The organism is Falsirhodobacter halotolerans (assembly GCF_022899245.1).
Classification (GTDB): domain Bacteria; phylum Pseudomonadota; class Alphaproteobacteria; order Rhodobacterales; family Rhodobacteraceae; genus Falsirhodobacter; species Falsirhodobacter halotolerans.
Map to the genome: position 1 here is coordinate 113,066 of NZ_JALJAZ010000003.1, position 54,951 is coordinate 168,016.

At 66.4% G+C, this 54,951-nt stretch carries 59 protein-coding genes (2 of these 59 only partly in view); 23 read left to right on the forward strand and 36 right to left on the reverse strand.

Features of this window, described 5'->3' with window-relative positions; all coding sequences use genetic code 11:
- The 3 genes from MU449_RS15210 to MU449_RS15220 form a co-directional block, all read right to left on the reverse strand.
- Positions 1 to 306, reverse strand: partial view of an OmpA family protein gene (locus tag MU449_RS15210; protein WP_244739539.1) — the 5' portion only. 1,440 nt of this gene lie to the left of the window's left edge; the window shows 306 of its 1,746 coding nt (coding positions 1-306); the start codon lies at positions 304 to 306; its stop codon lies beyond the left edge, outside the window.
- A 63-nt stretch (positions 307 to 369) separates the two neighbouring features.
- A complete protein-coding gene (locus tag MU449_RS15215; protein WP_244739540.1) occupies positions 370 to 1,569 on the reverse strand; it encodes a hypothetical protein in 1,200 nt (399 codons plus the stop codon).
- A 132-nt stretch (positions 1,570 to 1,701) separates the two neighbouring features.
- On the reverse strand, positions 1,702 to 2,487 hold the full coding sequence (locus MU449_RS15220; protein WP_244739541.1) for a DUF4394 domain-containing protein: 786 nt from the start codon (positions 2,485 to 2,487) through the stop codon (positions 1,702 to 1,704).
- Between the two features lie 200 nt (positions 2,488 to 2,687).
- On the opposite strand from MU449_RS15220, the gene MU449_RS15225 reads away from it, so the two are divergent.
- From MU449_RS15225 to MU449_RS15245, 5 genes are all read left to right on the forward strand, one after another.
- Entirely contained in the window at positions 2,688 to 3,236 is a 549-nt protein-coding gene (locus MU449_RS15225; RefSeq protein ID WP_244739543.1) for a sigma-70 family RNA polymerase sigma factor, read from the forward strand.
- Complete coding sequence (locus MU449_RS15230) at positions 3,233 to 3,913, forward strand: anti-sigma factor (RefSeq protein ID WP_244739545.1); 681 nt, start codon at positions 3,233 to 3,235, stop codon at positions 3,911 to 3,913. The genes MU449_RS15225 and MU449_RS15230 overlap by 4 nt, the downstream gene beginning before the upstream one ends.
- A gap of 161 nt (positions 3,914 to 4,074) precedes the next feature.
- Positions 4,075 to 4,836 (forward strand): amino acid ABC transporter substrate-binding protein, encoded by a 762-nt coding sequence (locus MU449_RS15235; RefSeq protein ID WP_244739547.1) that lies wholly within the window; start codon positions 4,075 to 4,077, stop codon positions 4,834 to 4,836.
- A gap of 1 nt (position 4,837) precedes the next feature.
- Positions 4,838 to 5,512 (forward strand): amino acid ABC transporter permease, encoded by a 675-nt coding sequence (locus MU449_RS15240; RefSeq protein ID WP_244739549.1) that lies wholly within the window; start codon positions 4,838 to 4,840, stop codon positions 5,510 to 5,512.
- Positions 5,509 to 6,243, forward strand: a complete 735-nt coding sequence (locus tag MU449_RS15245) for an amino acid ABC transporter ATP-binding protein (protein ID WP_244739550.1) — start codon at positions 5,509 to 5,511, stop codon at positions 6,241 to 6,243. Before MU449_RS15240 ends, MU449_RS15245 begins: the two co-directional genes overlap by 4 nt.
- A gap of 66 nt (positions 6,244 to 6,309) precedes the next feature.
- Here the strand turns inward: MU449_RS15245 and MU449_RS15250 are convergent, their stop codons facing one another.
- From MU449_RS15250 to MU449_RS15280, 7 genes are all read right to left on the reverse strand, one after another.
- Positions 6,310 to 7,824: a Y-family DNA polymerase gene (locus MU449_RS15250; protein ID WP_244739551.1), complete on the reverse strand. Its 1,515-nt coding sequence runs from the start codon at positions 7,822 to 7,824 to the stop codon at positions 6,310 to 6,312.
- 303 nt (positions 7,825 to 8,127) lie between these two features.
- The gene (locus MU449_RS15255) at positions 8,128 to 8,760 is read right to left on the reverse strand and encodes a DUF1345 domain-containing protein (protein WP_244739552.1); all 633 of its coding nucleotides are present in this window, start codon (positions 8,758 to 8,760) and stop codon (positions 8,128 to 8,130) included.
- Positions 8,761 to 8,774: 14 nt separating this feature from the next.
- The gene (locus MU449_RS15260; protein ID WP_244739554.1) at positions 8,775 to 10,082 is read right to left on the reverse strand and encodes an MFS transporter; all 1,308 of its coding nucleotides are present in this window, start codon (positions 10,080 to 10,082) and stop codon (positions 8,775 to 8,777) included.
- Between the two features lies 1 nt (position 10,083).
- A complete protein-coding gene (locus tag MU449_RS15265; protein WP_244739555.1) occupies positions 10,084 to 10,872 on the reverse strand; it encodes an ABC transporter permease in 789 nt (262 codons plus the stop codon).
- Positions 10,869 to 11,750, reverse strand: coding sequence for an ABC transporter permease (locus MU449_RS15270; protein ID WP_244739556.1), 882 nt, complete (start codon positions 11,748 to 11,750; stop codon positions 10,869 to 10,871). Before MU449_RS15270 ends, MU449_RS15265 begins: the two co-directional genes overlap by 4 nt.
- Positions 11,743 to 12,804: an ABC transporter ATP-binding protein gene (locus MU449_RS15275; protein ID WP_342345665.1), complete on the reverse strand. Its 1,062-nt coding sequence runs from the start codon at positions 12,802 to 12,804 to the stop codon at positions 11,743 to 11,745. The genes MU449_RS15270 and MU449_RS15275 overlap by 8 nt, the downstream gene beginning before the upstream one ends.
- Positions 12,805 to 12,849: 45 nt before the next feature.
- Positions 12,850 to 13,974, reverse strand: coding sequence for an extracellular solute-binding protein (locus MU449_RS15280; RefSeq protein WP_244739558.1), 1,125 nt, complete (start codon positions 13,972 to 13,974; stop codon positions 12,850 to 12,852).
- Positions 13,975 to 14,146: 172 nt separating this feature from the next.
- On the opposite strand from MU449_RS15280, the gene MU449_RS15285 reads away from it, so the two are divergent.
- On the forward strand, positions 14,147 to 15,019 hold the full coding sequence (locus MU449_RS15285; RefSeq protein WP_244739559.1) for an SMP-30/gluconolactonase/LRE family protein: 873 nt from the start codon (positions 14,147 to 14,149) through the stop codon (positions 15,017 to 15,019).
- Positions 15,020 to 15,021: 2 nt separating this feature from the next.
- On the opposite strand, the gene MU449_RS15290 is transcribed toward MU449_RS15285, so the two are convergent.
- On the reverse strand, positions 15,022 to 16,323 hold the full coding sequence (locus MU449_RS15290) for an NCS2 family permease (protein WP_244739560.1): 1,302 nt from the start codon (positions 16,321 to 16,323) through the stop codon (positions 15,022 to 15,024).
- Between the two features lie 224 nt (positions 16,324 to 16,547).
- Between MU449_RS15290 and MU449_RS15295 the strand changes: the two genes are divergently transcribed.
- The 3 genes from MU449_RS15295 (at position 16,548) to MU449_RS15305 (ending at position 18,616) form a co-directional block, all read left to right on the forward strand.
- On the forward strand, positions 16,548 to 17,183 hold the full coding sequence (locus MU449_RS15295) for a TerC family protein (protein WP_244739561.1): 636 nt from the start codon (positions 16,548 to 16,550) through the stop codon (positions 17,181 to 17,183).
- Positions 17,184 to 17,268: 85 nt separating this feature from the next.
- Positions 17,269 to 17,868: a glutathione binding-like protein gene (locus MU449_RS15300; RefSeq protein ID WP_244739562.1), complete on the forward strand. Its 600-nt coding sequence runs from the start codon at positions 17,269 to 17,271 to the stop codon at positions 17,866 to 17,868.
- Between the two features lie 55 nt (positions 17,869 to 17,923).
- Positions 17,924 to 18,616: an SDR family NAD(P)-dependent oxidoreductase gene (locus MU449_RS15305; protein WP_244739563.1), complete on the forward strand. Its 693-nt coding sequence runs from the start codon at positions 17,924 to 17,926 to the stop codon at positions 18,614 to 18,616.
- 3 nt (positions 18,617 to 18,619) lie between these two features.
- On the opposite strand, the gene MU449_RS15310 is transcribed toward MU449_RS15305, so the two are convergent.
- Complete coding sequence (locus tag MU449_RS15310; RefSeq protein WP_244739564.1) at positions 18,620 to 20,056, reverse strand: aminotransferase class V-fold PLP-dependent enzyme; 1,437 nt, start codon at positions 20,054 to 20,056, stop codon at positions 18,620 to 18,622.
- 105 nt (positions 20,057 to 20,161) lie between these two features.
- Here MU449_RS15310 and MU449_RS15315 point away from each other — a divergent pair, with 105 nt between their 5' ends.
- The gene (locus tag MU449_RS15315) at positions 20,162 to 20,632 is read left to right on the forward strand and encodes an Lrp/AsnC family transcriptional regulator (RefSeq protein ID WP_244739565.1); all 471 of its coding nucleotides are present in this window, start codon (positions 20,162 to 20,164) and stop codon (positions 20,630 to 20,632) included.
- 6 nt (positions 20,633 to 20,638) lie between these two features.
- Here MU449_RS15315 and MU449_RS15320 read toward each other — a convergent pair whose 3' ends face one another.
- From MU449_RS15320 to ligD (MU449_RS15365), 10 genes are all read right to left on the reverse strand, one after another.
- Complete coding sequence (locus MU449_RS15320; RefSeq protein WP_244739566.1) at positions 20,639 to 21,364, reverse strand: SDR family oxidoreductase; 726 nt, start codon at positions 21,362 to 21,364, stop codon at positions 20,639 to 20,641.
- A 16-nt stretch (positions 21,365 to 21,380) separates the two neighbouring features.
- On the reverse strand, positions 21,381 to 22,934 hold the full coding sequence (locus MU449_RS15325; protein WP_244739568.1) for an FGGY-family carbohydrate kinase: 1,554 nt from the start codon (positions 22,932 to 22,934) through the stop codon (positions 21,381 to 21,383).
- A gap of 3 nt (positions 22,935 to 22,937) precedes the next feature.
- Positions 22,938 to 23,669 carry an SDR family oxidoreductase gene (locus MU449_RS15330; RefSeq protein ID WP_244739570.1) on the reverse strand — a complete coding sequence of 244 codons (732 nt, stop codon included), beginning with the start codon at positions 23,667 to 23,669 and terminating at the stop codon, positions 22,938 to 22,940.
- A gap of 15 nt (positions 23,670 to 23,684) precedes the next feature.
- Entirely contained in the window at positions 23,685 to 24,644 is a 960-nt protein-coding gene (locus tag MU449_RS15335) for an ABC transporter permease (protein ID WP_244739571.1), read from the reverse strand.
- Positions 24,634 to 26,136, reverse strand: coding sequence for a sugar ABC transporter ATP-binding protein (locus tag MU449_RS15340; protein WP_244739572.1), 1,503 nt, complete (start codon positions 26,134 to 26,136; stop codon positions 24,634 to 24,636). The genes MU449_RS15335 and MU449_RS15340 overlap by 11 nt, the downstream gene beginning before the upstream one ends.
- A gap of 52 nt (positions 26,137 to 26,188) precedes the next feature.
- A complete protein-coding gene (locus tag MU449_RS15345; protein ID WP_244739573.1) occupies positions 26,189 to 27,100 on the reverse strand; it encodes an ABC transporter substrate-binding protein in 912 nt (303 codons plus the stop codon).
- On the reverse strand, positions 27,097 to 28,077 hold the full coding sequence (locus MU449_RS15350) for an AraC family transcriptional regulator (RefSeq protein ID WP_244739574.1): 981 nt from the start codon (positions 28,075 to 28,077) through the stop codon (positions 27,097 to 27,099). The genes MU449_RS15345 and MU449_RS15350 overlap by 4 nt, the downstream gene beginning before the upstream one ends.
- Positions 28,078 to 28,241: 164 nt before the next feature.
- Entirely contained in the window at positions 28,242 to 29,276 is a 1,035-nt protein-coding gene (locus tag MU449_RS15355; RefSeq protein WP_244739575.1) for an NAD(P)-dependent alcohol dehydrogenase, read from the reverse strand.
- A gap of 282 nt (positions 29,277 to 29,558) precedes the next feature.
- Positions 29,559 to 29,777: a non-homologous end-joining DNA ligase LigD gene (ligD, locus tag MU449_RS15360; protein WP_244739576.1), complete on the reverse strand. Its 219-nt coding sequence runs from the start codon at positions 29,775 to 29,777 to the stop codon at positions 29,559 to 29,561.
- 7 nt (positions 29,778 to 29,784) lie between these two features.
- A complete protein-coding gene (gene ligD, locus MU449_RS15365) occupies positions 29,785 to 29,991 on the reverse strand; it encodes a non-homologous end-joining DNA ligase LigD (protein ID WP_244739578.1) in 207 nt (68 codons plus the stop codon).
- Between the two features lie 413 nt (positions 29,992 to 30,404).
- Here ligD (MU449_RS15365) and MU449_RS15370 point away from each other — a divergent pair, with 413 nt between their 5' ends.
- The 8 genes from MU449_RS15370 to MU449_RS15405 are packed head-to-tail and all read left to right on the forward strand — an operon-like array spanning position 30,405 to position 37,343.
- Positions 30,405 to 31,256 (forward strand): transporter substrate-binding domain-containing protein, encoded by an 852-nt coding sequence (locus MU449_RS15370; RefSeq protein WP_244739580.1) that lies wholly within the window; start codon positions 30,405 to 30,407, stop codon positions 31,254 to 31,256.
- 40 nt (positions 31,257 to 31,296) lie between these two features.
- Positions 31,297 to 32,031, forward strand: a complete 735-nt coding sequence (locus MU449_RS15375; protein WP_244739689.1) for an amino acid ABC transporter ATP-binding protein — start codon at positions 31,297 to 31,299, stop codon at positions 32,029 to 32,031.
- Positions 32,028 to 32,699: an amino acid ABC transporter permease gene (locus MU449_RS15380; protein WP_244739581.1), complete on the forward strand. Its 672-nt coding sequence runs from the start codon at positions 32,028 to 32,030 to the stop codon at positions 32,697 to 32,699. The genes MU449_RS15375 and MU449_RS15380 overlap by 4 nt, the downstream gene beginning before the upstream one ends.
- Before the next feature lie 3 nt (positions 32,700 to 32,702).
- The gene (locus MU449_RS15385) at positions 32,703 to 33,359 is read left to right on the forward strand and encodes an amino acid ABC transporter permease (RefSeq protein WP_244739582.1); all 657 of its coding nucleotides are present in this window, start codon (positions 32,703 to 32,705) and stop codon (positions 33,357 to 33,359) included.
- Between the two features lie 7 nt (positions 33,360 to 33,366).
- Positions 33,367 to 34,293, forward strand: a complete 927-nt coding sequence (locus tag MU449_RS15390; RefSeq protein WP_244739690.1) for an N-carbamoyl-D-amino-acid hydrolase — start codon at positions 33,367 to 33,369, stop codon at positions 34,291 to 34,293.
- Position 34,294: 1 nt separating this feature from the next.
- Positions 34,295 to 35,749: a dihydropyrimidinase gene (gene hydA, locus MU449_RS15395; RefSeq protein WP_244739583.1), complete on the forward strand. Its 1,455-nt coding sequence runs from the start codon at positions 34,295 to 34,297 to the stop codon at positions 35,747 to 35,749.
- Positions 35,746 to 36,402, forward strand: a complete 657-nt coding sequence (locus MU449_RS15400; protein WP_244739584.1) for an aspartate/glutamate racemase family protein — start codon at positions 35,746 to 35,748, stop codon at positions 36,400 to 36,402. Before hydA ends, MU449_RS15400 begins: the two co-directional genes overlap by 4 nt.
- Complete coding sequence (locus tag MU449_RS15405; RefSeq protein ID WP_244739585.1) at positions 36,399 to 37,343, forward strand: LysR family transcriptional regulator; 945 nt, start codon at positions 36,399 to 36,401, stop codon at positions 37,341 to 37,343. Before MU449_RS15400 ends, MU449_RS15405 begins: the two co-directional genes overlap by 4 nt.
- A 53-nt stretch (positions 37,344 to 37,396) precedes the next feature.
- On the opposite strand, the gene pcaF is transcribed toward MU449_RS15405, so the two are convergent.
- From pcaF to MU449_RS15420, 3 genes are read right to left on the reverse strand one after another with little or no spacing between them, the layout of a single operon-like run.
- Positions 37,397 to 38,584, reverse strand: a complete 1,188-nt coding sequence (gene pcaF / locus MU449_RS15410; RefSeq protein WP_244739586.1) for a 3-oxoadipyl-CoA thiolase — start codon at positions 38,582 to 38,584, stop codon at positions 37,397 to 37,399.
- A 1-nt stretch (position 38,585) separates the two neighbouring features.
- Positions 38,586 to 39,251, reverse strand: coding sequence for a 3-oxoacid CoA-transferase subunit B (locus tag MU449_RS15415; protein ID WP_244739588.1), 666 nt, complete (start codon positions 39,249 to 39,251; stop codon positions 38,586 to 38,588).
- Positions 39,251 to 39,970, reverse strand: a complete 720-nt coding sequence (locus tag MU449_RS15420) for a 3-oxoacid CoA-transferase subunit A (protein ID WP_244739589.1) — start codon at positions 39,968 to 39,970, stop codon at positions 39,251 to 39,253. The genes MU449_RS15415 and MU449_RS15420 overlap by 1 nt, the downstream gene beginning before the upstream one ends.
- A gap of 131 nt (positions 39,971 to 40,101) precedes the next feature.
- Here MU449_RS15420 and MU449_RS15425 point away from each other — a divergent pair, with 131 nt between their 5' ends.
- Positions 40,102 to 40,845, forward strand: coding sequence for an IclR family transcriptional regulator domain-containing protein (locus MU449_RS15425; RefSeq protein ID WP_244739590.1), 744 nt, complete (start codon positions 40,102 to 40,104; stop codon positions 40,843 to 40,845).
- A 12-nt stretch (positions 40,846 to 40,857) separates the two neighbouring features.
- On the opposite strand, the gene MU449_RS15430 is transcribed toward MU449_RS15425, so the two are convergent.
- The gene (locus MU449_RS15430) at positions 40,858 to 41,271 is read right to left on the reverse strand and encodes a VOC family protein (RefSeq protein ID WP_244739592.1); all 414 of its coding nucleotides are present in this window, start codon (positions 41,269 to 41,271) and stop codon (positions 40,858 to 40,860) included.
- Between the two features lie 92 nt (positions 41,272 to 41,363).
- Here MU449_RS15430 and MU449_RS15435 point away from each other — a divergent pair, with 92 nt between their 5' ends.
- Positions 41,364 to 42,215 (forward strand): LysR family transcriptional regulator, encoded by an 852-nt coding sequence (locus MU449_RS15435; protein WP_244739593.1) that lies wholly within the window; start codon positions 41,364 to 41,366, stop codon positions 42,213 to 42,215.
- On the opposite strand, the gene MU449_RS15440 is transcribed toward MU449_RS15435, so the two are convergent.
- From MU449_RS15440 to MU449_RS15460, 5 genes are all read right to left on the reverse strand, one after another.
- Positions 42,212 to 43,621 (reverse strand): hypothetical protein, encoded by a 1,410-nt coding sequence (locus MU449_RS15440; RefSeq protein WP_244739595.1) that lies wholly within the window; start codon positions 43,619 to 43,621, stop codon positions 42,212 to 42,214. The two genes, MU449_RS15435 and MU449_RS15440, sit on opposite strands and share 4 nt — an antisense overlap.
- Before the next feature lie 93 nt (positions 43,622 to 43,714).
- On the reverse strand, positions 43,715 to 44,497 hold the full coding sequence (locus tag MU449_RS15445) for an ABC transporter permease (RefSeq protein ID WP_244739597.1): 783 nt from the start codon (positions 44,495 to 44,497) through the stop codon (positions 43,715 to 43,717).
- Position 44,498: 1 nt separating this feature from the next.
- On the reverse strand, positions 44,499 to 45,650 hold the full coding sequence (locus MU449_RS15450) for an ABC transporter permease (protein WP_244739598.1): 1,152 nt from the start codon (positions 45,648 to 45,650) through the stop codon (positions 44,499 to 44,501).
- A complete protein-coding gene (locus tag MU449_RS15455; RefSeq protein ID WP_244739599.1) occupies positions 45,647 to 46,705 on the reverse strand; it encodes an ABC transporter ATP-binding protein in 1,059 nt (352 codons plus the stop codon). The genes MU449_RS15450 and MU449_RS15455 overlap by 4 nt, the downstream gene beginning before the upstream one ends.
- Positions 46,706 to 46,708: 3 nt before the next feature.
- Positions 46,709 to 47,749 (reverse strand): polyamine ABC transporter substrate-binding protein, encoded by a 1,041-nt coding sequence (locus MU449_RS15460; RefSeq protein ID WP_244739600.1) that lies wholly within the window; start codon positions 47,747 to 47,749, stop codon positions 46,709 to 46,711.
- 204 nt (positions 47,750 to 47,953) lie between these two features.
- On the opposite strand from MU449_RS15460, the gene MU449_RS15465 reads away from it, so the two are divergent.
- On the forward strand, positions 47,954 to 49,429 hold the full coding sequence (locus MU449_RS15465; protein ID WP_244739601.1) for an aminotransferase-like domain-containing protein: 1,476 nt from the start codon (positions 47,954 to 47,956) through the stop codon (positions 49,427 to 49,429).
- Positions 49,430 to 49,437: 8 nt separating this feature from the next.
- On the opposite strand, the gene MU449_RS15470 is transcribed toward MU449_RS15465, so the two are convergent.
- Positions 49,438 to 50,313, reverse strand: coding sequence for a DMT family transporter (locus MU449_RS15470; RefSeq protein WP_244739602.1), 876 nt, complete (start codon positions 50,311 to 50,313; stop codon positions 49,438 to 49,440).
- Between the two features lie 83 nt (positions 50,314 to 50,396).
- Positions 50,397 to 50,873 (reverse strand): hypothetical protein, encoded by a 477-nt coding sequence (locus MU449_RS15475; protein ID WP_244739603.1) that lies wholly within the window; start codon positions 50,871 to 50,873, stop codon positions 50,397 to 50,399.
- Here MU449_RS15475 and MU449_RS15480 point away from each other — a divergent pair.
- Complete coding sequence (locus tag MU449_RS15480) at positions 50,872 to 51,030, forward strand: hypothetical protein (RefSeq protein WP_244739604.1); 159 nt, start codon at positions 50,872 to 50,874, stop codon at positions 51,028 to 51,030. The two genes, MU449_RS15475 and MU449_RS15480, sit on opposite strands and share 2 nt — an antisense overlap.
- A 15-nt stretch (positions 51,031 to 51,045) precedes the next feature.
- Entirely contained in the window at positions 51,046 to 52,224 is a 1,179-nt protein-coding gene (locus MU449_RS15485) for an alpha-hydroxy acid oxidase (protein ID WP_244739605.1), read from the forward strand.
- Here the strand turns inward: MU449_RS15485 and MU449_RS15490 are convergent.
- The 3 genes in view from MU449_RS15490 to MU449_RS15500 are tightly spaced (at most 10 nt apart) and all read right to left on the reverse strand, a layout consistent with a single transcriptional unit that may run on beyond the window.
- The gene (locus MU449_RS15490; protein WP_244739607.1) at positions 52,211 to 53,353 is read right to left on the reverse strand and encodes a glycosyltransferase; all 1,143 of its coding nucleotides are present in this window, start codon (positions 53,351 to 53,353) and stop codon (positions 52,211 to 52,213) included. The two genes, MU449_RS15485 and MU449_RS15490, sit on opposite strands and share 14 nt — an antisense overlap.
- The gene (locus tag MU449_RS15495) at positions 53,350 to 54,318 is read right to left on the reverse strand and encodes a glycosyltransferase family 2 protein (RefSeq protein WP_244739609.1); all 969 of its coding nucleotides are present in this window, start codon (positions 54,316 to 54,318) and stop codon (positions 53,350 to 53,352) included. The genes MU449_RS15490 and MU449_RS15495 overlap by 4 nt, the downstream gene beginning before the upstream one ends.
- Before the next feature lie 10 nt (positions 54,319 to 54,328).
- Positions 54,329 to 54,951 carry the 3' portion of a glycosyltransferase gene (locus tag MU449_RS15500; RefSeq protein ID WP_244739611.1) on the reverse strand. The gene runs 508 nt beyond the window's last position, so only the last 623 of its 1,131 coding nucleotides appear in the window; its start codon lies beyond the right edge, outside the window; its stop codon occupies positions 54,329 to 54,331.

Below are 54,951 nucleotides of genomic sequence, written 5' to 3' on the forward strand. Positions count from 1 at the left end.
TGTCGCTTCGGTGGTGGCGTCGGGCGCCCGGTCCGCTGCGGGGGCATCCTCGGCCGGGGTTTCCGGCTCTGCCATGTCCTCGTCGGGGGCGTCCTCCTCCGGCGCGGTGGCGTCCTCGGCGGGGGTTTCTTCGGGCGGGGTGGTCGCCTCCGGCCCCGCTTCCGGGGGGGTGGCGGCATTCGGGGTCGCCGCCGGGGGCGTTTGCGCCGGTTGCGCCAGAACCGGCAGCGGCGCGATCGTGCCGATAGCCACCGAGAGCGCCGCCGTCGTGGTAAGCAATGTGTGTCGCGTCCGCCGCATCGTCATGTCTTTCTCCTCTTGAGATCGGAGGAGAAACCACTCACGTCCCCTTGGGGTTCCCCCGCGGGATCAGTTCCGTTGGATGCGGATGTGCCGCATCGGCACGCCGGACGTCATTTCGGCATCGGCCATCGCCACGAAATACCGCCCCACCGGCAGATCGTCGAGATCGAGGCTCGCGACCGTCGAGGTTGCGCTTGCGACCGTCTGGATCTCCGTCCCCTCGGCGTCGAACAGCACCAGACGGAACGCACCGTTCATGTTCATGCCATCGACCTGGACCGGACCGGGGGTGTCACTGGAGAACGCGACCCACAGCGCTTGATCCCCGCCATAGGTCGAGCTTTCCAGAATGCCGGTGTCGAGCGTTCCCAGATCCTCGACCGCCGCGCCCCCGTCTTCGGGAATCGTCAAATCCCCGGCCGCGACCGCCGCCCCGTCGTTCATCGCCGCCACGGAGAGGGTAAAGGCCCCCTCGCTTTCGCTGTAGGGTTTGACGACCAGACAGTAATCGCCCGCCGCGACCGGCTGCGTGATGCGGCTGTTCCCGCCCGACATCTCCTCATGGTCGTCATTTTCGAACAGAAGCGCGCCATCCATGTCATGGATCGACAGCACCGTGTCCAGCGCGTCGCTGAGCGCATCGACCTGCAGCGTCGCATCGTCCGGCAGGCTGATGCGGAACGCCCCCGAAGGCTGGGCGTAGGTCAGGCTCCCCTCACCCGTGTGGGTGTCGCCTGCGCGCAGGTTGTCCGACAGAACGGGCGCGCGGGCGGGATCGGCGCACATCGCGGCCAGTTCGGCATACTCGGCCTCGCGCGGGTCGGGCGGCAAGCCTTCCGTGCCCAAAAGAACGACCGTCGCCCCGCTGACGGGTTCGGCCCCGATCAGACGAACCTGCGCGCAATATGCCCCCGGCTCTAGCGTGGCGGACAGGCGGGCGTCCAGATCGCCCGCGCCGTCATCGTCCCAACTGATCGTGCGTCCGCCTTCGGCAAACAGCGCAAGCGCCGGGTCCGCGTTCCGGGCCAGCGTTTCGAACGTGATCTCCGTCCGCTCGGCCACATCGAATTGAAGATAGGAGGGGTCGGACCGCTGCGGCTTCAACACCAGCGAAATGTCGGAGAAGCCGGGGGTCAGGGGGTCTGCCTGCATCTGCGTCAACGCAAGGGGCTGGCCACAAGCGCCGGTATCGGGGCCCGTCTGCGCAAGGGCGGGCACGGGCAAGACGGCAAAGGCGATGACGGCTGGGCTGAAACGGCGGATCATGGACACGCTCCTCGGACACCACGGATATGTCCAATGGATGCCTGACGCGAACGTGAATGAAAAGCATGAACTGCGGGATGTCTGCCCGACAGAAAGAAAACGGGGCGCCCGTGAAGGGCGCCCCGATCCGGATCACATGGCCGGAAGAACGGCGATGTCGGTCAGCTCGCCGTCGATGCCTTCCAGCGTCCCGACCTCGGTCGCCATGCCCGTCTCCAGATCCACGGTGTAGATCGTGGAGGACGCGACGAGCCACGCGGTGTTGGTGCCATCCTCGGTCGTCTGGATGTCGAAGGCCGGGGTCGACCCGTCCATCTCGAAGCCCAGCTTGCCCACGGCGGCCAGCGTGCCATCGTTGGGCGAGGTCTGACGGATCAGCGCGCCGATGGTGGTGTCGATGTCATACATCGCCGTCGCTTCGGGCTTGCCGTAGGAGTTGGTGTAGGCCGCCGCCGCGATCATCGGCTCTTCGCCGGCGTGCATGTCGTTGTCCTCGAACGCCAGCGAACCGTCCACGGTCACTTCGCCCGTGTCCACGTTAACGCGGTGGTTGGTCGTGCCGGTCATCAGACGCAGGCGGTCGGCCATCGGGTTGAAGTCCACGATCACCGGGGTGTCGGCCATCGGCAGTTCGGTGTCCATGGTGGACAGGGCGGTGGCCGCGCCGCTCGTGGTGTCGATCGTCACGATCTCGTTGTCCGAGGTGACGCCGACCAGCGTGTTGTTGGACGGGCGCAGGTCGATCCCGACCAGCGTGCCGGTGCCCGACACTTCCATCATCGTCACGTCCGCCGGGGTGTCGGTGTCGAACATCACCAGCGTGTTGCCGTTCACCAGGCCGACCACGGGCGCGGCGAGGGCAGGTGCGGCGAAGGCGATGGCGGTGCCGGTCAACAGGGCGGTGTGAAGCGTTTTCATCTCGTATCCTCTCGTGTGACGGACGGCCCTCATGCCGCCTCTGACGTGAAGAACACACGGGATGCGGATTTGGATGCATGAGCGGACGATTTTTTTGCCATTTCGTCAAAGTGTCGCAGGGGAACGGCTTTTCATCCCGCACGTCGCACGTCATCCTTCACACGACGTCGGGGGCGCCCGGCGACAGGGAGGACCGCCGGATGACCGAGCCCCATGGGTGCGACATGACCCTTGCCCTTGCCGCCTGCGCGCGGGGCGACCGATCGGCCCTGCGCCGGATCATGGACGCCGAGGGCAGCCGCCTTCTGGGCGTGGCCACCCGGATGCTGCGAAGGCGCGATCTGGCCGAAGAAGCGGTGCAGGATGCGATGGTCCAGATATGGCGCAAGGCGGGGCAGTTCCGTGCGGGGCAGGGGTCGGCGCGGGGATGGGTGTTCGCCATTCTGCGCAATCGGTGCCTGAACATCCTGCGCGACGGGGCGCGCCTGTCCCATGTGGACGGCGACACATTGCAGGACCTGCAGGACGGGCGGCAGATGGCCGCCGGTCAGGCCTGGGACACGCTCGGGCCGATGGCCTTGCGCGACTGTCTGGGCACGCTGGATGGATCGTCCCGCCACGCGATCCTGCTTGCATATGTCGGCGGTTACAGCCATGGCGAGATCGCCGCCCTTCAGGCCGTGCCGCTTGGCACGTGCAAGTCGAAGATCCGGCGGGGGCTGGAAACATTGCGGGGGTGCCTGTCATGAGCCGTGACATCGACGACCTTGCCGACACGTTCGTCCTTGGCCTGTGCGACGCGGACGACGCCGCACGGCTCGAGGCGAAACTGTCCCGCGATGCGCAATGGGCGCAGGCGGTCGGACGCGCGCGCGACCGATTCCTGCCGCTGGATCAGACCGCGCCCGCCGTGACCCTGCCCGACGACCTTTGGGACCGCATCGCCCCGCAGATTGGCGCGGTGCCCCCGGCGGCCAACCGACCCTTCGCGCCCCGACTGCGCCGGTTCCTGCCCACCGCCGTCGCGGCGGCGGTGGCGCTGATGGTCGGCCTTTATCTTGGCGGGCGGACCCTGGGACCGGAGCCGGTGGTCGTGGCCGTCCTGATGGACGAGGCCGGAGCCGCCCGCGCCATTGTCGAGGATTACGGCCACGAGACCGCCCGCATCCGGTTTGTAAGCGACGTCGCCGTGCCCGAGGGGCGGCAGATGCAGGTGTGGACGCTGCCCTCGACAGACCGTGGTCCGGTCTCCCTGGGGTTGCTGAACACGGACCGGACCGAGACGCTGGCCCCCCCGACGCTGCCCGTGCCTGCGGATGGCCAGCTGTACGAGATCACGCTGGAACCTTTGGGCGGGTCCCCCACCGACCGTCCGACCGGCGCGATTCTGGCCAAGGGCTTTGCCGCGCGGCAGGATCGAATCTGACAGGGAGGAAGGACGGTCCCAGATTGCCTGCGCGCGTGGAAAAGCCGTCCGGTGCGACGGGGAACCGAACGACGTTCATCCTTGTTTCCCCGGCACCGCTTGCATGTCGCCCGTTCCGGCGTCATTTCGGGCATCCCGATGTCACTTCTCAAGGATTTCCCATGCTGAAGGCTCTTTCCGTCGCCGCCGCCGTCATGACCTCGGTCGCGGCCCTTGCCACCCCGGCCCTGTCGGAAACGCTGCGCGTGGGCATGTCGGGCGGGTATTTCCCGTTCACCTTCACCCGCAACGACACGCTGCAGGGATTCGAGGTGGATTTCATGAACGAAATCGGCGCTCGAACCGACATGGATGTGGAATTCGTGACCATGTCCTTCTCGGGCCTGATCGGCGCGCTGGAATCGGACCGTATCGACACCGTGGCCAACCAGATCACCATTACGCCCGAACGTGAGGCGAAGTTCCTGTTGACCCAGCCCTATGTCTATGACGGGGCGCAAGTCGTCACCCGGCAAGGGAACGAGGGTGAGGTCACCGGACCTGAGTCGCTGAAAGGCAAGAGCGTGGCCGTCAACCTCGGCTCGAACTACGAACAGCTTCTGCGCGAACTGCCCTATGCCGACGAGATCGACATCCGCACCTATGAATCCAATATCGAGCAGGACACCGCGCTTGGCCGCGTGGACGCCTTCGTGATGGATCGCGTGTCGTCGGCGCAGGTCATTGCCGAAAGCCCGCTGCCGCTGGTTCTGGCGGGAGAGCCATTCAGCGAGATCCAGAACGCGCTGCCCTTCCGTCAGTCCGACGCAGAGCTGCGCGACAAGGTCGACGCCGCCATCACCGCCATGAAGGAAGACGGCACGCTGGCCGCGATTTCCGAAAAATGGCTGAAGGCCGACGTGACCCAACCGCTGGCCGAATGACATGAGGGCACTGGACCTCGACTTCATGCTGGGTCTGGTGCCCATTCTTCTGGGTTATCTGCCGCTGACGCTGTTCATGGCCGGCGTCGGCATGGTCTGCGCGCTGATCCTCGGCTGTGTTCTGGCGATGGAACGGGTGGCGCGCATTCCGGTGCTGGATCAGGTCGTGGTCCTGTTCATCAGCTTTTTCCGTGGCACGCCGCTTCTGGTGCAACTGTTCCTGTTCTATTACGGACTGCCGCAGGTCATGCCCTTCCTGACGGGGATGACGGGGGTGCAGGCGGCGATCATCGGCCTGACGCTGCATTTCAGCGCCTATATGGCCGAAAGCATTCGTGCCGCCATCATCGGCGTCGATCGCAGCCAGTGGGAAGCGGCGGAGGCCGTGGGCATGACGCGGGGCCAGATGATGGGCCGCATCATTCTGCCGCAGGCAGCGCGCGTCGCCGCCCCCACGCTGGTCAACTATTTCATCGACATGATCAAAAGCACTTCGCTGGCCTTCACCCTTGGCGTGACCGAGATGATGGGCGCCACCCAGAAGGAAGCCGCCAGCAGCTTTCTTTACTTCGAGGCGTTCATCGTGGTCGCCATCATCTACTGGGCCATCGTCGAAGCGTTGTCCTTCGTGCAGCGCCGGATCGAGGTTTCATTGAACAGGGCATTCACGCGATGATCCGGCTGGACGGTCTGACCAAACGCTTCGGCGCGAACACGGTCCTGAACGGGATCGACCTGACCATTCAGGCGGGGGAGCGGGTGGTGATCATCGGGCCTTCGGGCACCGGCAAATCTACGCTCCTGCGTTGCATCAACTTTCTGGATCGGCCGGATGCGGGCACGATCACGGTGGGCGATCTGACGGTGGATGCGGCCCGCGCCAGCAAGGCCGACATTTTGGGCCTGCGGCGCAGGACGGCCTTCGTCTTCCAGAACTATGCCCTGTTCGCCAACAAGACCGCGCGCCAGAACATCACCGAGGCGCTGATCACCGTGCAGCGTCGCCCCCGGGCGGACGCCGAGGCCCGAGCGGACGCGATCCTGGCCGAAACGGGGCTGAGCGACAAGGCGGACAGCTTTCCTGCCGCCCTGTCCGGCGGGCAGCAGCAGCGGGTGGGCATCGGACGCGCGATGGCGCTGGACGCCGATCTGATGCTGTTCGACGAACCGACCTCGGCCCTCGACCCCGAATGGGTGGGGGAGGTGCTGGATCTGATGCGCCGCGTGGCCGAACGCCATCAGACCATGCTGATCGTCACGCATGAGATGCAGTTCGCCCGTGAGATCGCCGACCGCGTCATCTTCATGGATGGCGGGCACATCGTCGAATCCGGCCCGCCCGCGCAGATATTCGAGAATGCGCAAGATCCCCGCACCCGCGCCTTCCTGCGCCGCGTCACGGGCTGATCATTCCCATCTCGCGCCGACGCCCCCGTCCCACGTGCAGGGGGACTTGAGCGTTGCACGAGCCGATCATCCGAACACCCCATGCAGGAACCAGCGATGGGATCCGGTGGCGGCATCCTCGCCGTCGCCCGCGCGAAAGATCCAATAGCGTTCCCCGGCCTCGTTCTCGATGCGGAAATAGTCGCGCACGGCGATCATCTCGGCGTCCCGGGCCCACCATTCGCCGAAGATCCGCTCCGGCCCGTCCGCGCGGCGGATGCGGTGGCGGATTCCGCGCCATGCGATCCAGTTCGGCGGATGATCGGGCAGCAGGGCGAGGGTTTCGATCGGCTCGGGCGTGCGCAGAAGGCGCGAGGGGCGGGGCCAGTGATCGGGCCAGCCTGCGCCCGTATCCTCGGCCAGGGGCGCGACGCGGCGGGCCGACCGCTCCGGCACATCGCTGGCCACCGGGGCCATGCGATAGATGCCGCGCGGGCCGACGCGGTTCGCCAGCACGTCGATCAGGCCCGACAAGTCCGGCCCCGTGGCATCAAGGCTGCTGACCTGCGTTGCGCCCAAGGGTTCGGCAAGGGTGGCGGCCAGAGTCATGATCTCGATCCCGAAGCCGGGGGCGATGGTCTCGATCTTGTCGCAAAGAAGGCGCGTCAGCCGCGCCGGGTCGCGCTGCGGCACGGCCAGACCGACACGCACCGCCTGGGTTCGATTGTCGACGCGATGGCACATCAGATCCAACCTGCGGGCGCCGAGGCCACGTTCTTCCAGCGCGGCGCAAAGCGCCGCAACCAGCTTGCCGATATAGCGGGCGATCGTTTCGGCGGCCCCGATCGGTTCGAAAAAGGTCCGGCGGACCTCGATCAGCCCCTCGGGGCGCAGGGGCACGATCGGCTCTGCCGCATCGCCGAAAGCCTGATCGAGACGGCGCCACAGCTCTGGCCCGAAGCGTCGGGTCAGGGGGCCGCGCGGCTGGCCAAGAAAATCGCCGATGGCCGAAAAGCCCAGATCGTGCAGCCCAGACACCACGGCGGGCGGAAGACGCAAGGCGTCAAGCGGCAACGGCGCAAGGGCCGCATCGGTCTGGCCCGGATCCGCAAGATAGGTCGGATCGGCGGCAAAGCGCGCCAGCGCATGTGCAGCACCCCACGTGTCGGCGATCGCAATGCGTGCGGTCACCCCCGACATCAGCAGGCGTCCCAGCAGCGCGTCGATCATCTCGGCCTCGCCTCCGTGCAAGTGGTCGGCCCCGGTGGAATCGATGACCAGCCCGTCGGGCGGATCCACCGCCACCATCGGGCTGACGCGCTCCACCACCCAGAGGGCGAGACGCTCCAAGCTTTCAGCATCGCCCTTGGGGTTCGCGGCTTCGATCAGCAGGCCCGGCGCCAAAGCCTGAGCCTTGCTGACCGGCATACCGACGTGCAGGCCCAAGGCCAGCGCCCCCGCGTCGGCGGCGATCACAAGGCGACGGTTGCCAATGCGCCCTGCGGTGATCAAGGGCCGTTCAGCCGACGGCGCGCTGTCCACCCGGCGGCGGAGCCGATCGGTCGGCCAGGTCGGCAGAAAGACGGAAATGACCCGTGCCATCGCAGGCCTCCCGTTCAAGATCGAGGGTTTTCCCCGCCCGGGCAGCCGGCTTGCCATTCACCGGACGGTGAAGACTTGTGGCGGGCACCGTCCCCTTGGCGCGTGACGATCTTCGGGCGCTGCACAGGATGTGCCGTGTGGGATGGATGAGCGGACATGGCAGTGTCAGGCTCCTCTGGTGACGAACGATTGTTCTATATTTGTTCCAGAAAACCCTGTCTGTCAATGTTGGTTCTTGCCTATGGTGAGGGTCCGCTCGGCAAGCCGGAGGTAATCACATAATCATTATTAGCATGTCTTCAGTCAGAGCACCCCGGACAGCACGTTCACCGTCAACGCCAGCACGCCAAGGTTGAAGAAGAACACGACGATCCCGTGCAATGTCGCCAGCTTGCGCAGCCGGGGAGACCCAATGGCGGCATCCGCCGTCTGGCAGGTCATGCCGATAATGAACGAGAAATAGACGTAATCCGAAAAAGCGGGCGCCGCAGTGCCGGGAAACTCGATCGCCTTGGGATCGCGACCGGCGACACGGTCATAATGGAAGGCCACCACAAGATTGGCGAACAGCCACGCCAGAACCAACGTTCCGGCGATGGCCCCCGCGTCCAGCCCGGTCAGGGAGGATCGCGCACTCATCATGCGCACCACCGCCACAAGCACCGCCAGAAGCGCCATCAGGGCCACGAAGGGCAGCAAAAGCCGCCCGCCGTCGTCGTCTTCCGCATCGGACGGGACGGGCTTCGGCGCCTTGGGCGTCCCGTATGCCCAAAGCGGGATCACCGATGCGATGAACACCACGGCTCCCACGTCGAACCCAAGGATGAACGCCTCCTCGGGGCGCAAGACCCCGATGGTTGCGGCAAAGACGATGCCCAGCACGGCGCAGAACGCGATGAACCGTGTGTGATGATGGCGGAACGCCGTAAATCCCATCGCCCTGCGCCCCGTCAATCCAGCGCGCGGTGGCGTGATTCCACGTCCACCATGCGAATGGCAAAGGCCGACAGGACCAGAAACGCCGACAGCATCGCCAGCGACAGGGTGAAATGCCCGCTCATCACCGGCGCGACGATGGACGGGGCCAAAAGCCCCCCGAACCGCGCCGTCGCCCCGGCCAAGCCCATGCCGCTGGCTCGCAGGCCGGTCGGATACACCTCGGGCGTGAAGGCATAAAGCGCCCCCCACGTTCCCAAGAGCGCAAAGCTGAGAAGCAAGGTCGATCCGATGACCACCGGCGTCGTCGTGCCAAAGCTGTAAAGCAGACACCCCCCCGCCCCCAGCAGCAGAAACGCGATCAGCGTGGGCTTGCGTCCCCACGCCTCCACCCCATAGGCGGCCAGCGCATATCCCGGAAGCTGGACCAGCGCGATCAGGATCAGGAATTCCTGCCCGCGCATGAAACCGAACCCTTCGGACGACAGCCGGATGGGAAGATAGACGAACAGCCCGTAATAGGTGATCGAGATCAGCCCCCAGGCGGCCATCAGTGCAAGGCTGCGCCGCCGAAAGGCGGGGCTGAACAACGCGGACAGCCGCGGCCGTTCCATCCGGTCGGCCAGCAGGGGGGCGATCTCTGCGGTCGATCCGTTGGTTGCGGCCACACGCTGAAGCACCTGACGCGCCTCCCCCCCCCGGCCGGTCCGGTTCAGGAAATGTGGCGATTCCGGGATATGAAACCGCAATACAACACCGATCAGCGCGGGAATGCCCGTCACGAAGAAGATGATGCGCCATGCATCGTCGCCATGACGCGCGGCCACCAGCGCCAGAACGGCCAGAGCGATGGTGCCCAGCGTCCAGAAGGATTCCAGAAACACCAGCCACCGCCCCCGGCGCGCGGTGGGCAGAAACTCTGCCATCATCGTGTAATCGACGGGCAACGTCCCCCCGACCCCGACCCCCGTCAGAAACCGCAGGACCAGCAGCCATTGCAAATCCGGCGCAAAGGCGGAGGCCACCCCGCATACCGCATCCAGCACCACGGCGATCATCAGAACCGGACGGCGGCCGATCCGGTCGGCCAGCCGCCCGAAGGCGAAGGCCCCGACCAGCATTCCCAGAAAGAACAGCGTGCCGGTGGACAGCGCCTCCGGCACGGTGATGCCGAATGTGGCGGCAATGGACGGCGCGCTGAACCCGATGGACAGGACCTGCATCGCGTCGGCGAACCAGACCAGCCCGAAGATCACGAACAGCCGGTGCTGGAACCGTCCCACCCCCGCCGCCTGCAGCCCCTGTTCCACCGTTGCCGTCATCTCATGCCCCCGATGCGCGCCGCCTGCGAATTTCGTAAAGTATCGCCCCCAGAACGGCCACGGCGATCATCACCAGCGCCAGCGCGTTCACCGCAGGCGTCAGCCCCGTGCGCACCTTGGTTGCGATGAACACCGTCAGCGGCGTCTCGAACCCGCGCACGAACAGGGTGGTGTTGTAATTCTCGATGGATTGCAGGACGGCCAACCCCCCTGCGGCCACCAGCGCCGGGCGCAGGAACGGCAGCAGCACCCGACGGAACACCATGACGCGCGAGGCGCCAAGGCCAAGCGCCGCCTCCTCCTGCACGGGATCGAACCGTTGAAGGCGGGCCACGACCATCAGCATGACATAGCAGCTGATGAAACTGACCTGCGCGATGACGATCAGCGCCAGCCCCCCGCCCACGCCCACCTGCCGCCACAGGATCAGCGTCGCGATGCCGATGACCACGCCCGGCGTCAGCAACGGCGAGACCATGACGGCATAGGCAAAGCTGCGCGCCCGCGCGTGAAGCGAGGTCAGGACCAGCGCCGCCGCCGTCCCGATGGGCAGCGACACCACCACCACCGCCACCGCGATGACGGCCGAGGTCCACAGCGCATCCCACATCGGCGCGTCGTTCCACATCGCGCGAAACCATTCCAGCGTCGTGCCCTGCCACGGGATCACCGTGGGAAAGCGGCTGGTGTTGAACGCCGCCGCCGCCATGACCAGCAATGGCGCGAACAGGAAGATGGCGAAGGCCACCAGATAGAGGACGAACAGGGCGCGAAAGATCCGGTCGCTCATTTCGCCACATCCGCCAGATTGACCCGGAACACCCGCAGCGTGATCAGCACCACCGTCAGGCACAGGACCAGCAGCACCAGCGCATAGGCCGCCCCGCGATTCCAGTCGCCCCCTTCGAAGAACCAGTTGTAGATGATCTCGGTGAACCAACGGCTTCCGGGGCTGCCCAGAAGCGCGGGCGCGACATAGGAGCCCGCCGCCAGCATGAAGGTGAAGACGCAGCCGGTGGCGATTCCCGCCTTGGCGTGGGGGATCACCACGCGCCGATGGATGCGGGCGGTGGAGGCCCCCAGATCGCGCGCCGCCTCGATCTGCGCTTTTTCAAGGCTTTCGATCGCGTTGTAGATCGGCAGCAGCATGAACAGGATATAGGCATAGACCATCCCCGCCAGCACGCCGCCATCCCCTTGCCAACGGATCGGCCGGTCGATGATCCCGCCCCATTGCAACACCGCGTTCAGCGGGCCACGAAAGGCCAGCAGGATGAACCAGGCAAGGGTCCGCAGCACCTCGTTGATGAAAAACGGCACGATCAGCAGCATCAGCGCGATGCCCAGCTGCCGGGGCGTCGCATGTTGCGCCAGCCAATAGGCGATGGGATAGCAGACGATCAGGGTCACCCCCGCCACCAGCGCGCTGGCCCATATGGTCTTGAAGAAGATCGCCCGGTGCGTGGGCTCCCCCGCCAGATAGAGGATGTTGTCGAGCGAGCGGACATCCAGCGGCCCGCCGGCCTGCGATGGCGGCAGGTTGGGGCGCAGCGCGTAATCCAGCATCATGATGTTGGGCGCGACGATCATCGCCGCGACCCACAGGAGAACCAGCGTCAGAAAGATCGTCGCCAGCCCCCCGCCGAACCGGACGTAAAGATCACGCATCGGCCAGCACCACGGCATGATCGGGATGGAACCCGAAGGTGGCCGCCGCCCCCATGGCCGGGGCCCGCCCCAGATCTGTGCTGCCGACCGAGGCGGTCAGCCGCTCGCCATCCGCCATCCGCCCGTGCAGGAGGGCAAAGGCACCCTCGAAATCCACACGCTCCACCGTGGCGGTCAGGGGGTTCGTGGCCCCGCCGGGCACCAGCGCCTCGGGCCGGACGAACAGCGTGGCCCCCTGCCCCTCGGTCACGCCGGACGCTCGCCCGCGCAAGGGGCCGAACGCCGTATCCACCTGCGCGATGCCGCCGTCCACGGCGGTGATCCGCCCCTTGATGGCGTTCGTTTCCCCCACGAAGCGCGCGACGAAGCCCGTGGCGGGGCGGTCATACAGATCGCGCGGCGTGGCCACTTGTTGCAAGACCCCCTCGCTCATCACCGCCACGCGGTCGGACATCGCCAGCGCCTCGGACTGGTCGTGGGTGATATAGATGAAGGTCACGCCCGTCCGCTTCTGCAAGGCCCGCAACTCGGCCCGCATATGCTGACGCAGCTTCAGATCAAGGGCCGAGAGCGGCTCGTCCAGCAGCAGCACCCCCGGCTCCACCGCCAGCGCCCGGGCGATCGCCACACGCTGGCGCTGCCCGCCCGAAAGCTCTCCGGGCATCCGGTCGCCATAGCCTTCAAGCGCGATCAGGCGCAGCAACTCCTCCGCCCGCGCGCGTCGCTTGGCCTTCGGCACGCCCCGCGCCTCCAGCCCGAAGGCGATATTCTCCCACACGGGCATCAGCGGGAACAGGGCGAGCGATTGGAAGATCATCGCCGTCGGGCGCTGGTTCGGCCCGGTGGTGCCCATGTCGTGGTCGCCGATCAGCACGCGCCCCTCGGTCGGATGGATGAAGCCCGCGATCATCCGCAGGATCGTCGTCTTGCCGCATCCCGACGGGCCGAGGATCGAAAAGAACTCCCCCGCCTCGACCTTGAACGACACATCCGACACGGCCCGCGTGCTGCCGAATGTCATGCCGATGCCGGACAGTTCCACCGAATGCGACATATGCCCCCCTTATGGCAAAAGGGCGGGTTGCCCCGCCCCGTAAGATCAGGCCGACAGGAACCGGTCCTGATACTCGTTGCGCTTGGTGATATACCAGCTTTCCTGGATCGGCCACCACCACAGCTTCTCCAACGCATCGCCGGGATAGGCGGCGGCAAAGAAGGCCTTCGCCTCGTCCGACAGAAGATCGGCCGATCCGACAGCGGTGGAGTTGATGGAGGTCGCGTTGGTGTACATCGCCCCCGCTTCCGGCGTCAGGAACCAGTTGATGAAGGCATAGGCGTTGTCGAGGTTGGCCGCCCCCTTCGGGATCGACAGCCCCTCCATCCAGGCCAGCGCCCCTTCCTTGGGCGCGATGAACCCGATCGGCAGCCCTTCACGGGCCAGGGTCGCGGCGGTGGAATCCCACGTCTGCCCGATGGCGGCGCCGTTCACGCGGAACGCGCCCTGCGCCTCGTTCTCGTTGTTCCAGAACTGGATGATGTTGCCCTTGCGCGCGATGGCCTCGGCCAGGATCACGTCAAAGATCTCCACCTGCGCCTCGGGCGACTTGAACGCATCCAGAAGCGGGCGCGGCAGTTTGCCCTCGGCCTCCAGCCACAGGCCAAGACCGACCAACGCGGAATGGGCCCGCACCGTCGCCAAGCCCGCCGCATCGGGGCCCCAGATGTCGCCATAGGACGCCGTGCCGTATTCCAGCGGCATCTGGTCCTTGTCGAAGGCCACCGCCTCGGTGCCCCAATCGGTCGGCACCTGATAGCGTTTGCCATCCACCACCGCGCCCAGATTGGTCGAATTCTCCCACGCGCTCGGCAGAACCTGCGCCACCTCGATCTTCGCTTCGTCGATCGGCTGGATCAGGTCGTATTCGACATAGTTCGGAACGCGGTCCACCGTCGGCCAGATCAGGTCGAACCCGCCGCCATTGTTGGCCCGAAGCTGGTTCAACAGCTCGTCATTCGTGCCGTAAGGGGTGTAGTTCGGGGTGATCCCCGTCGCCTCGCGGAACGCGCCCAGGATGTCGTCGTTCAGATATCCCGCCCAAGCGAAGATATTGACCGTGCCCGTCCCCTGCGCGGCGGCGGCGCGGCCCAGATAAGGGGCGGCCAGCGACAGACCGGCCACGGCCGCCCCGCCCTTCAAAAGTCCGCGTCGGTCCAATTTCGTCATCACCATTCTCCATATGACCCGTCCACACCCTATGCGCCGCGATTGCAGCAGGAATGTGACAGCGTTCCCTGCCGGAACCCTTGGCGAAAAGCGGCGTCAAATCAACCCCGTCGCGGGGGTGTGGCCATATTTCGTTTGGCACGCGCATCCCCTTCCCCCTATCCTGAACGTCATGGAACAGCCCCAGATCACCATCGCCCATCCGCATCGGTCCCAAATCGGCGAAAGCCCCGTCTGGTGCGACCGGACACAGGCACTGTGGTGGGTGGACATCATGGGCATGACGGTCCAGCGCCTGTCGGGCGACGACCTGCGGCAATGGTCGTTCGATGAACCGGTGGGATGTCTGGCGCTGACCGATGCGGGGCACCTCGTGCTGGGCCTGAAATCGGGGTTCGCGCATTTCCGCCCCGATACGGGCGCGCTGACCCATCTGTCGGCACCGGAACCGCATCACCCGTCCAACCGGCTGAACGATGGGGCCGTGTCGCGCGGGGGGCGTTTTTTCGCCGCCAGCATGGCCGACCCGATGGAGCGGGCGGACGCCGCCCTGCACCGCCTGGACGGGCGGCGGTCGATCCAGGTGCTGGACGGTCTGCATGTCGGCAACGGTCTGGCCTTCAGCGCCGATGACCGGACGATGTTCGCCTCGGACTCTTGGCTTGGGGTATCGACCATCTGGGCGTTCGATCATGATCCCGACACGGGGGCGATCAGCCGCCGGCGGGTGTTCCGCACGCTGGACCCGGAATTCGGGCGTCCCGACGGCGCCACGGTCGATGCCGAAGGGTTCTACTGGATCGCCGCCGTGGGCGGGGGGCGCGTGTTGCGCCTGCGGCCCGACGGAAGCACGGACCGCGCCATCGCCCTGCCCGTGCGCCGCCCGTCAAAGCCGGTGTTCGGCGGGCCGGACCTGCGCACCCTGTTCATCACCACGATCTCGGACGGCAGCCCCTCCGGCCCCGACGGTCAGGTCTTGAAACTCGACCCCGGTGTGGCGGGGCTGCCGCAGCCGCTGATCCCCGATCCGGTGACCAGCGGTTGATCTTATTCCGCGAAGAACGCGAAGCGGATGACGAACAGGGCGGCCACCACCCAGGTCGCGGGATGCACCTCACGCGCGCGCCCGGTCATCAGCTTGATCAGGGCATAGCTGATGAAGCCCACCGCCAGACCGTTCGCGATGGAATAGGTGAAGGGCATCACCAACGCGGTCAGCACGGCGGGCGCGCTTTCCGTCACGTCGTTCCATGCGATGTTCTCGAACTCCCGCGCCATCAGGCAGGCCACGAACAGCAGCGCCGGGGCCGTGGCATAGGCCGGAACCGATCCCGCAAGGGGGGCAAAGAACGTGGCCAGCAGGAACAGCGCGGCCACGACCAGCGCGGTCAGGCCCGTGCGACCGCCCGCCTGAACCCCGGAGGCGCTTTCGACATAGGCGGTGGTGGAGCTGGTGCCCAGAAGCGCCCCCCCGACGATGGCGGTGGAATCGGCCATCAGCGCGCGGTTCAGGCCCTGATTGCCCTCGATCCGCCCCTCGGGCAGCAGGCCCGCGCGTTTCGCCACCCCGATCAGGGTTCCGGTGGCGTCGAACACCTCCACCAGAACCATGACGAGGATGACGTGGAAGATCCCCACGGTCAGCGCGCCCATGATGTCCAGTTGCAGAAAGGTCGGCAGGATCGACGGCGGCATCGACACGACGCCGCCGAACGCGCTCGCCCCGACGGCGATGGAGATGGCGGTCACCGCAAGGATCCCGATCAGGATCGCGCCCCGCACCTTCAGCGCGTCCAGCGCCACGATGACGAAGAAGCCCAGAACCGCCAACAGCGCGCCTGCGGATGTCAGATCGCCCAGGCCCACCAACGTCGCCGGATTGTCCACCACGATCCCCGCGCTTTGCAACGCGATCAGACCCAGGAACAGCCCGATCCCCGCCGCGATGGCGCTGCGCATGGACATGGGAATGCCCGCGATCAGCCAGCGGCGCACCCCCGTCAAGGTCAGGATCAAAAAGATCACGCCCGAGATGAAGACGGCCCCGAGCGCCTGTTGCCAGGTGAAGCCCATGGCCCCCACGACCGTGAAGGCAAAGAACGCGTTCAGCCCCATGCCGGGGGCCATGGCGATGGGCCAGTTCGCCCACAGCGCGATGATGGCCGACCCAAGCGCCGCCGCAAGGCAGGTCGCCACGAACACCGCATCCCGATCCATGCCCGTGGTCGACAGGATGTCGGGGTTGACGAAGATGATATAGGCCATCGTCAGGAACGTCGTCATGCCCGCCACAACCTCGCGCCGGACGTCCGTTCCATTGGCCGCAAGGCCGAATTTTTTCTCTAACATGGGACACTTCACCGCTTGAACCCGATCGTCCGCTTATGGGGCGCGGCCCATCGGCTGGTCAATCCTTTGTGACCTGCCCTGTGCCTGGATTTTCACGCGGCGATCCTGGGTGCCGGTTCCGAAGGCGGTGCGCCTTGCAAACACCCTTTTGGTATCGACACGGGCTGCGACATCATGGACAAGGAATGCGACCATTTGCCTTATTGTCCAGCATGGGTGGCCTCTTGACCGACACATTCCTCGCGACCGAATTCTACGCCCTGCTTCAGGTTCTGTTCATCGACGTCGTTCTTGCGGGCGACAATGCGGTGGTGGTCGGCATGGCGGCGGCGGGGGTGGACCCTTCCATCCGCCGCAAGGTCATCTTCTGGGGCATCGGCGGGGCCGTCGTCCTGCGGATCCTGTTCGCGCTGATCGCCGTGGAATTGCTGGCCATCATCGGGCTGACCCTGGCGGGGGGCGTGCTGCTTCTTTGGGTCTGCTGGAAGATGTATCGCGAAATCCGCGAAAGCGGGAACGACGAAGATGCGGTCGCCGACGCCGCCAAGGGGCCGAAAAAAACCTTCTGGCAGGCGATGATCCAGATCATCATCGCCGACGTGTCCATGTCCCTGGACAACGTTCTGGCCGTGGCCGGGGCCGCGCGGGATCATGTGGAGGTGCTGGTGATCGGCCTTCTGATCTCGGTCGTGCTGATGGGGGCGGCGGCCACGCTGATCGCGCGGGTGCTGCACAAATACCGGTTCATCGCATGGATCGGCCTGATCGTGATCCTGTTCGTCGCCCTGCGCATGATCTATGAAGGGGGCGAGGAAGTGGCCTGCGCGGGGATCCTGCCCGCCCTGTGCTTCGGACATTGACCCGGCAAGGCCCCCCCTGGGATCGGCCCGTCTGCGCCCTAGCTTGGCAAGACATCAACCCATGGCGATGCCGAAGGATGTGCCAATGAAACTCTACTACAAACCGGGCGCCTGCTCGCTCAGCGTGCATATCGTTCTTGAAGAAACGAGCCTGCCGTATGAAACCGAGGCGGTCGATCTCAAGACCAAGACCACGGCGGGCGGCGCGGATTATCGGACCATCAACCCGCGCGGCGCGGTGCCCGCCATCGAACTGGACGATGGGACGATCCTGACCCAGAACGCGGCGATCCACCAATATATCGGTGACCTGTCGAACATCGCCGCCTTTGCCCCGCCGGCGGGGAGCCTTGAACGAGCGCGTCTGCAAGAGGCGCTGGCCTTCTGCAGCGACCTTCATACCGCCTTCGGAAGCCTTTTCGCGCCCAACCCCACGCCCGAGGCGAAGGAGGAAGGCAAGAAGAAGATGGCCCGCCGTTTGGACGAGCTGGAGGACATGCTGCCCGAAGGCGGCTATTGGCTGGGCGATTTCACGCAGGCCGACGCCTATCTTGCCGTGATCCTCGGCTGGGGCGTGTCGGCCAATGTGGACTATGCCCCCTATCCCAAGGCACATGCCCTGTGGGAACGGGTGATGGCGCGCCCTTCCGCCAAAGCGGCGAAGCAGGCCGAAGGCCTTCTGTAACGCGAGGGCGCGTCGGGCGTCGTGTCCCATCCGACATGAACCGCAGGAGGTGCGGATGCTGGAGAGCTTCGAGGCCGGGGGGACGGCCGTGGTCGTCGGGGCCTCGGGCGGGATCGGGCAGGCCCTGATGAGGGCCATCGACGCCTCGGGCCGGTTCGGATCGGTGGTCGGGCTGGCGCGGGGCGGCGTGCCGCCCGTCGACCTGACATCGGAGGCGTCGGTTCGCGACGCGCTGGCGTCCCTCCGCCCCAGCTTGGTAATCATCGCAAGCGGCCTTCTGCACCGCCGGGGGGTGGAGCCGGAAAAGACCCTGCGCGCCCTCGATCCCGCCGCCATGGCGGAGGTGTTCGCCGTCAACACCATCGGGCCCGCGCTGGTGATGAAGCACGTCCTGCCCCGCCTGCCGAAAGACCGCAAATGCGTCTTCGCAGTTCTGTCGGCCAAGGTGGGCAGCATCGAAGACAACCGTTTGGGCGGGTGGTATTCCTACCGTGCGTCGAAGGCGGCGGTGAACCAGCTGGTCCGCACCGCCGCGATCGAGATGGCCCGCACCCATCCAAAGGCCGTCTGTCTGGCCCTGCATCCCGGCACGGTGGCCACGGGCCTGTCGGGCAAATTCGCCAAATCCGGCCTGACGGTGCAGGCCCCGGATCAGGCGGCGCAGGCGCTTCTGACCTGCATCGACCGCGCGACGCCCGCCCAGACGGGCCTTTTCCTGGACCGGACGGGTCAGGTTTTGCCGTGGTAGCGCCTATTCCGCGGCCATCAGCCGTGGGGTGAAGATCGCGCGCGCGGGGTCGAACCGGTAATCCTGCGCATGATCCGCCGCGATGCGCCCCAGATCGGCCACGCTGCGCAGGATATGGGCCACCTCCTCCTCGGACAGCAACACGCTGAGGTTCAGCCGCACGAATCCCGGCTTCGCCATTTCGTCCCCGTCCAGAATCGCCCGCCGGATCGCGTCGGATTGCGCACCGTCGATGCCCAGAAGGCGATGGACATAAGGACCGGCGCAGGCGCATCCGCCACGGGCCTGAATGCCGAACGCATCGCTCAGCAGCCGGGTGGCGAGTTGCTGATGCACCGGCGTTCCATCCGGCGCGCGCAGGCGGAACGAGAAGATGGGCAGCCGCGCCGCCGTGGTGCGCCCCAGAAGTTCGACCCCCGGGGCGGAGGACAGCGCGGCCATCCCCCGATCGGCCAGCGCCGCATTGCGCGCGGCCATCCGGTCGGCCCCGATCCGCTCCTTGACCAGAAAGGCCAGGGCGGCGCGGATGTCGCCGATGACGTTGGGGGTTCCCGCTTCCTCACGCGCCTCAAGCACACCGCTGTAATCATGGCCGGTGGGGGAGACGAAGCGCACGGTCCCCCCGCCCGCCCAGGTCGGGCAGACGGCGCGCACCGCGTCGCGCCGCACGATCAGAATGCCCGAGGCGGCCGGTCCGCCGATGAATTTATGCGGCGAGACGACGACGGCGTCGATCGCCGCATCCGGTGCGGGCGTCATGGCGATCGGCAGATACGGCCCCGCACCGGCATAGTCCCAGACCATCGCCGCCCCCGCCGCCTTGACGACCCGCGTGATGCCCGAAACGTCGGCGATGATGCCCGTCACGTTCGACGCCGCCGACAGCGAGCAGATGACCCGGTCGGCCCCGCCCGTCCGCAGCGCCGCGCGCAACGCGTCCAAATCGGGACCGCCATCGGCGCCTTCGCCGATCTCCACGATCTCGGCCCCGGATTCGCGCCAAGGCAGGATGTTGGAATGATGCTCGTATGGCCCCAGAACCACCCGCGTCCGGGGGGCCGTCGCCCCCAGAAGATGCACCAGCCGGTTGATGCCCGCCGTGGCCCCCGATCCGCAGAACACCGTCGCATGATCCTCCGTCGCGCCGCAGCATTCGGCCACGACCGCCCGCGCCTCGCGCCGCAAGCGGGTGACGAACCCGCCGCAGAACGACGCCTCGGTATGGCTGTTGGCATAGAAGGGCAGAACCTCGTCCAGCACGAAGGCCTCGATCGGCTTCATGGCCCGGCCCGAGGCGACGTAATCGGCATAGACCAGCGTCTTCGGGCCGAACGGACCGTCGATCTGCCGCCCTTTGCCCACCAGCCCCGCGGCCAGCCCCGCAAGATCGGACGGCAATGTGTCAAGGAACGTGCGCAGAAGGCCGGTCGGGTGGGGCATCGTGACATCTCCGGTTGGGTGATCGAAGATTATCCGGACGGTGGGTTGATTGCATCGCCTGTTTGCGCGAATATCGGGGTCGAAACGGGTCAGGTGAACGAACGAATGCTATCTCTTGATACGATTGATCGAAAAATCCTGACGGTTCTGCAGCAGGACGGCACCCTCTCGCAGCGCGACGTGGCCGAACGGGTGGGCATGTCGCAGAACGCCTGTTGGCGGCGGTTGCAGCGGCTGCGCGACGCGGGCGTGATCCTGGGCAGCCAGACCCGGATCGATCCGGCAAAGGCGGGGCTGGACCTGACGGTATTCGTGATGATCCGCACCCGCCACCACTCCGCCGATTGGGCCGAGGCGTTTCGCAAGCATGTGGACGGGTTGCCCGGCGTGGTGGATTGCTACCGCATCGGGGGGGAGTGGGATTACCTGATCAAGGTCGTGACACGGGGCATGGGCGGCTATGACGCCTTTTACCAGCGGCTGATCACCGGGTTCGATTTTCACGCGGTGACGGGCATCTTCTCGATGGAAACGATCCTGGAAAGCCACCCCTTGGATCTGACCCGCCCCGCGTGAGCCGTGTCAGACGGCCAGAAAGCCGCCGTCCACCGGCAAAACCGCCCCGGTCAGGATGCCCGCATCGTCCGACAGCAGAAGGGCGATGGATTTCGCCACCTCCTCGGCCTCGGCAAAGCGGTTCATCGGGTGGCGCACCATCATCGGCTGGGCCTTGGCCGGATCGCTCCAGGCCTCGGCCGCCAGTTCGGTCAGGGTGATGGTCGGGGCTACACAGTTCACGCGGATGCCATGGGGCCCCAGCTCCTTGGCCAGAACGCGGCTTGCCCCCTCCAGCCCCGCCTTGGACGCCGCATAGCACAGATGGTCGGCAAAGCCGCGATGCCCGGCGATGGAGGTGATGTTGACGATCGCCCCGCCGCCTCCCGCCGCGACCCGCGCACGCCCGAATTCCTGGCAGGTGATCAGGGCGGCGCGCAGATTGATGCCCATGACCGCCTCATATCCATCCTCGGTCATGTCGAACGTGCTTTGCAGGACGTTGATGCCCGCGCTGTTGATCAGGTAATCCGCGACCCCCGCCTCGGCCATCGCGGCACGGGTGGCGGCGGGGTCGGCCAGATCGACGCGGATGCCCCGGCTGCCGATGTCGGCCTGCAGACTGTCCAGATCGGAAGCGGTGCGCGACAGGGCCACGACCTCCGCCCCCCGCGCGGCCATCAGCGTGGCGCAGGTCCGCCCGATGCCCTTGCCCGCCCCGGTGATGATGACGCGTTTGCCGTGAAATTGCATGGTGATGCTCCGAAGCTCAGGCGCGGATCGCGCGGGCGGTGTCTTGCAGGGACAGGAAAGCGGCATAACGCCGGTCGTGCAGATCGCGCATGTCGGGCGCGGGGGTGCGGCGGGTGGCCACGCGGGACATCGCCCCCATCGCCGTCACCACGTCGGGACAATCGCCCGAGGCGACCGCCCCCAGCATCGCCGATCCCAGAAGGACGGGTTCCGGGCATTCCGTCACCTCGACATCCAGACCGGTCGCATCGGCCAGAAGCTGTTGCGACAAGGGATGCGCGGCGGCCCCGCCCGACACGGCGATGGTCGTCACATGGACACCATTTGCGGCCTGCGTCTCAACAATCTGACGCAGGCCATAGCCAAGACCGCACAGACCCGCGACATAGAGCGCAACGAGTGAATCCGGCCCCTGGTCCATGCCAAGGCCGGCAATCACCGCCCGCGCCTCGGGGTCGGCGAAGGGGGCGCGGTTGCCCAGAAACTCCGGCACGACGTGCAGGCCGTCCGCCAGCGTCACCGCATCCTTGGGATCGCCCGCCAGCGCCAGCGCGCGGTCGGCCAGCCATTGCGGAAGGGGTTGCCCCCCCGTCTCCACACCCGCCGCGGGATGCATGTGCAGCAGCCGGTCGATCGCCGCCCCCGCCGCCGATTGCCCGCCCTCGTTCAGCCACATCCCCGGCACCATGGCCGAGAAATACGGCCCCCAGACGCCGGGCACGAAGGCGGCCTCGGCCGTGGTGGTCATGGTGCAGGACGATGTGCCGAAGACATAGCCCAGACGGTCGGTGACCGGCCCGCCCGCCGCGACGGTGCCGACCCCGCCCGCATGGGCGTCGATCAGACCCGCCGCCACCGCCGTGCCCGGGCGCAGCCCCAGATCCGCCGCCGCCCCCTCGGTCAGGCCGGACCCGAGCGCGGTGCCCGGCGGCACGATGGTCGTGCCGATGCGGGCGAAGCCGTCCTCGGCCAGATCCCCCAGTCCGATCGCGCGGAAGTAATCGGCGTCCCAGCGATCCTCATGCGCAAGATAGGTCCATTTGCACGTCACCGTGCAAGAGGACCGCTCCGTCGCACCGCTGGCCTTCCATGTCAGGAAATCCGTCAGATCGAAGAAATGACGCGCGGCGGCATAGACGTCGGGACGATGCTCTTTCAGCCAGAGCAGCTTCGGCGTCTGCATCTCGGGCGAGATGCGGCCCCCGACATAGCGCAGCACCGCGTGGTCGCCCTGGTTGATCCGCGCCGCCTGATCGCGGGCACGGTGGTCCATCCAGACGATGATGTCGCGCGCGCCGTCGCCCACGGGAAGGCCGCCCTCATCGCCCATGACGACCAGCGAACAGGTGGCGTCGAACCCGATGCCGCGCACGGCGGCGGGGTCCAGCCCCGCCATCGCCGCCCGCACCGACCGGCAGACGGCATCCCAGACCTGCGCGCCCGACTGCTCCACCCGCAGACCGTCGCGATGCAGGTCCAGATCGTGCTTCGCCGTGGCCAGCAGGACGCCCGCCGCATCGAACACGCCCGCCCGGGCCGACCCGGTCCCGACATCCACCCCGATGAACATGGATTACATCCGCGCGAAGTTGGTGGGCATGACGACCAGATCGCGCACCGACACCCCGCGCTTGCGCGTCAGGATGTATTCGACGGCATCCGCCACCTCCTCGGGGTCCATCAGGCTGCCCGATTCCTTGGCCTTGCGCAGGTTTTCCTCGGGCCAGTCGGCCAGCAGGGCCGAAACGACCGGGCCGGGCGACACCTGCGCCACGCGCACCCCGTGCGGGATCATCTGCCGACGCATCCCTTGGACGAAGCTGGTCATCGCCCATTTCGACGCGGAATACACAGGCTCCCACTCGGCCGGGAAATGGCCGGAGATGGAGCAGGTGACGACGATGTCGCCCGTCTTCCGCTCCATCATGTGCGGAATCACGGCGTGGACGTTCTTGACCACCGCATTGACGTTCAGGTTCAGCATCCGGTCGATCACTTCGGGCGTGGTGTCCACCAGATCGCCGCCGATATAGCTGCCGGCGTTGCAATAGAGGATGTCGATGTGATCGACCTTGGCCAAAATCTCCGGCACCATCGCGTTGCAACTGGCGGCGTCCAGCAGGTTCGTCACCTGCGCCACGGCGCGATCCCCCAGACGGGCGATCTGCGCGTCCAGCGCCTTGGCATCCCAGTCCACCATGACCACGGTCGCGCCGCGTTCCAAAAGCCGCTCCGTCGTGGCCAGACCGATGCCCGAAGCGGCGCCGGTGATGACGGCGATCTTGCCGTCCAGTTTGTCAGACATGTCCATCTCCGAAAATCAGCGCCATTCGCGCCCGATATAGATTGCCAGCAGGATGATCAGGCCCTTGATCACGTCCTGCATGTAGGGGTTGATCCCCATCAGATTCAGGCCGTTGTTCAGGATGCCCAGAAGAACCGCCCCGATCAGCGTGCCAAGGATCAGTCCTCGTCCGCCCGCAATGGCGGTCCCGCCCAGAACCACGGCGGCAATGGCGTCCAGTTCGAACCCCACGCCGGCATTCGGCTGGCCCGACATCAGCCGCCCCGTCAGGATCAGCGCCGCAATGGCCGCGGTGATGCCCGAGATGACATAGACCGCCGCCTTCACCCGCTGCGTCTTGACACCCGACAGCTTGGCCGCCGTCTCGTTCCCGCCGATGGCATAGACGTGCCGCCCGAAGGCGGTGCGCTGCAAGACCACCCAAGCCAGGACATAGACGACGATCATGATGATCACCGGCACTGGAATGATGCCCACGCGTCCCACGCCGAACCACGAAATCCACGAGGGCAGGCCGGAGATCGGATAGCCGCCGGAATAGATCAGGCCCAGACCCCGGGCGATGCCCATGGTGGCCAGCGTCACGATGATCGCGGGCATCCGGCCCCAGGCCACAAGAAACCCGTTGAAGATGCCCAGAATGGCCCCGACGCCCAGACCGGCCAGCAGCCCGACCCAGCCGGGCATCCCCATGTTCACCATCAAACCGGCGGCGATGGTTCCGGCCAGGGCCATGACCGCGCCCACCGACAGATCGATCCCGCCGGTCAGGATGACGAAGGTCATGCCCACGGCCAGAATCGCCACGATGGAGACCTGACGCAGCACGTTCATGATGTTGGAAAGCGTGAAGAAGTTGTCGCTGGCAAAGCCCATCAGCACCGACACGACGATCAGACCGATCAGCGGCAGGGCCAGCGGCGAATGGATCAGCGCGCGCGGATCGAAGCGGCGCGCGTCGGCATCAGGCGACATCGGACACCCTCCCCGTGGTGGCTTGCGTCATGATATCCTCCGAATTGATATGCGCGCCCTCCAGCGTTGCCACGATCCCGCCCGAGCGGAAGACGCAGACGCGGTCGGACATTCCAATGATCTCCGGCAGTTCGGACGAGATCATGATGATCGAATGGCCCTGCGCGGTGTATTCGCGCATCAGGGCATAGATTTCCGCCTTGGCGCCCACGTCGATGCCCCGCGTGGGTTCATCGAAGATCAGGACGCGGGTTTGGTGGTTCAGCCAGCGGGCGATGACCACCTTCTGCTGGTTGCCGCCCGACAGCGTGTCGATGCGCGCGTCCGGCCCCTGCGCCTTGACGCGCACCTGGCCCATCGCCTGTTTCGTGGCGGCGCGTTCGGCCTTCAGGTCCAGAAACCAATGCCCCTTGCGGTATTTTCCGTAATTGTTCAGCGAGATGTTCTGCAGGATCGAGAAGCTGGTGATCAGCCCCTGCTCCTTGCGGCTTTCCGGCAAAAGGCCGATGCCATGGGCCAGCGCCTCGGCGGGTTCGCGGAACCGCGTCACCTCGCCATCCACGTGCAACAGGCATTGCGCGGCAGGAAAGGCGCCCAGCATTGCGAGCGCGGTCTCGGTCCGCCCCGACCCCACCAGCCCCGCAAACCCGAGGATCTCCCCCTGCCGCAGGGCGAATTTCGACACCGCACCGCCCTTGCGCAACTGCACCTTGGGCACCTCCAGCACGATCCTGGCATCGGCGGGAAGGGTGGGTTTGGGGGGAAAGCTGCTCTCGATCCGCCGGCCCACCATCATCTCCACCAGATGGTCGATATCGGTATCGGCCACCTCGCATGTGGCGACATAGGTGCCGTCGCGCAGGACCGTGATGCGGTCGCAAATCTCGAAAATCTCGTCCAGATGGTGCGAGATGAAGACAATGGCCACGCCCTGCTTGCGCAATTCGCGCATGACCTTGAACAAGTGCTCCACTTCGGACGGGGTCAGGGTGGCCGTGGGTTCGTCCAGAACGAGGATGCGCGCCTCAAGCGACAGGGCCTTCGCGATCTCCACGAACTGCTGTTGGGCGACGGACAGGCGGGTGATCGGCACATCCAGCGGCACATGCACACCCAGCCGTCCCAGAATCTCCGCCGCGCGGGTCCGCATCGCCTTGCGGTCCAGAAGGCCAAGCGCGTTGCGCTTTTCCCGCGCCAGAAACATGTTCTCCACCGCGTTCAGATGCGGGATCAGGCTGAATTCCTGGAACACGATGCCGATGCCGGCCGCAATCGCCTCATCGTAATTGGCAAAGGTCCGTTCGGTGCCGTCCACGCGAAGGATGCCGGCACTGGGGGGCAGGATGCCGCTGACGATCTTCATCAGCGTGGATTTTCCGGCGCCGTTCTCGCCCAGAAGGGCGTGCACCTCGCCCGCGCGGACAGTCAGGTCGACGCCATGCAGCACCTCGATGGGGCCGAAGCTTTTTCGGATTCCGCTGAGTTCCAGCATGATCGTCTCCCGTCTTGGGGTGCCGCCCCGGCAAACCGGAGCGGCGATGGATTTACCAGGCGAAGTCGGCGGCGTTTTCGGCATCCACGACGCGCACGTCGATCGGCACCTCTTTGGGAACCACGCGGGCGCCCCATTTCTGGGCCAGAGCCATGGCCAGACCCACACGCACCTGATCGCGCGGGAACTGCGCGGTCGTCTCGATGAACGGGCCGCCTTCGGCGATCGCCTGAACCGCTTCCGGCGCGCCGTCCACCGACGTCAGCTTGATGTCGCGGCCCGACCCTTGGATCGCGGCCAGCGCGCCCATGGCCCCGCCATCGTTGACCGAGAAGATGCCCGCAAGGTTCGGCTTGGACTGGATCATGTTCTCCACCACGCCAAGCGCGACCGAGCGATCTTGACGGCCGTTTTGCGTATCGACCAGCTGGATGCCGGGGAATTCTTCCAGCGCGGCCTTGCAGCCTTCGACCCGCTGCAGGATCGGCACCACCGGGATCCCGTCCAGGATCGCGACCTCGCCCTCGCCCCCCAGCTCGTCCGCCAGATACTTGCAGGACATATAGCCCGCATCGCGGTTTTTCGATCCGACGAAGGTGTCCACCGGCCCATTGGCCTGTGCGTCCACGGCCACGACGATCACGTCCTGCGCCTTGGCCATCTGCACGGCGGCCTCCACGCCCGCGCTGTCGGTCGGGTTGATCAGCAGGATGTCGATGCCCTGTTGCAGCATGTCCTCGATATCGGAGATCTGCTTGGCCACGTCATGCGCGGCGTCGGTCACGACGACCTCGGCGCCGATGCTGGTGGCGGCTTCGTTCAGCGCCTCCTGCATGGACACGAAATAGGGGTTGTTCATCTCCTGAAAGGACATGCCGATCTTCAGGTTGTCCTGCGCCATGGCCGACGTGCCCATGGCAAGCGCGAGCGTCAGGCCCGACGCGGTGCAAACGATCTTCTTCATACCAAGGATCCTCCCTCTTGGATGGTTGCGGGCGCGGATGGCCCGCCGTTGGGCGACATCGCCCGAACAGGTGTGTTCCCAAGGCCGGCCGCGTCGCGCAACGCGGTGAATTCGCCGTTGGCGGCGAACGTCGCGCGGAACTGCGAGGGCGACATGCCCTTCAGCTTCAGGAAATGGCGGTTGAAATTCGACAGGTTGCCAAAGCCGACCTCATAGCAGACCTCCGACACCTTGGTGTCGGGTTGGGTCAGCAGGATCTGGCAGGCAAGATCGACGCGAAGCTGGTTCTTGTAACGGACCAGCGTCGTGCCAGTGTGGCGTTTGAAGGCGCGGGAAAAGGCGCTTGGGCTGTGGCCGACAAGATCGGCCAGTTCCGGCTCCTCGATCGTCTCGGTCAGGTTCTCGCGCAGATGGGCGATGGCGCGGTTGACGCCGCAGTGGTCCATGCGGCCCACGTCCAGTTCATAGCTGAGACTGGCCAGAACCTCCGGGTCGGGCGCGGTCGCCAGACGGTCCAGAATCTCCCAGAACAGCGACAGACGTTTCAACCCGCGCGATTCGATCAGGGTCAGCATCAGCGGGCGAATGGCGTCGCTGGTCTCCGCATCGAACAGAAGGCCGCGGTGGCTGCGATCCAAGAGGGGGCGCAGCATGTCCATTTCGGGAAACGCCGCCCCCGCCCCCGCAACCAGGCTTTCGGGAAACTGGATCACAAGCGAGCGGACGGTCACCACCTCGCCCGGGGCGATGTCGGAAATCCAGTTCTGCGGCAGGTTGGGTCCGGTCACGATCAACTGCCCCGGCACGAAGGTGCCGGTGAAATCGCCCACATAGAATTTGCCCGATGTGGCGACGACCAGATGAATTTCGTATTCGGGATGGTAGTGCCAGCGAACCGTGCGGAAGGGATAGCCGTGCATCCAGGCGGCAAAGCTTTCACCCTTGCGGATGTGCACCAACTCCAGATCAGGCTGCATCACGGTGTCCTCCGATCCCCGTTCCGCCCTCCCCTCCGATGGCGATACGAGTTCGGCGAAGATGACCGATTCCGCCCCCCGGCGCTACATCATCGCACAGGTCGAAATGATACTTTTTTGCACATCACGGAAGGCGGAGCGCTCAGCCCCGCCCCCCGCCCGTGTCACGGCATGACGATCTGCAGCTTCACATCCGTCGGTCGCGCTTCGACCGCACGGTCGAACCCCGCCACGGCATCGGAAAAGGCGATCGTGTCGGAAATCAGCGGCGTCAGATCCACCTTCCCCGACGCGATCAGCGCAATGGCCCGATCATAGACGTTGGCATAGCGGAAGACCGTCTCCAGTCGCAATTCACGCGCCTGCAGCCCCACGATATCCACCGGCACGGGATCGACCGGCATCCCCACAAGCACGATGGCCCCGCCCGGACGGGCCAGATCCGCCATGCCCAGGATCGCGGGCGCCGCCCCGGAACATTCGAACACGATATCTGCGCCCCAGCCGTCCGTGGCCGCCGCCACCGCCTCCCGCAGGGGGGTGTTGCGGATGTTCACCACCTCCACCCCGTCATAGGCGCCGATGATGTCCAGCTTGGGCTGCGCCATGTCGGCCACGATGACCCGCGCGCAGCCGCCCGCCAGCGCCGCCAGCGCCACCATCATGCCGATGGGCCCCGCGCCCGTCACCACCGCCGTATCGCCCGGCTGAATGCGCGCGCGCAACGCCGCCTGCATCCCGATGGCAAACGGTTCGACCATCGCCCCTTCGGCAAAGCTGACATTGTCGGGCAGCTTGTAGGTGAAGGCGGCGGGGTGGATCACCTCGGGCATCAGGCAGCCGTGCACCGGCGGCGTCGCCCAGAACCGCACCGCCGGATCGACGTTGTAGATGCCCAGCTTGGCCGCGCGCGAGGTGGCATCGGGAATCCCCGGCTCCATGCAGACGCGGTCACCCGCCTTCAGGTGCCCCACCTCGGCCCCCACCTCGACCACGGTGCCGGACGCCTCGTGCCCCAGGACCATCGGTTCGTTCACGATGAAATGGCCGATCTTGCCGTGGGTATAGTAATGCACGTCCGATCCGCAGATCCCGACGGTGTGGATCGCAATCCGCACGTCCTTCGGCCCCAACGTCTGCGGGATGTCGATCTCGCGGATGTTCAGCTTGCCCTTTTCCTCAAGAACCAGCGCTTTCATGACATGCTCCCTTTCGCATCTGATGCCGTGTTGCCGCGTTGCGCGGGTGTTGGAAAGTCTTATTTTCGACACGCGCCAAAATGGGCGTTTCCGGTCGAAAACATATCACCCGCCCCGCCAAATCCGCGCACTGCCTGGCGTCGCGGCGGGGTCAGGGCGTCAAACGACCCAGAACGGCCCGATCGATTGTCGAGGGCTTTGGAAGAGCAGGCCATCCCCGCTCCAGCGCCGCGTCCATTCCAAACGCGTCCGCACGGCGAAGACGGGAAAGTTCCTCCCACGTCACGGTGCGGCCACCGAGGCACCGGGCCGGGCACGGACGAAAAAGGGGGCGATGGCGGTTGCCCCCCGTTCGTTGCGCAACCAGTCGATGAAGATGCGGCCCTTGCGTTTGGCCTTGGACATTGTCGCGGTGAACCGATCCGGCGCGCGGTCGGACATCAGGGTCGCGATCACCTGGGCCAGCCACCTTACAACCTCCCACGTCACGGTGCGGCGCAAGGGGCGATCACATGAATACCCTTGCCCCCGACAGCAGCGGCCAGGACGCCAGGCCTGCATCGTCCAGAACCTCTCGAACCTCCAACGCGGCGCGCCGGGTGGCCGCAAAACCCACCCCCCCGCCTGGATCCAGATAGAAGACCATCCGTTCGGGGCGATCCAAACTGTCGGACCGCGCGCCCCAAGGATGAAACTCCACCGTGCCCATCTGCACGGCCCCCATCCTTCCTTGATATCACGTCAATCGAACAGGGCGGTTCGGGTTCCAAAACCGGTCATATCCGACGGGGGCTGTCAAACGGCTCCGCCGTGTCGGCGAAGTGCGGTCAACTCACGCCACCGGGAATCTTACGCTCAGGCGCCCGAAATATAGGCGACGCGTTGCCGCTGAACGACCACGCCGGCGGGATAAGCCGATGATTATTCCAGCGCCAATGCCTCAATTCAAGGCGACCCGAAATCATCAACCCCCATGACATCGACAAGACACCAATATGCACAATTGGCAGGCAACTTCATATAATTCATATCTATATTTAAGGTATTACCGCTTACTTCATTTATATTTGAATTGTCGTCAGCCTGTCCAAGGCGCTTCTGGATCGCCCTCATGACAGGAACAACGACATGACACATCGCGTCTTCATCACGGCCCTGGCGATCGGGTGTGCGGCGGGTCTTTCCCTGCCCGCCCATGCGCAGTCGGGGCTTCGCGTCGCCTTGGACGGAACCTTTGCGCCCCATGCCATGCCCAGCCTTTCGGGGGGGATCGAAGGGTTCAACGTCGATATGGCCGAACTCATCGCCGAACGCCTCGGCACGACGATCCAGATCGATGCCGCGCAATTCTCGGGCCTGATCCCGGCCATGCAGGCGGGCACCTACGATTTCCTCGTCGCGCCGGTGACCGTCTCGGCGGAGCGGGCGGAAAACATGCTGTTCACCGAAGGGTTCATGGACACCAACTTCTCCTTCGTCCAGATGGCCGGCACCGAAGCGGGTGACACGCTTGAGGGGTATCGGGGCCAGACGATCTCGGTCAACAAGGGCTCCGCCTATGAGGAATACCTGAACAAGAACGCCGCCGAATACGACATCACCGTCACGGGATACGGCACGGCGACCGACGCGGTGGAGGCGGTGCTGACCGGGCGTGCCTTCGCCTCGCTGGCCGGTTCGACCGTGGCGGCCTGGGCCGTCCAGAAGAACCCGCGCCTTGAATTGGGGGCCGAGATCGGGACCGGCCTCGTCTGGGCCCTGCCCTTCCGCAAGGACGACGTGGAAAACCGCAACAAGGTGGACGCGGTGCTGGAATGCCTGAAGACCGACGGCTCTCTGGCCGCGCTGTCGGAGAAGTGGTTCGGCGTCACCCCGGCGGAAGGGTCCACGATCGTCACGCCGGTCGCGGGATACGGCACGCCGGGCTTTCCGGGATACGAGGACACCCCGCATGGGGTGACCTGCGATTTCGCAAGCTGATCCACGCGCCCCCATAACGACGGACACCACCATGAAACCGATGCTCGAAATCGTCGCGCTGGAAAAGCGCTTCGGGGAAACTCAGGTCCTGCGCAATATCGACCTGAAGGTCGCGCCGGGCGAACTGGTGTTCATCATCGGTCCGTCGGGATCGGGCAAATCCACCATGCTGCGATGCTGCAACCGGCTGGAGGAAGCGACCTCCGGCTCGGTCATCATCGACGGGCGCAACATCATGAACGCGCCGGCCCGCGATCTGAACAGCCTGCGCCTGCAAACCGGAATGGTGTTTCAGGGCTTCCACCTCTATCCGCACATGAGCGTTGTGCGCAACGTGATGCTGGCCCAGATCAAGGCGTTGAAGCGCGGCAAGGACGACGCCCGCGCCCGCGCGATGGACATGCTGGACCGCGTGGGGCTCGCGCACAAGGCCGATGCGATGCCCACCGAACTGTCCGGTGGGCAGCAGCAGCGCGTGGCCATCGCCCGCGCGCTGGCCCTCGACCCCAAGGTCATGCTGTTCGACGAACCGACCTCCGCGCTCGATCCCGAACTGGTCGGCTCGGTCCTGAAGGTGATGAAGGATCTGAAGACCCAAGGCATGACCATGCTGGTCGTCAGCCACGAAATGGGCTTCGCGCGTGAGGCGGCGGACCGCGTGGTGTTCATGGATGGCGGCGTGGTCGTCGAACAGGGTCCGCCCGAGGCGATCTTCGGCAATCCGCAGCACGAGCGCACCCGCGCCTTCCTTTCGCGTGTCGCGAGGGTGGAATGACCCGCTTTCTCGACACCTTCTTTGCGCCGCACGTCTTTGCCCGGTATCTGCCCGATGTCCTTCAGGCCGTGCTCACCACCCTGTGGCTCGGGATCGCCGTCGTGGTCGTGGGGATCGTGCTGGGTATGCTGCTCGCCTGCCTTCGGGCGATGCAGGTGTGGTGGATCACCCTTCCCATCGTCATCTTCGCCGACATGCTGCGGGCCTTGCCGCCTCTGATCCTGATCCTGATCTTCTACTTCGGGCTTCCGGGGATCGGCATCACCCTGTCGGGCGAGCTGGTCCTGTTTCTCGTGCTCACGGCCGTCCTCACCGCCTTTGCCGAGGAGATTTTCTGGGCCGGCCTCACGGCCCTGCCCCGCGGCCAATGGGAGGCGGGACGCGCCACGGGCCTGTCCTTCGCCCAGACCCTCATCTCCGTCGCGCTGCCGCAGGCGCTGCGCATGGGCATCCCGTCGCTGGTGAACCGGGCGCTTGCGATCACCAAGATGACGGCCCTCGGATCGGTCATCGGGGTCAAGGAAATCCTGTCCGTGTCCTCCTCGGCGCAGGCGATGTCGGGATCGGCCACCCCGCTGACCATGGCCGCCCTCGCCTATCTCGCGATTTTCCTGCCCGCCGTGTTTCTTGCGCGCTGGCTCGAAGCCCGCTTCACCTGGAAGGTCTGAGCCATGATGGAGATGTTTTTCAACCTCGACATCATGCGCCAGTCGCTGCCCCTGCTGATGTCGGGCCTGTGGATGACGCTGAAACTCTGCGTCGTGGTGATCGGCTTGGGTCTGATCGGCGGGCTGTTCCTGTCGCTCGCCTCCACCTCGCCGCGCCGATGGCTTCGCTGGCCCGCACAGGCGGTGATCGACGTGATGCGCGCCCTGCCGCCGTTGGTGCTGCTGATCTTCGTCTATTCCGGGCTTCCCTTTGCCGGGATCGACATGGCCCCCTTTGTCGCCGTGGCCGTGGCCTTCCTGCTGAACAACTCCGCCTATTACGCCGAGGTGTATCGCGCAGGCCTGCAATCCATCCCCAAGGGCCAGTGGGAGGCGGCACGCGCCACAGGCCTCTCCGTTCCCCAGACGCTGACGCAGGTCATCCTGCCCCAAGCGGTGCGCAACGTGCTGCCCGACCTGTTGTCGAACACGGTGGAGGTGGTGAAACTGACATCCCTCGCCTCCGTCGTGTCGCTGGCCGAGCTTCTGTATCAGGCCAACATGGCCCGGTCCGTCACCTACAACTCCTCTCCGCTGGTGCTGGCGGCGGCGATCTACCTGATCCTTCTGTGGCCATGTGTTCGTCTTGTCAGCCGTTTCCAGCGCAAACTTTCCATCTAAGGACCTCATTATGAACATGATCGTTGGCGGCGCGCAGATCGGCGGCATCCAGAAGGACGAACCCCGCGACGCCGTGGTGGCCCGCATGATGGCGCTGATGGAACAGGCGCATGAAAAGGGCGTGGAGTTCCTCGTCTTCCCTGAGATGACGCTGACCACCTTCTTTCCCCGCTTCTATGTCGAGGATCGGGCCGAGTTCGACCACTGGTTCGAGACCCAGATGCCCAACGCCGCCACGCAACCCCTGTTCGACATGGCCAAGCGCTTCGGCATGGGCTTCACCTTCGGCTATTGCGAACTGACGCCCGAGGGGCAGCATTTCAACACCTCCATCATCGTCTCGCCCGAGGGGGAGATCGTATCGACCTATCGCAAGACCCACCTGCCGGGCCACGCGGAATACGAGGCGGAACGCACGCATCAGCATCTGGAAAAACGCTATTTCCTGCCGGGGGATACGGGGTTCAATGTGGTGCGCAACCAGGGCGCGATCATGGGCATGGCGATCTGCAACGACCGCCGCTGGCCCGAAACCTGGCGCAGCCTTGGCCTGCAGGGGGTCGAACTGGTCACCATCGGCTACAACACCCCCAGCCAGAACAACCTGTCGGCCGAGGAGGGGATCGAGCGGCGCGTCTATCACCACGAACTGTCGGTCTGCGCGGGGGCGTATCAGAATTCGACCTATGCCGTGGCGGTGGCGAAATGCGGGATGGAGGACGGCAACCACATGTTTGCAGGGTCGATCATCGTCGATCCCGACGGCTTCGTGATAGCCCGCGCGGAAGGCGAAGGGGATGAGTTGATCGTGGCCGAGTGCGATTTCGCCAAATGCGCTTTCGGCAAATCCACGGTCTTCAATTTCGCCGCGCATCGCCGTATCGAACATTATGGCCGGATCACCGAACAAACCGGCGTCAGGATCGAGGTCTGAAATGTTCGACACCGTCATCCATTCCGGCACCGTCGTCACCGCGACCGACAGCTTTCGCGGCGATATCGGCATCAAGGACGGGCGCATCGCCGCCGTGGCCGAATCCCTGAGCGGCGGGGAACGCCGGATCGACGCGGGCGGGCGGCTGGTCCTGCCCGGCGGGATCGAGGCACATGCCCATATCGCGCAGGAAAGCTCCTCCGGGGTGATGACGGCGGACGACTATTATTCAGGATCGGTGTCCGCGGCGTTCGGCGGGAATTCGTCCTTCATCCCCTTTGCGGGCCAGCATCGCGGGCAGTCGGTCGATGACGTGCTGGCGACCTATGACGAACGGGCGAAACGCTCGGTCATCGACTATTCCTATCATCTCATCATCTCCGACCCGACGGAGAAGGTGCTGACCGACGAACTGCCCCGCGCGTTCAAGCGGGGGATCACCAGCTTCAAGGTCTTCATGACCTATGATCTGATGAACCTGGGCGATGGCGGGATGCTGGACATCCTGACGGTCGCCAAGCAACATGGCGCGATCACCATGGTCCATGCCGAAAACAACGACATGGTGAAATGGATGAACCGCCGTCTGGCCGCCCAAGGCCTGACCGCGCCGAAATACCACGCCATCAGCCGCCCCGAAATGGCCGAGGAGGAGGCGATCAACCGCGCCGTTTCCCTCGCCAAGCTGGTCGATGCGCCGCTGTTCATCGTCCATGTCTCCACCGCCGGCGGCGCGGCCATCGTGCAGCGCGAGAAGCTGGCGGGGACCAAACTCTTCGCCGAAACCTGCCCGCAATATCTGGCGCTGACCCGCGACGATCTGGACCGCCCCGGCATGGAGGGCGCGAAGTTCATGTGCTCGCCCCCGGTGCGCGATGCGGCCACGCAGGATGCGCTGTGGCGGCATATCCAGTCGGGCACGTTCGAAAGTGTCAGCTCCGACCACGCCCCCTATCGCTTCGACGCAACGGGCAAATTCACCGCCGGCATGGACGCGCCCTATCCCAAGATCGCGAACGGGATGCCGGGCATCGCGGCGCGGCTGCCCTATCTTTTCTCCGAAGGCGTCGTGAAGGGACGGATCACCTTGCAGCAATTCGTGGCCCTGTCCGCGACCAATGCGGCCAAAACCTTCGGGATGACCCGCAAGGGGTCCATCGCCCCGGGCATGGACGCCGACATCGCGATCTGGAACCCGGAGGTGACACGCAGGGTCACGCTGGCCGATCAGCACGACAACATGGACTTCACGCCGTTTGAAGGCATGTCCCTGACCGGCGTGCCAGAGGTCGTGCTGAACCGCGGGCAGACCATCGTGGAGCACGGCACGTTGCGGGCGAGTGAAGGGCAAGGACGGTTCGTCCCGCGCGCGACGGTCGATCTGACCGGCAAGGCGGGATATCTGGCCAAGGAACTGGACCCATCGCAGAATTTCGGCGCAAGGATCGCCCCATGACCCCACAAGGCCCGATCCTAGTCATCAACCCCAACTCCTCCACCGGCGTCACGCAGGGTCTTGTGGCGGCGCTCGCGCCCTACGCCCTGCCCGGCGGACCGGCCTTCGAATGCATCGACATTCCCACCAGCCCCGCCACCATCGCCACGTCCGAGGATGTGGCACGGTCGGGCCTCGCCTTGGCGGAGATCGCCCGCGGTCGGCCCGACGCATCCGCCTTCATCATCGCCTGCTTCTCCGATCCGGGGCTGGAGCTTCTTCGCAGCCTCGTTCCGCAACCGGTTCTTGGGATCCAAGAGGCCGGGATTCTGACCGCGATGGCCCGCGCGGACCGCTTCGGGATCATCGCATTGTCGGAACGTTCGGTCGCCCGGCACCTGCTGCGGATCCGGCAGATGGGCGTCCTGGACCGGATGGCGGGCGAGGTCGGGCTGTCCGGTGTCTCCGCCCTGGACGCCGGGACGTGCGATAAGGTTCTGACCGAAACGCTGGAGGCCGGGCGCGGCCTTGTCCGGCAGGGCGCGGGCGCCATCGTGCTGGGATGCGCCGGATTCGCACCCCGCCGTCGCCGGATCGAGGCGGAGTTGGGCGTGCCCGTCATCGATCCCGTGCAGGCCGCCGCCGTCATCGCCCTTGGCGCCGTGATCGCATGAGATCGGGGCGGCACACCGGGCTGCCCGACATGTCGTTGCGGATGCTGGAAATCTTCGCGACCATGATCCGCTGCGAAACGACGGTGGAGACGGCAGACGTCCTGCGCATCTCCCAGCCCGCGGTTTCCGCCGCCCTGCGCCAGTTGGAGGGGCAGTTGGGCCTTCGCCTGTTCGAGCGGTCGGGCCGACGCCTCATCCCCACGGCCGAGGCGCGGGAGCTTTATCAGGAGATCCGGCCGATCTTCGGCCTGATGCGCGGGATTTCCGCGCGGGCGCATGACATGAAGATGGGCCTTGCCGGTCGGCTGCGCATCGTCTCCACCCCGCCGCTTGGCCATTCGGTCGCCCCCGACGCGTTGGAACGGCTGGTGCGCGAGGGGCCGCAGATCTCCGTGGCCTTCGACGTGCGACGGCTGGAGGAGGTGGTGGATGCCGTCCAGACGGGCACGGCCGATATCGGCCTTGCCCTGACCCAGGGGCGGTTCGACACGGTGAACCTCGACGTTCTGCATCGCGCGCATATGGTGGCGCTGGTGGCCAAGGACGATCCGCTGGCCCAGCACCCCCATGTCACACCAGCCGACATTGCCGATCGCCCCATGATCGGCCTTGATGCCGAATCCCAACTTGGCCAACTGGTGCGGGGGGCGTTCGCCCAGACCGGAACGCCTTATACCCCAAGGGTGGAGGTCCGCTATTGCGAGACGGCCACGGTTCTTGCGGCAAAGCGGATGGGCGTGACGGTGGTCGACCCCTACTCCGCCCATATCCGCGACGGGGGGCTGATCGAACGCCCGTTCCTTCCGTCCTGCGAGGTGCGGGCCGTTCTGCTGACCCGCCGCGGGGTGCCGCATACCGGCCTGATGCACCGCTTCATCGCCCTTTTGCGCACCTGCCTATCCGAACTTGCCCTGACATCCGCCCCGGCATCACGGCCCTGACGGCCGCCCGAGGCAACGGTTCCCAGGTGTCAGGCCGAGATGGCCGCCGTCGGTCACACCCCCTCCAACGCGATGGCGATGCCCTGCCCCACACCGATGCACATGGCCGACAGCGACGTCTGCCCAGATGTCAGCTCCAGCGCCGCCGTGCCGGTGATGCGCGCGCCCGACATGCCCAAGGGATGACCAAGCGCGATGGCCCCACCGTTCGGATTGACGCGCGGGTCGTCGTCGGCGATCCCCAGATCGCGCAGCGTCGCAAGGCCTTGGGCCGCAAAAGCCTCGTTCAACTCGATCACTGCCAGATCGGCGGGCGTCAGACCCAGACGCGCCAACAGCTTTTGCGACGCGGGCGCGGGCCCGATCCCCATGATGCGCGGCGGCACACCGGCGGTCGCCCCGCCCAGAACGCGGGCGATGGGGGTCAGGCCGTGCCGGGCGGCCGCCTCGGTACTGGCAAGGATCAGCGCCGCTGCGCCGTCATTCACACCGCTGGCATTGCCCGCCGTGACCGACCCGCCGGCAAACAGCGGACGCAAGCTGGCCAAAGCTTCCGCTGTGGTGGCGCGGGGATGTTCGTCCCGGTCCACGACCAGCGGGTCGCCCTTGCGCTGCGGGATCGTGACCGGCGTGATCTCGCGGGCCAACCGATCGCGCGCGGCGGCGGCCTTCGTCTGGCTGGCCAGCGCCATCGCGTCCTGCGCCTCGCGGCTGATGCCGAAATCGTCGGCCACGTTCTGGCCCGTCTGCGGCATGGAGTCCACGCCATGGGCGGCGGCCATCGCGGGGTTCACGAACCGCCAGCCGATGGTGGTGTCGTGGATCTCGGCGGTGCGGGAAAAGGCGGTTTCCGCCTTCGGCATCACGAAAGGTGCGCGCGACATGCTTTCCACCCCGCCCGCGATCATCAGATCGGCCTCGCCCGCCGCGATGGCACGGGCGGCGGTCAGGACCGCGTCCATTCCCGATCCGCACAGCCGGTTGATCGTGGTGCCCGTCACGCCGACCGGCAATCCGGCCAGAAGCAGGGACATGCGCGCGACGTTGCGGTTGTCCTCTCCCGCCTGATTGGCGCAGCCGAAGATCACGTCGTCCACCGCCTCCCAATCGACGCCCGTGTTCCGCGCCATCAGCGCGCGCAGCGGCACCGCCCCCAGATCGTCGGCCCGGACCGACGACAGCGCCCCCGTGAACCGACCGATGGGGGTGCGGATGTAATCGCAGATATAGACCTCGGTCATCTCAAAGCTCCGGCACGGTCAAATCGGCCACGTCGCCCTCGATATGCAGGGGCGCACCGGTCAGGGATTGCAGATCGTCAAGGGACATGCCTGCCAGCTTTTCGCGCAGGATGAACCGCCCGCCCGCGATGTCGATCACGGCAAGGCTTGTGTAAAGGCGTGTGACAGACCCCGCCCCGGTCAGGGGGAAGGTGCAGGCCTCCACCAGCTTGGGGCCGCCGTCCTTGGTCACATGGTCGGTGATGACGCAGACCTGTTTCGCGCCATGCACCAGGTCCATCGCCCCGCCCACCGCCGGAACGCCCTTCGACCCCACGCGCCAATTCGCAAGATCGCCGTTCTGCGCCACTTGATAGGCGCCCAGGATCGCCACATCCAGATGTCCGCCCCGCACCATCGCAAAGCTGTCGGCGTGGTGAAAGAACGACGCCCCCGGCTTCAGCGTGACCGCACGCTTGCCCGCGTTGATGAGATCCCAATCCTCCTGCCCCTCGGGCGGGGCCTCTCCGAAATTCAGAAGACCGTTTTCCGTGTGGTAGATGACGGTGCGCCCCGCCACCTGATACCGCGCGACCATTTCCGGCGCGCCGATGCCAAGGTTCACATAGGACCCGTCGGCAATGTCCTGCGCCGCGCGCCACGCCATCTGTGCATTGTTCAGCCGCATCAGTGGATCGCCCCCTCACGGATCAAGATTTCTTCCTGCTGCGGATTACGCACCTCGACCACGTGGTCGACGAAAATGCCGGGGGTGACCACCCGTTCGGGGTCGATCCCGCCCGGTTGCACCAGATCGGACACCTGGGCGATGGTCACGGTCGCGGCCATGCACATCAGCGGGCTGAAATTGCGCGCGGCCAGACGATAGGTCAGGTTGCCCATCGTGTCGCCGACATGTCCCTTGACCAGCGCGACATCGGCCTTCAGCCAGCGTTCCTGCACATAGGGACGGCCGTCGAATTCGGCCACGGGCTTGCCTTCGGCCAGTTCGGTCCCAAACGAGGTGGGGGTATAGAAGGCCGGAATCCCCGCACCGCCCGCCCGGATACGTTCGGCCAGTGTCCCTTGGGGCACCAGGTCCAGCGCCACGCGCCCCTCCAGATACGCCTCGGTGAAGGCGCGGGGGTCCGACGACCGGGGAAACGAGCAGATCATCTTCGCCACCATGCCCGCGTCGATCATCGCGGCAATGCCGATGCGCCCGTTGCCCGCGTTGTTGTTCACAAGCGTCAGGTTCGCGGGATGCCCCGTCTCTTGAAACCGATCAACCAGCGCATGCATCAATTCGATCGGCGCGCCGGAACCGCCGAAGCCGCCGATCATCACCACCGCCCCGTCGGAAATTCCCGATACGGCCTGCTGCACCGACCCCACCGTCTTGTCCATCGCACCCTCCTGCCTTGCATCGGGGAAGCTAGAACCGGTGCCTTCCAACCTCAACCATTTTGTGCGACATACAAACTTTGTTCGTTATTCGCACACAAGGCGTCGAGTTCCGACGCGGCAAGGAGGACATAATGGAAAAGCGCGACATGATGGGCGGCTTGTCGAAAGGCCTTGCCGTGATCGAGGCGTTTTCCGCCGACACCCCCCGCCTGACGATCACCCAGGCGGCGGAACGCACCGGGCTGGACCGCGCCACCGCCCGGCGTTGCCTGCTGACATTGGCCGATCTTGGATATGCCGCCTATGATGGGAAGTTTTTCACACTGACCCCGCATGTCCTGCGCCTTGGCACGGCCTGCCTTGCGACCATGCCTCTGCCCGGGCTGGTGCAGCCGTGGTTGGACCGCCTGTCGGATCTGGTGGGGGAAAGTTCCTCCGTGTCGATCCTCGACCGGGGGGAAATCGTCTATGTCGCCCGGGCCGCGCAGCGAAAGGTGATGTCCATCGCGCTGATGCCCGGATCGCGTCTGCCCGCCTATTGCACCTCCATGGGCCGCATTCTTCTGGCCACATTGCCCGAGGCGGAGGTCCGCGCCCGTCTTGGCCCCATGCCCGCGCGCACCCCCCACACGCTGACCGATCCCGACGCCGTGCTGCGCCGGGTGGCCGAGGCGCGGGATCAGGGATACGCCCTGATCGATCAGGAGGTGGAAAGGGGCCTGTGCTCCATTGCCGTGCCGCTGACGAATGGGCATGGCCGCGTGGTGGCGGCCATGAATATCGGCTTGTCCGCGACGGATGCGGACACGCTCGTCGCCCGCTATCTGGCCCCGATGCGGGCGATACAGGCGGAACTGGCCAAGGTGCTGACCTGACCCCCGCGCCGGTCAGCGCGCGAAAAGACCGTCGAAATCGGCAAAGCCCTTCACCTCGATCGGGTTGCCCGACGGATCGAAGAAGAACATCGTGCGCTGTTCGCCCGGCTCCCCTTCAAAGCGGATGACGGGGGGAATGTCGAAATCGACCCCCTTGGACGTCAGCCGCTCCGACAATGCCAGCCAATCGTCCAACCGCAGCACCACACCCATATGCGGCATCATCACCATATGGTCGCCCACCTTGCCCGTGCGGGTGGTGGTAAAGGGTGTGCCGAGGTGGAACGACAACTGGTGGCCGAAGAAGTCGAAATCGACCCAGGTGTCGGTCGACCGCCCCTCTTCGCATCCCAGGACATCGCGGTAGAACACGCGCGTCTCCTCAAGGTCGTTCACGTGGATGGCAAGATGAAACAGCGATTGCATGGGCGTTCCCTTTTGTATGGTTGCATCAGGCATAGGGCGGGATTAGAAACGGAAAAAGCGGGATTAACCGTTGCTGAGCGTCGGAATTTCTTGTGGATGCGCGTTTTCTGGAAAGCCTGATCGCGGTGGTCGATCTGGGGTCGATCGTGGCCGCCGCGCGGCGGCAGGCGCTGACCCCCGCCGCCGTCAGCCAAAGATTGCAGGTGCTGGAGGCGGAGATGCGCGCCCCCCTGCTGATCCGCCGGGCCAACACCATCACCCCCACGCGCCTGTGTCTGGACCTGCTGCCCCGGATGCGGTCGATCGTGGCCGAATGCCGCGCCCTGCGGCAGGCCGCCGCCCCCGACGCGCTGGAGGGCACGTTGCGGGTGGGCGCGATCTCCACCCTCTTGACCGGCCTGGTCCCGGATGCCCTGCGCGCGCTGCGCGACAACGCCCCCGCGATCACCCTGCAGATCGAACCGGGCAGTTCGGCCCGGCTTTATGACGCGCTTCTGGCCGGGCGGCTGGACGCGGCGTTGATCGTGGCCCCGCCGTTCGACGTGCCGGACCAGATCGCCCTGCACACGTTGAAACACGAAGGCCTGTGCCTGCTTTTGCCCCCGGACCATCCGACGACCGACCTTGCCGCCGTGTTCCGCGACCTGCCCCTGATCGAATACGATCCCACCACCTGGGGCGGCCAACTGGCCGACCGCTATCTTCGCGATCACGGCATTCGCGCGCGGCGGTTCTGTACCCTGGACGGGCTGGAGGCGATTTCCGATCTGGTGGCGCGGGGCATCGGCGCGGCGCTGGTGCCCCGTTGGCACGGCGTGGGGCGGGCGCATCCGGTTCCGGGCGACGCCGCCTATGCCCGCCGGCTGGTCTGCGCGATGCCGCGCGGTTCGGACCGGCCGGCCTGCGATGCGGCGTTTCTGACGGCCCTCGGGCTCGCCCCCTAAAGCCACCACGCCAGCAGCAACGCCCAGACCGAGATCACGCTGCCGACGACCAGAACATAGGCCCCGTTCCAGCGCAGCCCCACCTCGCGGCTGCGCACCCCGGCCAGGGACGCCACGATCATGACCGACGCGGTGAAGGGCGAGGTCACCCCGCTCAAGGCCCAACCGCCGGTGATCGCCACCACAAGGGCGATGGGGGAAATGCCCATCGCTTCGGGCGCGGGAAGGATCGGCACCAGAAGCGACACGGCCAGGATCGGGTTCATCCCCACCTGCCCCGTCAGCGGGATGATCCACAACATGCCCAGCAGGATCGCCCAAGGGGGAATGGCCCCCAGATCCAGACCCAGTTGCGGGATGATCGGCACCATAAGGAACGCCCCGATATTGCCGATGAACGACGCCATGAACAACAGCAGGATCTGCCCGCCATAGGATGGAAGCTCCCGCGTCACGAAGGCGGCGATGCGGGCGCGCACTTGGCCTGCGCGGGGATGCGCGGGGTCCGCCTGCCACCAGATCCAGACGATGGCCACAAGCGGCACGAAGGACATGACCGCCCCCACCACATCCACCCCGGTGATCACATGAAGGCCGGCCACGCCCCCCACGATGATCCCCAGCAGACGGTAAAGCGGCAGGAGACGCGTCACCCAGCCCCCGGAGGGAAAGGTGCGCCGGGGGGCGGGGCGTGTCAACTTCGGCTTGAAGATCGTGTCCATCGCCCAGCCCACGCCGACCATGACCACGCTGCTGACCAGACAGAACAGCACCGCCGCATTCCAGTTCGCCCCCGGAACCAGCGACATCGTCACCGCGATGGAAAACCCCAGCGGCGACCAGCACAGCGTGGAGGCAAACCCGCGACTGATCGCGACCATCATCCGGCGCAGGCGGACGCGGCGCAGTTCCGCATCGGGATCGTTCCGCGACGCCTCCGCCGCCAGCGACCCCAGAAGGCCGATCGAGCCATAAAGAAGGATCAACCCGAAAAGCTGCCCCCCAAGCGTCAGCGCGATATACCGCAGGCCCGGCCGCTGATCCGCCAGAAACTGCCCGCAGGACAGGATCGCGGGCGATCGGATGGCCACCGTGCGGATCGCGGTCAGCGCCGTGAACAGGGCGATGACGAAGCTGCTGCGCTCCAACGCGGTCAGGAACCCCGCCCCCCAATCCGCGCGCGTCAGCACCGCCCAAAGGACCAGTCCCGCCCCCACCAGAACGAAGATGCGCGGCGAGGTCCGGTCGGCCACCGCAAGGACCACGACGACGCAGAACGACAGGACCGAGGCCACCAGGAGCGCCGCGCCGCTGTGCGAATACTGATAGACGATGGTCGCCAACATCGTCATCACGGCCAGATAGCCCCCGAAGGCCAGACTGCGTTGCGAGGTTTCGGGGGTCATGACGGCTTTCGACATTGGGGGATGGCGGCGCCCGCGATGCGCCCGCCATCTTGGGTATCGTGGCGCGGGCGGAATGCCAAGCGCCCATGGGCACTAGGCGACGCCCATCCGTTTGCGTCTGTTCTGCAACCACAATCCCGCGATGCCGATGCAGATCGTGGCGATGATGAAGGTGACGGCCGCCGCCGCGATGGCAGGGGTCAGGTTGTCACGCAACTGCAGGAACATCTGCCGCGCCAGCGTCCTCTGGTTCGGGCCGGCCAGAAAGATGGTCAGCACCACCTCGTCCAGCGAATTGGCGAAGGCGAAGACGAAACCCGTCACGATCCCCGGCAGGGCCATCGGCAGCGTCACCAGCCACAGGACATGGGGCGGCGCGGCGCCAAGGCTGGCGGCCGCCCGTTCCACGCTGCGGTCCACCCCCGCCAAAGCCGCCGTGACCGACAGGATGACGAACGGCACGGACAGGACCGCATGTCCGACGATCAGCCCCGTATAGGTGCTGCTGAGCCCCATGCGGGCATAGACAAGCTGCATCCCCACCCCCAGCACCACGGCGGGCACCGCCATCGGCAGCAGGAACGCCGTCCGCGCCAAGGCGACCGGCAGCCCCGCCCGTCCGCGCAGACCCAACCCCGCCAAGGTGCCCAAAATCGTCGCCAAGGCAGAGGAGGCCAGCCCCACGACCAGACTGTTCCAGATCGACAACCGCCAGGCCGGATCGCCGAACAGCACCCGGAACCAGCGCAGCGACCATTCCTCGATCGGATAGATCATGAAGCCGCCCGCCGTGAAGGCGATGGGCATGACGACGATCAGCGGGCCCATCAGAAACAGGACGCAAGCCGCCCCCCAAAGGAATTTGACGACCCCCATCCTACCCCCTTGCCCCGCGCAACGTCAGCCGCTGATACAGGCCGAAAATCACCACCGTCAGAACCAGAAGCACCACGCCAAGCGCGCTGGCCAGCGGCCAGTTCGCCTGCTGGATCGCGTATTGCGCGACGAAGGCGCTGATCAACTGATCGTTCCCGCCGCCCAGCAGGGCCGGCAGGATGTAGAACCCAAGCGAGGTCATGAACACCAAGAGCCCCCCCGACACGATCCCCGGCATGACCAACGGCAGAAGAATCAGCCGGAACGCCGCCAACGGCCCCGCCCCCATCGACGCCGCCGCCGGCATCAGGTTCTTCGGGATCGCGATCAGCACGGCATAGATCGACAGGATCATGAAGGGCAGCATCACATGCGTCATCGCGACGATCACGCCCGTGCGCGTGAACAAAAGCGGGACCGCCGCCTGCGCGCCCGCGATCATCCGCACCAGCTGCGAGGCCACCCCGTCATTCTGCAGCACGATGAACCACGCCGTGCAGCGCACCAGGATCGAGGTCCACATCGGCAACAGGACGGAGGACATCAGGACATGCCGCAGCGCCCCCGTTGCCTGCGCCATGAGCATGGCGAAGGGCAAGCCCACCAGCGCGCAGATCCCCGTCACAAGCGCGGACATCCCCACGGTGCGCAGGAAAATCTGGATATGGACGGACTGGTCCGGCGGCAGGCGTTCGATCCCGCCCCCCTCGCCCCGGCCACGGTCCACGGCGTTCAGAAGAAAACGGCCCGTCAGGGGCGGCAGGGCCGAACGGATGGTCTGCCAATAGGCGGGATCGGCCCAGCGGTCGTCCACCTCGGCCAAGGTCACGGGGCCGTCGCCGCGCACCGCCTGCTGCGTGCGGCCCATCAGCGACCGGAAGCCCGAGGTCTGGCTGTTCAGCCGCCGCACCGCATTGCCCATGTCGGTCTGCGACGTGGCGCGCAGATCGGCCACCAGCGCGTCGTTCATCGCCGGGGTGGGCGCGCCGCCGTCCCAATCGTCCATCACCGCGCCAAGGGCCGGAAAAGCGCGCGACACTTCGGTATCCGACACGGCGGTGCTGAAGATGCTGGCAAGCGGCCAGAGGAAGAACACCCCAAGGAAGGCCAGAAGCGGCAGAACAAGGGCGAAGGCCCGCACCCGCCGCATCATGCCGCCAGCACCCAGCAATCGTCGGGCGCGAAACTGGCGGTCAGCGTGCCCCCGGTCCGCACCCCGTCCGCGCTGCGCGGCAGGCGAGCGACGATCGGCCCCATCGGACCGTCCAGTGCCACGCGCAGATGATCGCCCATATAGACGCGGTCGGTCACGCGGCAGGTCAGCGCATTCGCCCCTTGCGCGCCGATCCCCAACCGCTCGGGTCGCAGACAGACGGACACCGCCCGCCCCGGTTCAAGCGGTTGGGCCACGCGCACCAGCGTCCCCCCCGACAGGCGCACGGTCGATCCCGCGGCCCCGCCTTCCGTCACCTGCCCCGGCAGCAGGTTCGTCTCGCCGATGAACTCGGCCACGAACCGCGTGGTGGGGCGGTCATAGACGGTGTCGGGCGTGTCGATCTGTTCGATCCGCCCGTTGTTGAACACCGCGATCCGGTCGGACATGGTCAGCGCCTCGGACTGGTCATGCGTCACGAAGACGATGGTCAGCCCCAAGCGACGATGCAGGTCGCGGATGTCCAGTTGCATCTGTTCGCGCAGCCGTTTGTCCAGCGCGCCAAGGGGTTCGTCCATCAGCACGACACGCGGCTCGAACACCAGCGCGCGGGCCAGGGCCACGCGCTGCTGCTGCCCTCCGGACAATTGCCCCGGATGGCGGGCGGCCAGATGCGACAGCTCCACCATCTCCAGCGCGCGAAGGACGCGGGCCTGCGCGTCGGCCTTGGACACCCGCCGCATACGCAGGGGAAAACCCACATTCTCGGCCACCGTCATATGCGGAAACAGGGCATAGTTCTGAAACACCACCCCCATGTCGCGCCGATGCGGGGCCAGATCGTCGATCCGGTATCCGTCCAGCCAGATCCCCCCCTCGGTGGGCCGCTCAAACCCCGCGATCAGGGTCAGCAGCGTCGTCTTGCCCGACCCCGAAGGGCCAAGCAGGCTGACGAATTCCCCCTTGAAGATGTCGAGAGACAGGTTGTCGATCACGCGGGTGGGGCCGAAGGCCTTGCCCACCGCGTCGCAGCGGATGAAGGGGGCGCGGGCCATGGATCAGGACTGCGACAGCCAGGCGTTGAAGCGCGCGCTCAGCGCCTCGATGTTGTCCACCCAGAACCAGGTGTCGATCGGGATGGCCGATTGCTGGTTCTGCGGCGCGGTCAGCAGCATCTGCGCGGCCTCGGGCGGGATCATGTCCATCGCGGCGGTGTTGGGAATGCCGTAGGGCAGAAGGGCGGGCATCTTCGACAAATTCTCGGGCTGGCTCATGAAGGCCACCAGATCCATCGCCTCTTCCTTCATGGGGGTGCCCTTCAGGATGACCCAGCTGTCGGTGGCATAGAGCGCCTGATCGAAGCTGAGCTGGAAGTTGCGGTTTTCCTGGATCGCGGCCATGCGCAGGCGGCCGTCATAGGCGGAGGTCATCGCCACCTCGCCCGCGCCCAGAAGCTGCAGCACCTGTGCCCCGGATTCCCACCACACGATGTCGGACTTGATCTCGTCCAGCTTGGCAAAGGCGCGGTCCACGCCCTCGGGCGTTCCAAGCACGTCATAGACCTGATCGGGGGCCACTCCATCGGCCAGAAGCGCGATTTCCAGCGACCCCTTGGCCCCTTTGCGCAAGCCTCGCTTGCCGGGGAAGGTGTCCATATCCCACATGTCCGCCCAGGTGGTGGGCGTGCCCTGCAGCTTGTCCCCGTCCCATGCGAGCGAGAAAGCCCAGGTCAGCGTGCCCGACCCGCATTCCGACGCCGTGCCGTCGGTGTACTGGTCCTGCGTGCCGATGGCCGCCCAATCCAGCGGTTCATAGATGCCGTCGTTGCAGCCCAGTTCCAGCTCGTCCGCCTCCACCTGCACCACGTCCCAGTTGATGTCGCCGGTGTCCACCTTGGCCTTCAGGATGCCATACCCGCCGCCCCAGCTTTCCTGTTGCAAGGGGAGGCCTTCGGCCTCCGTGAACGGGCCGAACAGCACCTCGGCCTGCGCCGCCTGCCCCGATCCGCCCCATCCCACGACCGTCAGGTCGCGGGCCTGGGCCGAACCGAGGCCAAGCGCCAGTGCCGCCGCGCCAAGCGCGAGGAAGCGGTATGTCATGTCGTCTCTCCTGGAATCATGGGGAAGGGGAAGATCGGGGGCGTCGGTTCGCCATCTGCACGTTCCTTGATCCATCTGCCTCAGGCTTCGGCCTTGGGGCGGGGATCGGCGCATCCGGCGGGGGTGTCATCGTCCCGTCACGCTAAAAATCGGGCAGGCGGTCTGTAAAGTGCCAGTGAGCGCGAAAGTGAAAGGACCAGTGCGATGCCCCTCGAGATGACGACATTCGGGCTGGCGCTGGACCGGCGGTCGCGCGCGCCGCTGCATCAGCAGGTGTTCGATGCGATGGCCGGGGCGATCCGGGCGGGCGGCCTGCCCCATGGGGCGGACCTGCCCTCCACCCGCGCGCTGGCCTTGTCGCTTGGCGTGTCGCGCAACACGGTGTCCTGGGCCTATGAGCGGTTGGTCAGCGACCGTTACATCGTCACGCGGCAGGGGGCGCCCGCCCGTGTGACCCGGCCGGTGCCGCCCCCCGCCCCTGCGCCAGCCGCGCTGCCCCCGGTGGCCCCGCCCGCCACGTCACTGGATCGCGCGGGGCAGCTTCTGCGCGGGCCGCGCAGTGCCCGCACCCCCCTTGCCCGCCCAAGCTTTCAGCCCTTCGTCCCCGACCCGCGCCCCTTTCCCTTCGTGCAGTGGCAGCGGCTGGTATCCCGTCGCATTCCGGCAAGCTGCCGCGAGGATATGACCCAGGACCACCCCGCCGGCCTGCCCGCGCTGCGCGCCCTGATCGCCGAGGCCTTGCGCACCAGCCGGGGCGTGCACTGCCGGCCGGACCAGGTCATCGTAACCCATGGCGGGCAAGCGGCGCGCGACCTGGTGTTCCGGCTGATCCTGCGCCCCGGCGACCGGCTGTGGATGGAGGAACCGGCGGATCCCGCGGCACGGGCGGCGGCGATCGCGGCGGGGGCCGTGTCGGTGCCGCTACCCGTCTGCCCCGACGCCGGCTGGGATCTTGACGCCCCACCCCAGCCTGCGCCGCAGGCGATCCATGTCACGCCCGCCTGTCATCAACCGTTCTGCCGCGTCATGCCCGCCGATCAACGGCACCGGCTGGTCGATTACGCGCGCCGCCACGATGCCTGGATTGTCGAGGACGACTTCGACACCGACTTTCAACCGTCCCTGACCACCCTCCCCGCGATTCAGGCGATCGACGGCGGCGCGCGCAGTTTTCATGTCGGCAGTTTTTCCCGAACGATGTTTCCCGGCCTTCAGATCGGATATGCGGTCGTGCCCCCGGTCTTCGCGGCGGCGGCGGTGGATGCGCTGTGCGTGGCCGGACATTCGGCCAGCCTGCCGATGCAGGGCGCGCTTCACGATTTCATCGCGCAGGGACATTTCGCCCGCCATGTCGCGCGGATGCGGCGCCTTTATGCCGCGCGAAAGGCGCATCTGCTGCATCTTGTGCAACGCGATCTTTCCAACTGGCTCATCCCCGCGCCAGGGCCGGTGGGTTTGGCCCTTCCCACGCGGATGCGCGACGGATTGGACGATGGCGCGCCCTGCGCGGCGGCACAGATGCGCGGGCTGCGCATTCCCGCGCTGTCGGGATATTTTCACCACGGGTCGGCCCGTCAGGGCATGATCCTTGGCTTTTGCACCATGACGCCCGAGGAGATGGCGGCCAATGTCGCGATCCTGCGCGCCTGTCTGATGGGAACCGATGCGCGCGGGGGGTGACGCCCCCGTCAGACCGCGACGGCAATCAGCGCCGCTACGCCGCCAAGCACCAGCGCCATCCCCGCGATCTGCCGCCGCGTGACGCCTTCACGCAACACACGGCCCGAGACGATCTGCGCCATCACCACCTCCACCAATCCCAGCGTGCGGACATTGGCCGCCGAGGTCATGGCAAAGCCCGTGAACCAGAACAACGACGCAAAGGCCCCCAGAAACCCCGCCCCGAGGGACGAACGCCACAGCCGCATCATTCCGCGCAACGCCGTCCGGTCACGCAATGCCAGCCACAAAAGGATGATCACCGTCTGAAGCGTCTGGGTGATCACCAGCGCCGTGACCGCGCGCGTCACCTCCGACCCGAAGGGCAAAGCCAGCACCCCGCCGCGCACACCGATGGCTGTCAGCCCGAACAACCCGCCCGACACGACGCCCAGCACCGCCGCCCGCCACGCCCCGCCGCGCCAGTGCAGCCCCGACATCAGCATCACCCCCGCCGTGGCGGTGGCGATGGCCAGCAGCATCGGCCCCGACAGGCGGTCGCCCAGCAGGACGGCCCCGATCAGGGCCACGGTCACCGGCTCGGTCTTCAAAAGGGCGGTGGTGACGCCGAAACTGCGGCTTTGCATCGTGACCAGCATCAACGCCGTGGCCGCGATCTGCGCCACGCTTCCCATGAGGAACCAGCCCATCGCCTCCGACCCCGGCATGGGGATCGGGTGCCAGATCGCCCACAAGGCCAAAGCGGCCAGCGCAAAGGGCAGGCCGAACACGAATCGCACCGCCGTGGCGCCCATCGTTCCGATCTGCGCGGTCAGGCCCCGTTGGGCGGCGTTGCGCCCCGTTTGCGCGGCCGCCGCGATCAGGGTCACCGGAATCCACCACATGGGCCATACCTTCGTCATCACCGGGCGGGACCAGTGCCGCCGTCCCCCCTATAGCCCGCAGGGGCGGCGTGGACGAGGGCCCGTCAGCCGCATTGCGACAGATACGCCTCTTGCGCGCTGGTCATCAGGCCGTCCAGCAGCGCCATGCCGAAGGGATTGTTCGTCACGTCGGGCACCTGCCCCAGCGGGCCCCGTTCGCGCAGCACCTTCGTCAGCAGGTCGGGATGATAATGGCGCAGCATGGACCCGAAGGTGAGCGAGAAGACCATCCCCTCCTGCTGGCTCAGCCTGCCGATCGTGGTGACCGTGGGCAGCGACAGGCCGGAGATGCGCGCGACATCGGCCGGGTCGGCGTTCTGGTTGGCCTCCATCGCCGCGCCGATCCGCTCGATCTCTGCCGCGGAACGGGTGGCCACGGCGCCCTGGATTTCCTGCAGCGCCCCACATTGCGCGGGGGAAAAGACCATGGGCGAGGAGGGGGACGGCAAGGTCGCGAACTGCGCGGCGGCGGGCAACGCCGACAGGGCGCAGATGGCAAGGCTGGAAACGATATGGCGCATGGCACGGTCCTTCGGGCAGGGTGGAAACAGCATGGCATGGGGGCCGGATACCGACCATGCCCCGGCCCTTCACATCCGCGTGCCGCCCGTGGGGATGGGGTGGAAGAACAGCTTCCCCCGCGCCGCCACCCGCCCTAAGCTTGCAGCACAGATGTGAAAACAAGGGCCCGGCATGACGATCACCGACGCGTTGACCATCGACGATCTGATGCACATGGCGCGGCGGCGCGTGCCGAAGATGTTCTTCGATTACGCCCATTCCGGCGCGTGGACCGAAAGCACTTATCGCGCGAACCAGGCGGATTTCGCCCGCATCGGCCTGCGCCAACGGGTTCTGGTGGACATGACCGACCGCAACCTTGCCAGCCTGATGGTGGATGAACCCGTGGCGATGCCGGTGGCGCTGGCCCCCACCGGCCTGACCGGAATGCAGCATCCCGATGGCGAGATGTTGGCCGCGCAGGCCGCCGAGGCGTTCGGCGTGCCGTTCACCCTCTCCACCATGTCCATCTGCTCGATCGAGGACGTCGCTTCCGTCACCACCCGCCCGTTCTGGTTCCAGCTTTATGTCATGCGCGACCGCGCGTTCGTGGAAAGCCTGATGGCGCGGGCGGCGGCGGCGGGCTGTTCGACCCTTGTGCTGACGCTTGATCTGCAGATCATGGGGCAACGCCACAAGGATCTGCGCAACGGCCTGTCCGCCCCGCCCCGCTGGACGCCCAAACACGCGTGGCAGGTGGCAACCCGGCCGCGTTGGGCGCTCGGGATGATGCGGACGCGGCGGCGCGGCTTCGGCAACATCGTGGGGCATGTGAAGAACGTTTCGGACCTGTCGTCGCTGGCGTCCTGGACGGCGGATCAGTTCGACCCGCGCCTGTCATGGGAGGATGTGACCTGGATCCGCGACCGGTGGCCGGGCAAGCTGATCCTGAAGGGCATTCTGGACCCGGAGGATGCGCGCATGGCGCTTGGGCGCGGCGCGGATGCGATCATCGTGTCGAACCATGGCGGGCGGCAGCTGGACGGGGCCCGCTCCTCCATCTCGGCCCTGCCGGGGGTGGTGGGGGCGGTGGGCGATCAGATCGAGGTGCATCTGGACGGCGGCATCCGGTCGGGGCAGGACATCCTGAAGGCGCTGGCCCTTGGGGCGAAGGGAACGTATGTCGGGCGGCCCTTCCTGTGGGGGTTGGGGGCGGGGGGCAAGGCGGGCGTGACGCGGGCCTTGAACATCCTGCGCCACGAACTGGATGTCACCATGGCCCTGTGCGGGCGACGGGACATTCGCGGCATCGACGCGGATATTCTGGACCGCCTTGGCGACCCGATCGGCGCAGAGGTCAGACGGACATGACGGGGGCCGCCGGGGCCAGATGGGCGGGCAATTCGATTTCGGGAAACCGCACCGAGGGGGCCGGGGCGTCCCGCGCCGCGATGGCCGCCGCATAAAGCGCCTCATACCGGTCGATCATCCGATCCAGCGTGAACCGCGCCTCCACCCGCGCGCGGGGAAGGGTGCGGGGAATGTCCATCGCCTGCACAAGGGCACGGTCAAAGCCCGCCGCATCGTCGGGATCGGCAAAGCGCCCCGCCTCGCCGATGACCTCGCGCGCGGCACCCATGTCGAAGGCGGCGACCGGCAGGCCGCATGACATCGCCTCCACCGCGACCAGACCAAAAGGTTCGTCCCACAGCGGTGTGAACATCAGGACCGATGCGCCCCCGATCGCCGCCGCCAGATCCGACCCCGCCAGATGCCCACCATAGCGGATCTGCGCCCCCAGATGCGGCGCGATGGTCGCGTCGAAAAGCGCGCGATCCTCGATCACACCGAACAGCGTCAGCGGAATGCCGGTGCGCAGCGCCGCCTCAACCGCGCGGTCCGGGCCCTTGTTCCGGGCGATGCGACCCGCCCAGACCGCCGTGCCGTCCCCCTTGGCCTGAAAGGGCCACAGCCCGATATCGATACCGTTATGGGCGACATGCGCCGCCGGTGGCGGACCTTCCGGCCACCAGCCATCCAACTGGCGGGCCGAAGTGACGGTGAACAGCGACCACGGGGCCGCGCTTTCCCGCACTGCGCGGTGGATCGCGTCGAAGGGCGGAATGTGCAGCGAGGTGACCATCGGCATACGCCGCGCCCGCGCCAGACGCGGGGGATAACGGTGCAGCGTGTTGTTGTGAACGACGTCGAACCCGCCCGCCGTAAGGCCCTCGCAGGCGCGGGCGAACCCGCCGTCCAGATGGTCGTGCAGCACCTTGGTTTCGACGTAATCGTTCCACGGATAGCGCAGGTCGTAATGCTGCTCCAGCACCGGATGGATGCGGAACTGCGGATCGCTGTCGCCTGCGGCGAACAACGTGACATCGTGGCCGCGCGCCATGAGCCCTTGGGTCAAGGCCCAGGAATGCGCCTCCATCCCGCCCATGAAGGGGGGTTTGACCGGATGACGCACATGGGCAAGGACCGCGATCCGCATCATTCCGCCGCGATGGCGGGGCGCAGCAGGGCCTTCTGCCCCGGATCGGCGGACCCCGCCTCGATCGTCAGCCCGTGGCGTTCCTTCAGCAGGTTCAGGATCCGGCGCGTGTTGGCATAGGGCATGTGCGCCTCCTGCCGGGTGAAGGCGATATCTTCCGCGTCGGGATCGCGCAGAATGCGGATGGTCGGGCCGGCGTTGTCGATCAGCCCCATCAGCATGAAGGCGTAAAGCCAATGCTCCATCGTGCGATAGCCCCATTTCTGCGCGAACAGTTCGGCGTTGCGAACCACGCTGTGCAGATGATGGACGGGGGGCATGTGATGGGGGTGATACTGGTGATACACCTTGGCCCCCGGAATCCATGCGATGCGCCCGCCTTGCGCGGTCAGGGATTTGCCGAAATCCGTATCCTCGCCGCCATAGCCGGTGAACCGTTCGTCAAACCCGCCGACGCGGTCGAACAGGGCGGTGGGAAGGGCGAAGTTCAGCGACCAGAAGCAGCGATAATCCTCGCAGATCTCGATTCCGTGTGCAGGCGGGCCCTGACGGTCGGAATGGCGCACGGCAAGCGGTTCGAAATCCTCGGTTCGCCATCCGTCGGGGGTGGCCCCGCCGGGCAGATAGGCCACCTCGCCCATCGTCAGCCCGTCGAACTCGGGCGAAAGGTAATCGGCGATCAGCGTGGGGCCGGGAATGCAATCCACGTCCAGAAAGACCAGCATCGCCCCCGACGCCGCGCCGGCCGCCACATTCCGGGCGCGGGCCAAAGGCAGCTCCGCCCCCGTGACGGCGATCTGGCGCACCGGGAATGGCATGTCGGGCAGATCGGCATAGGGTGTGTCCTGCATATGCGCGATGATCAATTCGACCGGCGGAACGGTCTGGCGGGCCAGACCCAGCATCATGTTCTTCAGGTGGGCATCACGGCCTTTGGCAATGGTCAGAACGGAAACGGAAGGGGGCATGATGGTCACCTCAGGACGCGGACAGGGGAATGACATTGGGCGCGGCATCGGCCCACAGACGCTGGATCAGGGATTCCAGCCACGCCGCCGTACGGGAGGCGGCATCGGCGCCGGTCAGCGCCTGTTGGCGAGCGGGATCGTGACGGGCGGCAACCTCTGCCATCGCGCGGTGCCAGGCGTGGGCGGACGACGGCAGGTGGGGCAGATGCACCGCCGCACCCGCCGCGTCCAGCGCGCGGGCCTTCCACACCTGTTCGTCGAAATACCGCCACTCGGGCACGGCGATCCATGGGATGCCCGCCGCCAGAATCTGTTGGCAGGTCGTGTTGCCGGTGGAGGCGACGACGACATCCGCCGCCGCGACATGATCCGCAACACCGTCGACCCACCCGAAATGGCGCAGGTTCGACGGCTCGGTCGCGTGCCAATCCCGCTCCACATGGCCGGCGGTGATCCATTGCGTGTCGGGCATCGCACGGGCACCGACCCCGATGGGGGCCTGCGCGAACCCGTTGCCGCCCTTGCCCGACAGCACCAGAATCACCTTGCGCGCGGGGTCGAGGCCAAGGCGCGTGCGGGCCGCCGCGCGGTCGGGCGCGGGGGTGGCGGGGCAGCCAAGCCCCGGCGCGTGAA

Coding starts and splice junctions, on each gene's coding strand:
- MU449_RS15215 (WP_244739540.1), bottom strand. CDS start 1,569: ATGATCCGCCGTTTCAGCCCAGCCGTCATCGCCTTTGCCGTCTTGCCC.
- MU449_RS15220 (WP_244739541.1), bottom strand. CDS start 2,487: ATGAAAACGCTTCACACCGCCCTGTTGACCGGCACCGCCATCGCCTTC.
- MU449_RS15225 (WP_244739543.1), top strand. CDS start 2,688: ATGACCGAGCCCCATGGGTGCGACATGACCCTTGCCCTTGCCGCCTGC.
- MU449_RS15230 (WP_244739545.1), top strand. CDS start 3,233: ATGAGCCGTGACATCGACGACCTTGCCGACACGTTCGTCCTTGGCCTG.
- MU449_RS15235 (WP_244739547.1), top strand. CDS start 4,075: ATGCTGAAGGCTCTTTCCGTCGCCGCCGCCGTCATGACCTCGGTCGCG.
- MU449_RS15240 (WP_244739549.1), top strand. CDS start 4,838: ATGAGGGCACTGGACCTCGACTTCATGCTGGGTCTGGTGCCCATTCTT.
- MU449_RS15245 (WP_244739550.1), top strand. CDS start 5,509: ATGATCCGGCTGGACGGTCTGACCAAACGCTTCGGCGCGAACACGGTC.
- MU449_RS15250 (WP_244739551.1), bottom strand. CDS start 7,824: ATGGCACGGGTCATTTCCGTCTTTCTGCCGACCTGGCCGACCGATCGG.
- MU449_RS15255 (WP_244739552.1), bottom strand. CDS start 8,760: ATGGGATTTACGGCGTTCCGCCATCATCACACACGGTTCATCGCGTTC.
- MU449_RS15260 (WP_244739554.1), bottom strand. CDS start 10,082: ATGACGGCAACGGTGGAACAGGGGCTGCAGGCGGCGGGGGTGGGACGG.
- MU449_RS15265 (WP_244739555.1), bottom strand. CDS start 10,872: ATGAGCGACCGGATCTTTCGCGCCCTGTTCGTCCTCTATCTGGTGGCC.
- MU449_RS15270 (WP_244739556.1), bottom strand. CDS start 11,750: ATGCGTGATCTTTACGTCCGGTTCGGCGGGGGGCTGGCGACGATCTTT.
- MU449_RS15275 (WP_342345665.1), bottom strand. CDS start 12,804: ATGTCGCATTCGGTGGAACTGTCCGGCATCGGCATGACATTCGGCAGC.
- MU449_RS15280 (WP_244739558.1), bottom strand. CDS start 13,974: ATGACGAAATTGGACCGACGCGGACTTTTGAAGGGCGGGGCGGCCGTG.
- MU449_RS15285 (WP_244739559.1), top strand. CDS start 14,147: ATGGAACAGCCCCAGATCACCATCGCCCATCCGCATCGGTCCCAAATC.
- MU449_RS15290 (WP_244739560.1), bottom strand. CDS start 16,323: ATGTTAGAGAAAAAATTCGGCCTTGCGGCCAATGGAACGGACGTCCGG.
- MU449_RS15300 (WP_244739562.1), top strand. CDS start 17,269: ATGAAACTCTACTACAAACCGGGCGCCTGCTCGCTCAGCGTGCATATC.
- MU449_RS15305 (WP_244739563.1), top strand. CDS start 17,924: ATGCTGGAGAGCTTCGAGGCCGGGGGGACGGCCGTGGTCGTCGGGGCC.
- MU449_RS15310 (WP_244739564.1), bottom strand. CDS start 20,056: ATGCCCCACCCGACCGGCCTTCTGCGCACGTTCCTTGACACATTGCCG.
- MU449_RS15315 (WP_244739565.1), top strand. CDS start 20,162: ATGCTATCTCTTGATACGATTGATCGAAAAATCCTGACGGTTCTGCAG.
- MU449_RS15320 (WP_244739566.1), bottom strand. CDS start 21,364: ATGCAATTTCACGGCAAACGCGTCATCATCACCGGGGCGGGCAAGGGC.
- MU449_RS15325 (WP_244739568.1), bottom strand. CDS start 22,934: ATGTTCATCGGGGTGGATGTCGGGACCGGGTCGGCCCGGGCGGGCGTG.
- MU449_RS15330 (WP_244739570.1), bottom strand. CDS start 23,669: ATGTCTGACAAACTGGACGGCAAGATCGCCGTCATCACCGGCGCCGCT.
- MU449_RS15335 (WP_244739571.1), bottom strand. CDS start 24,644: ATGTCGCCTGATGCCGACGCGCGCCGCTTCGATCCGCGCGCGCTGATC.
- MU449_RS15340 (WP_244739572.1), bottom strand. CDS start 26,136: ATGCTGGAACTCAGCGGAATCCGAAAAAGCTTCGGCCCCATCGAGGTG.
- MU449_RS15345 (WP_244739573.1), bottom strand. CDS start 27,100: ATGAAGAAGATCGTTTGCACCGCGTCGGGCCTGACGCTCGCGCTTGCC.
- MU449_RS15350 (WP_244739574.1), bottom strand. CDS start 28,077: ATGCAGCCTGATCTGGAGTTGGTGCACATCCGCAAGGGTGAAAGCTTT.
- MU449_RS15355 (WP_244739575.1), bottom strand. CDS start 29,276: ATGAAAGCGCTGGTTCTTGAGGAAAAGGGCAAGCTGAACATCCGCGAG.
- MU449_RS15370 (WP_244739580.1), top strand. CDS start 30,405: ATGACACATCGCGTCTTCATCACGGCCCTGGCGATCGGGTGTGCGGCG.
- MU449_RS15375 (WP_244739689.1), top strand. CDS start 31,297: ATGCTCGAAATCGTCGCGCTGGAAAAGCGCTTCGGGGAAACTCAGGTC.
- MU449_RS15380 (WP_244739581.1), top strand. CDS start 32,028: ATGACCCGCTTTCTCGACACCTTCTTTGCGCCGCACGTCTTTGCCCGG.
- MU449_RS15385 (WP_244739582.1), top strand. CDS start 32,703: ATGATGGAGATGTTTTTCAACCTCGACATCATGCGCCAGTCGCTGCCC.
- hydA (WP_244739583.1), top strand. CDS start 34,295: ATGTTCGACACCGTCATCCATTCCGGCACCGTCGTCACCGCGACCGAC.
- MU449_RS15400 (WP_244739584.1), top strand. CDS start 35,746: ATGACCCCACAAGGCCCGATCCTAGTCATCAACCCCAACTCCTCCACC.
- MU449_RS15405 (WP_244739585.1), top strand. CDS start 36,399: ATGAGATCGGGGCGGCACACCGGGCTGCCCGACATGTCGTTGCGGATG.
- pcaF (WP_244739586.1), bottom strand. CDS start 38,584: ATGACCGAGGTCTATATCTGCGATTACATCCGCACCCCCATCGGTCGG.
- MU449_RS15415 (WP_244739588.1), bottom strand. CDS start 39,251: ATGCGGCTGAACAATGCACAGATGGCGTGGCGCGCGGCGCAGGACATT.
- MU449_RS15420 (WP_244739589.1), bottom strand. CDS start 39,970: ATGGACAAGACGGTGGGGTCGGTGCAGCAGGCCGTATCGGGAATTTCC.
- MU449_RS15425 (WP_244739590.1), top strand. CDS start 40,102: ATGGAAAAGCGCGACATGATGGGCGGCTTGTCGAAAGGCCTTGCCGTG.
- MU449_RS15430 (WP_244739592.1), bottom strand. CDS start 41,271: ATGCAATCGCTGTTTCATCTTGCCATCCACGTGAACGACCTTGAGGAG.
- MU449_RS15440 (WP_244739595.1), bottom strand. CDS start 43,621: ATGACCCCCGAAACCTCGCAACGCAGTCTGGCCTTCGGGGGCTATCTG.
- MU449_RS15445 (WP_244739597.1), bottom strand. CDS start 44,497: ATGGGGGTCGTCAAATTCCTTTGGGGGGCGGCTTGCGTCCTGTTTCTG.
- MU449_RS15450 (WP_244739598.1), bottom strand. CDS start 45,650: ATGATGCGGCGGGTGCGGGCCTTCGCCCTTGTTCTGCCGCTTCTGGCC.
- MU449_RS15455 (WP_244739599.1), bottom strand. CDS start 46,705: ATGGCCCGCGCCCCCTTCATCCGCTGCGACGCGGTGGGCAAGGCCTTC.
- MU449_RS15460 (WP_244739600.1), bottom strand. CDS start 47,749: ATGACATACCGCTTCCTCGCGCTTGGCGCGGCGGCACTGGCGCTTGGC.
- MU449_RS15465 (WP_244739601.1), top strand. CDS start 47,954: ATGCCCCTCGAGATGACGACATTCGGGCTGGCGCTGGACCGGCGGTCG.
- MU449_RS15470 (WP_244739602.1), bottom strand. CDS start 50,313: ATGTGGTGGATTCCGGTGACCCTGATCGCGGCGGCCGCGCAAACGGGG.
- MU449_RS15480 (WP_244739604.1), top strand. CDS start 50,872: ATGGCACGGTCCTTCGGGCAGGGTGGAAACAGCATGGCATGGGGGCCG.
- MU449_RS15475 (WP_244739603.1), bottom strand. CDS start 50,873: ATGCGCCATATCGTTTCCAGCCTTGCCATCTGCGCCCTGTCGGCGTTG.
- MU449_RS15485 (WP_244739605.1), top strand. CDS start 51,046: ATGACGATCACCGACGCGTTGACCATCGACGATCTGATGCACATGGCG.
- MU449_RS15490 (WP_244739607.1), bottom strand. CDS start 53,353: ATGATGCGGATCGCGGTCCTTGCCCATGTGCGTCATCCGGTCAAACCC.
- MU449_RS15495 (WP_244739609.1), bottom strand. CDS start 54,318: ATGCCCCCTTCCGTTTCCGTTCTGACCATTGCCAAAGGCCGTGATGCC.